Raw genomic sequence first — 49,606 nt, forward strand, 5'->3', positions numbered from 1 at the left:
CTATAATAGACAATGCTTAATAAAAGTATCATAAATGAATACAATTATTGTATTGTTATAGAGAGGACTATTTATCATGACAACAAAACCAAAACTTTTAATTGTGGATGGCATGGCGCTATTATTCCGTTCATTCTTTGCTTCGGCTGCAATGGGGCATTATATTCGCCTGGCGGATGGGACACCTTCTAACGGTGCCCAAGGCTTTGCACGTCATGTATTGACGGCACAATCTATTATGAAGCCGACCCATCTTGCTGTTTGTTGGGATATGGGTGCACATACATTCCGTAACGAATTATTTGATGGCTATAAGGCTAATCGTCCATCACCACCAGAGGAAATGCTACCTCAATTTGATATGGCGAAAAATTTATCGCAACAAATTGGTTGGCAAAATTTCGGTGTTAAAGGGATGGAAGCAGATGATTTAATTGGCTCAATGATTACAAAATTTCAGGATGAGGCTGACATTACGGTAATTAGCGGAGACAAGGATTTACTACAGCTTCTAGGACCATCAGCGGAAATTGCTTTTACGAAAAAAGGCTACACAGAGTATGACGTTTATACGCATACACGCTTTCAAGAGGAATATGGCATCGAACCGATTCAATTTGCACAGGTTAAAGCTTTTATGGGAGATACGAGTGACGGCTACCCAGGCGTTAAAGGTATTGGACCGAAGCAGGCACTTACGTTAATTCAAACATATGGTTCTATCGAAAATGTTCTTACGTCAATAGACGAATTAAAACCAGGTCAACGCACGAAAATTAAAGAGAATCTAGACATGCTAAAATTGTCACACGAGCTTGCAACAATTCAAACGAACGTACCGATCGAGGCAGAGTTAGCGAGCTTAGTATTACCTAATTACGAGCCTCAAACGTTCAAAGAAATAGAAGAACGAGGCTACACATTAATCGCTAAACAAGCACGCTCACTGTATTCACTTATTTAACTTCTTTTAGTGGATGTCAAAACATCCGCTGAAATAAAGGAACTCAGGCTAAGATCTTCATATCCTTTGAAAACGCCTGAGTGACCAACATCATGGTCATCAACGCAGAGTATAGAAATATACTCTGTTTTTTTATGGCTCATCACCAAAGACTGACATTTGTTAAAACATATGCCATGTACTTAGGTTGATTGGAGTGAAGGTTGGGCGACTCCTTAGGGATTAGCGTCACAGATGAGACCCTGGAGCGAGCGAAGCGAGTGAAGCGGCTCATCGGACGCCCCTAGGAAGCTCTGCTCTGCGCGAAAGCGAAGCGTCAGCGGCAAATGTTTTATCTGTGCGAAAGCGAAGCGGCAGCTACAAAGCGCCCAGCCGGAACGGAAATCAACCACACGTTATGTTGACGAATCTTTTTTTATATAAATTTTTGTAACCTTTGCCTAATCTCAAACGAATTATAAGCAAATAAGTAAAAGGAGGGGAAAGATTGATTGATTCAAATAACTTAGAATCAAGAATAGTTGAAATCTACAATTTATATTACTTAGACGTTTATAGATTTCTTGTTTGTTTTACGGGAAATCAAAATGATGCTGAGGATTTGACCCAAGAAGTATTCATTCGGGTATTAAAAGGTTTATCGAATTTTAATGGTAAATATCATTTGAAAACATGGATTTTTTCAATCGCAAAACACGTGGCAATAGATCACTACAGAAAGAAAAGGTTTGCCTCACTATTTAAGGACGGCTTTTTTAATCAGCTATCATCGAATGAAAAGAAGCCTGATGAGGAATTTGAGGTAACAGAAATAAAACAATTTATTCATGAAGCTATTGCTAAATTAAAACCTAATTATAGAGCAGTAGTCATTCTTCGAGGTATTAATGAATTTTCCATAAACGAGACTTCGGAGATCCTTCAATGTAGTGCGGCGAAAGTAAAAGTTGATTATCACAGAGCCCTAAAAGAGCTTAAAAGAAAACTGAATATTGAAATAGAGGGGGTTTTGACAAATGCAAAATGAAAAAGACTTATTTGATATGCTGAAAGAAATATACCCTCAACATCCTAGAAAGGAGTTTGTTTCTGCAACTGAGAATACTCTTAGACAACGAGCACGAAGCATGGGTAAAAAAAGAATCTTCACAAAATTCTCTGTGATTACAAGCGGCGTTTTAGTTTGTGCATTTATTTTTTCATGGTTATTCTCCTTAAATGGAAGTGGCACAGTTTCAGAGGTAGCCCATAGTGATGGAGGGGCGTCATTGTCTTATGCAATGGATGAAAAGGAACCTGTAGTATATATTTATCATTCACATAATACGGAATCATTTATTCCAGAGCTTCCTGCACAAGAAATTAATCAGATGATTTATAGCGATACTAAAAATGTAACATTGCTAGGTAAAGAGTTAAGTAGAGCACTAAAGGAAATGCAAATTAATTCAGTACATGATGAGACCAATATTGCTGGAATCTTAAAAAGAAGAGGTTTAAATTATTGGGAATCATATAAAGTATCACGGGAAAATTTACAAAAAGTTTTAGCTGAAAATGACAGTATTCGCATGGTGTTTGATATACATCGAGATTCTCAAAAAAGACGTGAATCCACAATTGAAATTAAAGGGAAGGATTACGCAAGAATTAAATTTGTCGTATCAAAAACGAGTGGAAACTATGAAACGAATAAAATATTTGCCACTCAGCTTCATGAACAACTAGAAGTATTATATCCGGGATTATCAATAGGTGTAATAGAAAAAGGGGTCGATCCCCAAAACACCTATAATCAAGAGCTCCATGATAATTCAGTATTATTAGAAGTTGGAGGTATAGAAAATACGTTGGAAGAATCGTATAGAACAATGGATGTATTTGCGGAAGTTCTAAAAGTTATTATTGAGAAGAGTAAATAAGCCTTGAATTATTGATAAGAAAAGAGCGTGTCTAACATTGCAAGCACGCTCTCGTCTAGTTCGGTGTAATTTTCACGAAGCTCAATACTTTTTCATTATCTTTAAAAGGAGCCGTTCGAATTTTACTTTCACGATTAGGGCCGCCATTATCATGGAACATTAGCCACAGCACATCATTTCGTATTTCATAGCCAATGAGAGGCACCCAATGATAAGCGAAGGCAGATTTTTTATCGCGCCAATTTAAGCTAAAATATCGGTCAAAGCGGATGGCGACAGGGCGACCTGCATCGATTTCCTGCATAGCTTCCTTTAACGTACAATCACGAATATCCCATGTCGGACGGAGCCGACAAAGATTGCGAATTAGACGCCATTTAAATAACCCGATTTTTGTGCCACCGAGAAGTTTATAAAGCTCATTTACCGAAGGAGCTCGATCTTCCAAATAGTTTAAGACTACATGTACAGTTGTAGGACCACAAGCTGAATTACGGTATTTTGGTGAAATGGATGCATCATATTGAGACTTTCCGAGTAGCGACAATTGCTGGCGCATCATAATCTCCTTTTTAAAAAGAGCCGCATTTCAAAAAGAAATGCAGCTCATTTTTCCATTATTGTTGAGCAGATAAGAACTCTATAACTTGCTGAGGTGTTTTAGCATTTGCACTATGTAAGTGTGCTAATTTTTCACCGTTTTGGAAAATTAATAGGCTTGGAATACCCATTACATCATATTTGTCCGCGATTTCTGGAAGCTCATCACGGTTAAGTTCATACCAGTCAAATTGGTTGTATTCTTCGATGATTGGATCGATGAACATATTCATGCGTGTGCAATCTGGGCACCATCCAGCGTAAAATTTCACTAGAACTTTTTGATCACCTGAGATCAGTTCATTAAATTGTTCAGCAGTTGTAATTGTTTTCATTAGTATTTCACTCTCCTTGCTTTCCATTCTACACATTTTTCCCTCAACCTGAAAGTTTTCTGTTTGGAATTATCACTATCTACTTATTGTCTTATTTTCGCTCGTAAAAAACGAAAAAAGTTATATATTGCAAAAATAATTGGTGAAAAAAGATTGCTAAATCAGACAAAATAATCTAAACTAAAAACAGAAAAAGTAGTTTTATCTTTATTCAGCAGAAGATATTAACCTCTAATTCAAAATGGTTGCTGAATGAAGATAAGCCTTTGTAGTATGTCACAGATTACGCCTAAGATGATCTGGACAAAAATACACTAAGGCAAACTTGATATTTTTTTGGCCAAAAAATGAATGACTATTCATTCAATGGAAGAATAAGGGGGAATTGCTTGTGACTTACAACATTAAAAAAGCGGCTGTTCTAGGTTCTGGGGTAATGGGCTCTGGAATTGCAGCACATTTAGCAAACATCGGTATTCCAACATTATTATTAGACATTGCACCGAAGGAACTAACAAAAGAGGAAGAAGCAAAAGGTCTTTCCTTAGAGCATCCTGCTGTAAGAAATCGTATTGTCAACGGAGCTCTTCAAAAGTTATTAAAGCAAAAGCCAGCACCACTTACTTCTAAGAAAAATTTATCACTACTAACGGTTGGTAACTTTGAGGACGATTTAGAGAAATTAAAAGATGTAGATTGGATTATAGAAGTTGTCGTTGAAAATTTAGCGATTAAACAAAACCTATATGAAAAAATTGATGCTGTACGTAAGCCTGGCACAATTATTAGTTCAAACACATCTGGCATAAGTATTAATGCAATGGCAGAAGGACGTTCAGAAGATTTTCAAAAGCATTTCCTTGGAACTCACTTTTTCAACCCACCACGCTATTTAAAATTACTTGAAGTCATTCCGGCAAACACAACAGCGCCAGAAGTTGTAAGCTTTATGAAAACATTTGGCGAAGATGTACTTGGAAAAGGCGTTGTACTTGCTAAAGATACACCGAACTTCATTGCCAACCGTATCGGAACGTACGGCTTACTAATTACTTTACAAGAAATGATGAAGGGTAGCTATTCGGTTGGTGAGGTGGATTCTGTAACAGGCCCACTAATCGGTCGTCCAAAATCTGCAACCTTCCGAACGTTGGATGTTGTTGGTTTAGATACATTTATTCATGTAGCGAAAAACGTTTATGATCAAACAACTGGTGAAGAGCAGCAAGTGTTTGCAGTACCAGAATTCCTACAGAAAATGGTTACAAACGGCTGGCTAGGAGCAAAATCAGGTCAAGGGTTCTTCTTAAAGCAAGGTAAAGAGATCCTTGAAATTGATCCAGACACACTAGAATATAGCCCAGCAAAAAAATTGAAAACACCTTCTATCGAGATGGCAAAACAAACTCGTGGATTAGCAAATAAAGTAAAAACACTAACATATGCAAAGGATCGTACAGGAGAGTTATTATGGGGTATCTTAGCTCCGACGCTAATTTACTCGGCACAGCTACACAGTGAAATTGCTGATGATATTGTTGCGATTGACAATGCTATGAAATGGGGCTTCGGCTGGCAGCAAGGGCCATTTGAAATATGGGATGCAATTGGCGTGAAAGAGTCCGTAGCTAAAATGGAGGCTGAAGGTCGTGAGGTGCCGGCATTTGTAAAAGATATGTTAGCAAGCGGCTTTGAAACTTTCTATTCGGAAATTGACGGCGATCTAGCTTATTATAATGGCTCTGACTACGTAAAAGTGCCAGTTAATGAAAAAGAAATTAACTTAAAACGTTATAAGAAAAAGCACGGTGTTATCAAATCAAATACAGGTGCTAGCTTAATAGATTTAGGTGACGGAATTGCCTTACTTGAATTCCATTCCCAATCAAATGCAATTGGCTTAGACATTATTCAAATGATTAACTTTGCAGTCGATGAAGTAGAAGCTAACTATAAAGGCTTAGTCATCGGTAACCAAGGGAAAAACTTCTGTGTTGGTGCGAATCTAGGAATGATTTTAGTAGAAGCACAGGATGATAATATTTTTGAGCTAGATTTCGTTATTAAAGCATTCCAAGATGCAATGCAAAAGATTAAATACTCTCGCAAGCCTGTTGTAGCAGCACCTTTTGCTATGACACTTGGTGGAGGAGCAGAAGTTTGCTTACCAGCTGCACATATTCAAGCAACGATGGAAACGTATATGGGCTTAGTGGAAGTCGGCGTGGGATTAATTCCTGGCGGTGGCGGTAATAAGGCACTTTACCAAAAATTCATCAAAGGGCTACCAAATGGTGTTGAGGTAGACTATCAACATATTGCTAATAAAGTATTTGAAACAGTTGCAATGGCAAAAGTTTCGACGTCTGGCGAAGAAGCACGTGAAAATAACTTCTTAAACTTTGCTGATGGGATTTCTGTTAACCCAGATCACCAACTATACGATGCAAAGCAAGCTGCACTAGCACTTTATGAGGCAGGTTATCAAGCACCTGTACCTGCGAAAGTTCCTGTAGTCGGTGCATCAGGCTACGGTACGCTATTAATCGGTGCGCAAGGGTTGTTTGAATCAGGCTATATTAGTGAACACGATTTAAAAATCGCTAAAAAATTAGCGTATGTCATTGCTGGTGGTAAAGTTCCGTATGGCACATTAGTAGATGAACAATACCTATTAAACCTTGAGCGTGAGGCGTTCCTAAGCTTAGTTGCAGAACCTTTATCTCAACAAAGAATGCAGCACATGCTTTTAAAGGGCAAACCACTGCGTAACTGATTTTAACTTCTTTCAGCAGGAGTCTCCTAACTCTATAGGTGGTGAGATGAATGCGAATTCAAGTCACTTTTCAGCAGGTATCCAACATCCGCTGAAAGAAGTTAAAGCCTCCGGCGGATGTCACGGAATCGGAAAGGAGTTCTTTGTGCAAGCACAAAGCCGATTCCGTACGCAATTATGCCGAGGCATAATTGATAATACAAATTAACCATACTTGCACATGAAACAAAGGGGGATTAATACGATGCGTGAAGCCGTTATTGTAGCAGGAGCACGAACTCCGATTGGAAAAGCGAAGAAGGGTTCTTTAGCAACAGTTAGACCAGATGATTTTGGAGCGGTTGTTGTCAAAGAAACATTAAAAAGAGCGGGCTATGAAGGTCCGATTGACGATTTAATTTTAGGGTGTGCAATGCCTGAAGCTGAGCAAGGCATGAACGTAGCACGTAATATAGGAGCGCTTGCCGGGTTACCAAATACAACACCAGCGCAGACAATTAATAGATTCTGTTCATCAGGTTTACAAGCAATCGCTTTTGCAGCAGAGCGTATAATGCTAGGACATTCTAAGGCGATTCTTGCTGGTGGAGTCGAGTCGATGAGTATGGTGCCAATGGTAGGTAATACACCTCGCTTAAATCCAACTTTAGCAGAAACTGCTCCCCAATATTATATGGGGATGGGGCACACAGCAGAGGAAGTGGCACGTCAATACAATGTAAGTAGAGAAGATCAGGATGCATTTGCGGTGCGTTCACATGAGCTTGCGGAAAAAGCGATTAAAGAAGGTAAATTCAATGATGAAATCGTACCAATCGAAGTAGAGCAGCATTATGTAGATGACAACAACAAGCCACAGGTGAAAAAATTCACGTTTAGCATGGATGAAGGTGTACGTCCAGGTACATCTGTAGAAGGTTTAGCGAAGCTTCGTCCAGCCTTCCATGTAAAGGGCAGCGTTACAGCTGGTAATGCCTCTCAAACTTCAGACGGTGCAGCGGCAGTACTTGTGATGGATCGTGAGGAAGCAGAGAAGCAAGGGCTTACACCAATGGCGAAGTTTTTAGGCTTTGCAGTTGGTGGTGTACCTCCTGAGGTGATGGGTATTGGACCAATCGTGGCAGTACCTAAAGCACTTGAAATTGCAGGATTAGCAATTGATGACATTGATTTATGGGAAATTAACGAAGCATTTGCGTCACAATCCCTACAAGTCGTACGCCATTTAGGCATCGACCAAAACAAAGTAAATGTCAATGGTGGAGCAATTGCCGTAGGTCACCCACTTGGTGCAACTGGAGCCATTTTAACATTAAAGCTTATTCATGAATTGAAGCGTCAAGGTAAGAAATATGGCGTCGTGACAATGTGTATTGGCGGCGGAATGGGTGCTGCAGGAGTGTTTGAAATTCTATGATTTTTGCTAGATCAGCTTGGAGTGCAGCGTTTCCGGTTGCCTCCGAACACAGTGCTTCAAGCTTTTCTATATATTGGGGATTAAAACTACTAACAATAGATAAATAGGGAGGAATTTAGAATGACAGAAAAAACAACGGATTTCATTAAAGGCGGCGGATTTATTATTGAAGATGTGGAATTAGATCGTGTATTTACACCAGAAGATTTCACAGATGAGCATAAAATGATTGCTAAAACAACTGAAGAGTATGTAGCAAATGAAGTGTTACCAGTCGTTGAAAACTTAGAACACCATGAATTTGAGCATTCGGTTCGTCTACTAAAAAGTGCAGGTGAACTCGGCTTATTAAGCGCAGATGTACCTGAAGAATATGAGGGTCTTGGACTAGACAAAGTTTCTTCTGCATTAATCGCAGAAAAAATGTCTGTTGCTGGTGGCTTCTCTATTACGCATGGTGCACACGTAGGTATTGGTTCTTTACCAATCGTACTTTTCGGAAATGAAGAGCAAAAGCAAAAGTATTTACCAAAGCTTGCATCAGGTGAATTAATTGCTGCTTACGCATTAACTGAGCCAGGTTCAGGTTCAGATGCATTAGGTGCAAAAACTACTGCAAAATTAAATGATGCAGGGACACATTATATTTTAAATGGTGAAAAGCAATGGATTACAAATGCAGGCTTTGCAGATGTATTTGTTGTCTATGCGAAAATCGATGGCGATAAATTCTCAGCATTTATCGTTGAACGTGCCTACAATGGCGTTTCGGTTGGCGCAGAAGAGAAAAAAATGGGGATCAAATCTTCATCGACTCGTACATTAATCCTTGAAGATGCAGAAGTACCTGTAGAAAACCTTTTAGGTGAAGTAGGTCGTGGACACGTTATTGCCTTTAATATTTTAAATATCGGGCGCTATAAATTAGGGGTTGGAACAATTGGTGGCTCGAAGCGTGCATTAGAGCTTGCCATTCAATATACAAACCAACGTCAGCAGTTCAAAACGAAGCTGTCTGATTTCAATCTAACAAAAGAAAAATTATCAACAATGGCTTCACAATTATATGCGTCTGAGTCATTAAACTATCGTACAGTAGGTTTATTTGAAGACCGTTTAAGTCAGCTAAGCCCAGAAGAGCAAAAGCAAGGGAAAGTGATCGCTGGTGCAATTGCTGAGTATGCTATTGAATGTTCTATTGCTAAAGTATTTGGTTCAGAGACTTTAGATTACATTGCAGATGAAGCGGTTCAATTACACGGTGGTTACGGCTTTATGGCTGAATACGAAGTAGAGCGTATTTATCGTGATTCTCGTATTAATCGTATTTTTGAAGGTACAAATGAAATTAACCGCATGATTGTACCAGGTACATTTATGAAGAAAGCATTAAAAGGTGAATTACCATTACTACAAGTTGCTCAAAACTTACAACAGGAGCTTCTAATGCTAATGCCTGAGGATGTAGGCACAGAGCCGCTAGCACAGGAAAAATATCTTGTGAAAAATGCGAAGAAAATTGCTGTATTAGCAGCAGGCATAGCAGCACAACGCTACGGTGCGAAGCTTGATCAAGAGCAAGAAGTATTGGTGAATATTGCAAATATCGCAAACCAATTATTCGCGATGGAATCAGCTGTATTGCGTACAGAAAAAGCGATTGCTCGTGACGGTGCTGAAAAAGCTCATCAAAAATTACTGTACACTCAAATCTTCTGCCAAGAAGCATTTGCAGAAATTGAAAAAGAAGCAAAAGATACGATTCTTGCTTCAGCAGACGGCGACGCTGCACGCATGACATTGTCTGCACTACGTAAGTTAACTCGCAACAATCCATACAACTTAATCGCGAAGAAACGCGAAGCTTCTGTTAAATTAATTGAAGCAGAAAAATTTGTAGTTTAATATAGCAGTCCCAACCTAGCTATCCGAGATGTGATAGCTAGGTTTTTTTGTTGGAAATAAAAGTATAGCTCTTCGGTGATTTCTGTTCCGGCTACGCGCATTCGATGGGGTCGCTTCGCTTTAACAAAATAACATCCAACTTTTAGTTTTATCAGAACACTTTTACGATTTATCGCCCTACTTTTGAATTTTATCTACCAACTTTCACGATTTATCACCCAACTTTTGAATTTTATCTACCAACTTTCACGATTTATCACCCAACTTTTGAATTTTATCTACTAACTTTCATGTTTTATCACCCAACTTCTAAATTTTATCGACATCCACCTGCTAAAGAGCAAAAAAGGATTCATACACAAAACTGTGTGCGCTTTATAATGTCGCCCTGTCTCCACTCCACATGTATCCTTTGAAATGTAGTTTGATAGCAAAAGGGTTTCATCTGTGCGAAAGCGAGACAGGCGAGACCTTGCACGGAGCGAAGGAAACGGACCACTCCAAAATGCCAATCGCTGATAAAATGCTGAGAATCGCTGATAACATCAAGAAAATCGCTGATAAAATGCCAAGAATCGCTGATAACAACATGAGAATCGCTGATAAAATGCTGAGAATCGCTGATAACATCAAGAAAATCGCTGATAAAATGCTGAGAATCGCTGATAACAACAAGAAAATCGCTGATAAAATGCCGAGAATCGCTGATAACAACAAGAAAATCGCTGATAAAATGCCGAGAATCGCTGATAACAACAAGAAAATCGCTGATAAAATGCCAAGAATCGCTGATAACAACATGAGAATCGCTGATAAAAATTCCAAGAACCCCCGAAAGCATCATGAGTAGCTTCCAGCCGGAACGGAAATCAACCCCACGCTTTGGCTTGAAGAGTTTCATTTTGGCTCGTAACGGTTATGATGGTATACTACAGAAAATGGGGGATACACTGAAAATGTAGTTCCTAAAGATGAAAGTAGAGGAGCCTATAAATGACGATTCAATTTATTCAATATCCGAAATGCACTACTTGCAAAAAAGCTCAAAAATGGCTAAATGACAATGGGGTTTCATACGAAGAGGTACACATTGTCGAACAACCACCTACAAAGGATGAATTATCAAACTTATGGCAAGCTAGTGGACAACCTTTAAAGAAATTTTTTAATACTTCTGGTATGAAATATCGAGAGCTTGGCTTGAAGGATAAACTTGCTGAAATGACTGAAGAGGAGCAGCTTGAACTGCTTGCATCAGATGGTATGTTGATTAAGCGTCCGATTGTAACCGATGGAAAAAAAGTTACTTTAGGGTTTAAAGAATCAGATTTTGAGCAAGCTTGGAAATAACCGCTTTTCACTTGTTTCAGTAAATGTTGTATGTAGCGAAAGCGAAGCGTCAGGTCAGAACTCTTCACCTCTATAGGTATTGAGCTGAATGAGGCATAATTGATTCTTGTTTTTATGGTAGAAGTATGGCACACTGAAAATGAATATATTACATATTTATGGAGGGGTTTTTTTCATGAGCACACCTAAAGACTTACGTTACTCTGAAGAGCACGAATGGGTAAAAGTAGAAGATGGTAAAGTACGTATCGGTATTTCTCATTTCGCACAAGCTGAACTTGGAGATATCGTTTTCGTTGAACTTCCACAAGTTGGCGACGAAATCAAAACTGATGATCCATTCGGTAGCGTAGAATCTGTTAAAACAGTTTCTGAATTATACGCACCAATCTCAGGTACAGTAGTTGAAGTAAATGCAGATTTAGAAGATAGCCCAGAATTCGTTAATGAATCACCATATGAAAAAGCATGGATGATCGTTGTAGAGCCTGCTGATGCTTCAGAAATTGACAAGCTTATGACAGCTGAGCAATACGAAGAAATGATTGCAGAATAAGACAAGCCTTTAACTTCTTTCAGCGAGTGTTCAAACATCAGCTAAAAGAAGTTAAAGCCTCCGGCGGATGTCATGGAATCGGAAAGGAGTGTTTAGATGATGTTAGCCTAAGATCATCGCATCCATGCGATAACGGCTAACTAACCTGCGTCGTGCAGGCCTAAGCACAAAGCCGATTCCTGACGCGATTATGTCGAGGCATAATTGATCAGAAAAACGTCGGAAACTACCGACGTTTTTTTTTTATCTTAACCATCCTGCCACTATAGTTGGTAAGGTAAATGCAAGTATATTCCCTTATTAATAGGTATCTAACTGTATCAACGACAAGGTTTGTTGATATAATGAATTATAAGGGATATGTCTAAATGGGGGTGGCGTGATGTTCGAGGGAAAATGCTTAATTGTCGAAGGCCGATCGGATAAACTTCAAATCGAACCTATTTTAAATGAAGACGTAAAAATACTTTGTACAAATGGTACAATTGGTGTGCATCAATTAGAAGAGCTACTCGACCCATATGAGGGTTGTGAGCTTTATACATTTTTTGATGCAGATACATCAGGTAATAAGCTACGGGCATTAATGGACAGACATTATCCAGAGGCTGAGCATTTACGTACGATGCCAACATATAAGGAAGTTGAGACAACTCCGAGGAAAGTGTTAGCGGCGATATTGCTTCGTGCACATTTCTCAATCCATAATGAATATATTTTGTAAGGTTGCGTGAAAAAAAATGGAAGAATGGTCAAAAGAGCAGTGGAACACGGCTATCCAGTCCGGTGAAAAGGCTGCCTTTTATTTATATACGCCAATGTGTGGAACGTGCGCAGTTGCATCGAAAATGATGGCGGTTATTGAGCAATTGCTGCCACAGCTACAGATTGGTAAGGCGAATATTAATTTTATAGAGCAAATAGCTTATGATAATAAAATCGAAAGTGTACCATGTTTACTCGTATGTGAAGGCGGAGAAGTGATAGAAAAGGTTTATGCCTTCCAATCCGTACCATATTTATACGAATTGTTAAAAAACTAATTGACTGAATATTAATCACATGGTAAAGTAACAAATATATTAAAAAAACAATAAATATATCGAACTCTTATAAAGAGCGGCGGAGGGAAGTGCCCTATGAAGCCCGGCAACCATCACAAACGTGAAAAGGTGCCAAATCACCCAAAGATTTATCTTTGACAGATGAGAGAACGGTTTAGCGTATATGTACGTGACCCCTTCTACTTGTCTTTAAGTGAAGGGGTTTTTTAATTTCTTTCAGCGGGTGTCCTGGAATCGAAAAGGAGTGCTTAGAGGATGTTAGCCTAAAACCATCGCATCCATGCGATAATGGCTAACTGACCTGCATCGGTGCTGCTGTCGCTGCGTTAGCACTACGCTTTCGCGCAAAAAATATCTGCAGGCCTAAGCACAAAGCCGATTCCGGACGTAATTTTTATCTGTGCAAAAGCGAAGTGACAGCAACAATTATGCCGAGGCATAATTGATATAAGAAAAGGAGAATTCGCTATGATCAATCTTCAAAATATTACGAAGAAATACAAAACTACGAATGGCGAATTAACAGCAGTTAAAGACGTCAACCTTTCTATTAATAAAGGTGAAATTTTCGGCATTATCGGCTATAGTGGCGCTGGTAAAAGTACAATGATTCGTTTGTTAAATGGTTTAGAAAAGCCTACATCTGGTACGGTGACGGTTAATAATCAAGAGTTTTCGTCCATAAAGGGGCAAAAGCTTAGGGATGCTAGACAAAAGGTTAGTATGATTTTCCAACATTTCAATTTACTTTGGTCTAGAACTGTTGCAGAAAACATCGCTTTCCCACTAGAAATCGCAGGTGTGCCAAAGGCCAAACGGGAAGCACGTGTGAATGAATTGATTACACTAGTTGGCTTGGAAGGGCGCGAAAAAGCATATCCATCACAACTATCGGGGGGACAAAAACAACGGGTAGGTATCGCTCGTGCACTTGCTAATAATCCAGAGGTATTGTTATGTGATGAGGCAACATCTGCACTCGATCCGGAGACAACAGATGCTATTCTTGATCTACTTGTCGATATTAACGAACGATTAGGTCTAACGATTGTGTTAATCACACATGAAATGCACGTTATCCGTAAGATTTGTCATCGTGTAGCGGTTATGGAAGCTGGTGAAATTGTAGAACGTGGTGAAGTATTACAAGTATTCCAAGCTCCACAAGCAGCCATTACGAAAAAATTCGTTTCTCAAATTACAGATACGAAGGAAACACAGGAAACTGTGGCACAAATTAAAGAAAATTACCCTAATGGACAACTTGTTAAGCTAATCTTTGTAGGAGAAAAAACAGAGCAGCCTGTCATTTCACATCTTGTGAAACAGTTTGATGTAGAAGTAAGTATTGTACATGGTAATATTTCGCAAACGAAAAATGGAGCGTACGGTACACTTATTGTGCAAATTGATGGCTCAGAGGCGAACGTTGCTGCTTCACTGAGTTACTTAAATACAGTCGAAGTACAAACGGAGGTGATTACAAATGCTAACTAGTCTTTTTCCGAATGTCGACTGGGAAAAAATGTGGGACGCTACGTATGAAACATTGTATATGACAACAATTTCTACGGTCATCACATTTATACTTGGATTAGTAATTGGAATCTTATTATTTTTATCAAGTCCCAACCAACTATGGGCCAACAAAATTGTAAACTTTTTAACAGGATCAATCGTTAACATTTTCCGCTCGATTCCATTTATCGTATTGATTATCTTATTAATTCCATTCACGAAATTTTTACTCGGCACAATTCGTGGCGCAGACGCGGCTTTACCAGCATTAATTATTGGAGCTGCACCATTCTATGCGCGAATGGTATTAATCGCCTTACGCGAAATTGATAAAGGTGTTATTGAAGCGGCTCGTTCAATGGGTGCCAAAACGTCAACGATTATTTGGAAAGTATTAATTCCCGAATCGTTACCAGCGCTTATTTCTGGTCTTACTGTAACTGCTGTAGCACTTGTTGGTTATACTGCGATGGCAGGTATTATCGGCGCAGGTGGTCTAGGAAACTTAGCATTCTTAGATGGTTTCCAACGTAATCGCACAGATGTAACTTTAATGGCAACTATTTTAATCTTAATAGTAGTATTTATTATTCAATGGATTGGCGACTTAATTACAACCAAAACAGATAAACGCTAAAAAGAGCATCATACTATGAACATCTAAAAGGTTATCTCGGTTTCATACCGCTAACATATTTTATATAGGAAAAGGGAGAGTAATAAAATGAAGAAGTTATTAACAGGATTATTTTTATCTGTATTAGTACTAGCTCTAGCCGCTTGTGGTGCTGGTAAAAAAGAAGAAAAAAGCTCATCATCTGATGCTGGTGATAGTAAAGAGAATGTAACATTAACAGTAGGTGCTTCTAATACACCACATGCTGTTATTTTGGAAAAAGCAAAACCGATTTTAGCTAAAGAAGGTATCAATCTTAAAATTGAAACATATCAAGATTATGTATTACCAAACCAAGATTTAGAATCTGGCGAAATTGATGCAAACTATTTCCAACACATCCCTTATTTAGAGAAGGAAATTAAAGAAAAGGGTTATGATTTTGTAAACGCTGGTGGTATTCATATTGAACCAATCGGTATTTACTCTAAAAAATATAAATCTCTTGAGGATCTTCCAGAAGGTGCAACAATTTTACTTTCTAGCTCAGTTGCAGATCATGGACGTATGCTTTCATTATTAGAAGCTAAGGGCTTAATTAAACTTAAGGATGGAGTAAATAAAACATCTGCTGAACTTAAGGATATTGTAGAAAATCCTAAAAACTTCAAATTCGATGCAAATACAGCTCCTGAAATGCTTGTACAAATGTATGAAAATAATGAAGGTGATGCAGTTCTTATCAATTCTAACTACGCAATCGATAACGGCTTAAATCCATTGAAAGATGCAATTTCTCTTGAAGATAAAGAATCTCCATATGTAAACATTATCGCTGTACGTGCTGGTGATGAATCAAAACAAGAAATTAAAAAATTAATAGAAGTATTAAAATCTAAAGAAATCCAAGACTTCATTATTGAAGAGTGGAAAGGCTCAGTTGTACCAGTAAAATAAAATGTATCGAAAAAAGGGTATGTAAGTATTACAGCTTACATACCCTTTTTGCTTGTCGACAAAAGAATAAAACAAATGTAATGATCACGCAGAGTTGGTGCTTTCCACGGTTTTGGCTTCAATCTCCTCGTCACTACGTTCCTACGGGGCTTTCAATGCAAGCCCATTCCACAGAAGTCGCCACTCTCTACAGAGGTTGTCAAAAAATTACTATGTAATTTTATATCAAAATAGTGTTTATCTACAGTTTGAAAGGGTATGTAAGTATTAAAGCTTGCATTCCCTTTTTTTTCTTGTTTAAAAAAGGATGTCTATTATCAGAAAAATATAACATTTTTATCGAAAAGGGTCTTCTTTTGTGTTTTATAGCAAAAATATAATATATTTTAAAAGTGACTGATTTACCAAATATTTTATATAGAAATTGATTAGTGATCTTTATTACTATAGTTGTTGTGTTTATAAATCGAAAAAGTGCTAGAAAACATGAAAGAAAATCAAATATTTCTTACATCAACTGGAGTGAACACCAATGAATAAATTAATCATCGCAGAAGACATCATGCAGGAGCATGAGGTGAAGGGTTATTTTGAAACATTGCGTGAGAGCGTCATTCGCTCACGTTTCACAATGACTGCAGTCTTTTTTAAATTAGCTAATTCACCACAAGGAACAGATATAGAACGTAATCAAATTTCAGCTTTCCTAAAATCAAAAATACGAAAAACAGATTTACTTTTCCAATTAGCGGATGGCGTGCATTGGGGAGTTTTTTTTCTACAAAGTAGTGAAGTCGAGGTAAAGGCGTTTTTAAAACGGATTTTTGCAATTCTGAAGCAAGAAAGGAAATTTCAACAAATAGCGTTAAAAGCCTCCATTACTGAAATAAGAAATAATAGTGTAAACTTTGACACTTTGTTAGATAAAAATAAGCAAAAACTAGCAGATGACGAACAGCCGACTTGGTCAATAGAACAAGTTACAGATTATAGTGAACAACCAACTGAGCAAGTAAAAGTAAGCATTATTGAACAAAATGCAATCTTTAGAAAAGTGCTAGAAACAACGCTCAATGATTTAGATATTTCTCATTTTACGTTAGATGTGGCTACCTATGAAGATGGCTATAGTTTTTTACAGTCCGAAAGTTATAAAACAGGCCATATGCATTTAGTTGTCATGAACGATATTTTACCACGTAAAAATGGCTTAGAAATTTTGCACATTTTACGAGAAATGCCGAATGAGAAAAAGTTCATCATTTATATGATGTCAGAACGAAACTCAGAAGGGGCGACACTTAATGCTTATGAAGGTGGAGTCGATGAATTTATCGTAAAACCATTTAATTTACGTTTGTTAGAAGCAAAAATCAGGAGAACATTTGCGAGGTTTTGGCTATGATCGAGCTATCGATTTCTTTTCTTTTAACGGCCATCGTTGTTTTATTAGTCATTTTATTTTTATTTACGATATATCTACTTTTGCAGCATCAGCGGGAGATTCGCTTTGCAGAAACGTATGATACTTATTTACAAAACTATTCACAGCACTGGTACAACTATTTAATCAATGAAGAAAATTTCTCTATAGTCCTTGTACCCCGCGGAAGAGCTCAAGTAGCAGCTATAGAAACAATATTTTCATCGTATTTAAAAAATATAACGAATGAAATAGTTGAACATAAAATCAAAGAGTTTTCTAATCTCTATTTAAAACAGTTTTATAAAAAGGATTTAGCAAGTAAACGTTGGAGCATTAGGATGAATGCTTTATATCGAATTGCTGATTTACAGATAGAGGAATTAGTTGATGCTTGTCAACAATTCGAGAAAGCCAAAATTTCGGAGGGAGAATATTTTCAACTGTTAAAAATTTACTCTCTGTTCCAACCAGAATTATTTATCGAAAAAATTAAAGAATCGAGCGTTAACTATTCTGAAAGCGAATATAGAAGATTATTTGTCTTGTTAGAGGATGATGTTTTTATTCGATTGTTTGAAGACTTTGATAGCTGGACGAAAAATATCCAATTTGCTGCAATTGATACTGCAGCTGTAAAAAGAAATATGCAATATATTGATAAGTTAAAACAGCTATTAACACACGAGGTTCCAGAAATAACAATAAGAGCATTAAAGGGTCTTTACGAAATTGGTGTAATTGATGAAATCGATCCTTATGTCCCATTTGTGACTTCAGATATGTGGGAAGTAAGATTAATGGTTGCCAAACTCTTTAAGCATGCGCCACTAGACTATACCTATGCTTATTTAGAACAGCTCCTTGAAGATGAAAATTGGTGGGTACGCTCACAGGCAGCAAAAACAATTGCAGAAAATAGAGAAGGAATTGCAAAATTACAGCAATTTATGGAGTCTTCAAACGACCAATATGCAATTGAAATAGCACAGGAAATAGTAGTCAGAAGGCAGGGGATCAAATGAAATTAATTTTAGATTATTGTATGTGGTTCTTTGGCGGCATTATTATGTTTTATATGTTATTCGTTATCGTTTCATATTGCACAATGTTTGTAATTGCCATGCTAGATTTACGAAAACGCTATAAATTAGATCCCTCAGAGTATGATGATGCACATATCGATGCCTTCTACTCAAAACCAGTATCCTTACTAGTCCCTGCTTACAATGAAGAGGTTGGAGTTGTCGATACAGTCTATTCATTGCTGAATTTACGATATCCGCAAACGGAAATTATCATTATTAACGATGGTTCTACTGACACTACACTGCAAACGGTCATCGAGCATTTCAGAATGAAGCCCGTTGATAAAATTGTTCGTGCAAGTATCCCTACAAAACAAGTGAAACAAATTTACGAATCAGAAATTTATAAGAATTGTATTTTAGTAGATAAAGAAAATGGTGGTAAGGCGGATGCATTAAATGTAGGTATTAATGTTTCGCAATACCCTTATTTTTGCTCTATTGATGGTGATTCAATTTTAGATGAAAAATCATTACTTCGTGTGATGAAGCCGATTATTTTATCTGATGGTGAAGTGATTGCGGCAGGTGGAAATATTCGAATAGCCAATGGAGCGAAAATGCAGCTTGGTTCCGTTACTGAAACGCACTTATCTAATAATTACTTAGTAGTCATGCAAACAATAGAATATTTGAGAGCTTTTTTTATGGGGCGAATCGCTTTAAGTAAATTCAATCTTGTGCTTATTATTTCGGGAGCATTTAGTGTCTTTTCGAAAGAATGGGCTGTGGAAGCGGGCGGTTATTCAACGAATATTATTGGAGAAGACATGGAGCTTGTCGTGAATATTCACCGTTTGATAAGAAAGAAAAAAGAAAAGAAGCGTATTGAATTTGTACCAGATCCTGTGTGCTGGACGGAAGCACCTCAGACATTAGGGGTATTGCGAAATCAACGTAGACGTTGGCATCAAGGATTATTCGAAAGCCTTTGGAAGCATAAAACGATGACATTCAACCCAAGATATGGCTTATTAGGGTTTATTGCATTGCCTTATTTTTGGCTTGTAGAATGTCTAGGTCCAATTGTTGAGCTAGGTGGTTATATTTATATCGTTGTAGCATTTTTCTTAGGGAAAATCTATTATGAAGCAGCGGTAATGCTGTTGCTGCTCTTCGTTATTTATGGAGTTGTTTTTTCAATAGCATCTATACTATTCGAGGCATGGACAATGAACACTTATCCGAGAAAGAGAGAGCTATTACGAATGATACTTTTAGCATTTACTGAAATTTTTTGGTATCGACCACTCACTCTTTTATGGCGCTGTGAAGGATTAGTTCGGTTTGTGCTAAGAAAAAGCGATTGGGGTAATATGAAGCGTGTCGGCATCGCTGAAAAGGAGAAAAGTGTATGAAGCGAATATATATAGGAATTATTGCTATTCTAATTCTCATTATTACACCTATAGCATGGTGGTATTTGAGCGATGAAAAACCGCTGAACGTCGCGATTCTAGATAAAACGGTTCCGAATGAAACTTATCGAGAGCATTTAGGTGTGAACTGGTTTTTAAACCATTATAAATACACAATCGATGATCATCCGTATGATGTACAAAAAAATTACTATGGTACGATTCCGAATGATAAAACGAAAAGAGTATCTGAAAAAAAGTTTCCGAACGACTATAGCAATTATGATGTTATTTATTTGGCAGATACGTATGGTGTTTATAAGGATGATTTAAATGAAAAAAAGCGTCTAGGTAAACGCTCAGAAAAAATTGTTGGTGGCTTGGAAATGGATGAATGGCAATCAATAGTAGGTCGTTTAGCAAGCAACAAGAAAAGTATGCTAATAGCTGAATACAATACATTTGCGTCACCAACATCAGAGGCAGTTAGAAAAGAGCTACAGGACTATTTAGGAATATCATGGTCTGGATGGATTGGGCGTTATTTTGATGAGCTTGATTATCATAAAAACTCAGAAATCCCACAATGGGTCATAGATGAACATGGTGATAATTGGCCATATAAGGGCGGTGGCTTTCTTTTATTTAATGAAATTACAGAAAAGCTCATTGTGCTGGAACTGGACAAGCATGTAAAAACGGAAGGTATTCAGCTGCAATTTACTGAAGAAGGGAAAAAATTCTTTAATACTTCTGCTAGTGCAGAGTATGGCTATTGGTTTGATATTATCACGCCTAAATATGCAGAGGATGCTCTTGCTAATTATAAATGGGACTTAACAAAAGATGGGGAAAAACTATTAAAGGACAACGATATTCCACAGCAATTTGCGGCTATCGTTTCACAGGAAAAACGCTACACTACAAGCTATTACTTTGCTGGAGACTTTAACGATATGTCACGGGTACCGTCTCTTTACAAAATAAAGGGATTACCGACCATTTATAAATACGCTGAGAAATATGCAGATAGTTCATTTTACTGGTCGATTTATATACCAGTCATGCATAAAATTTTTGAAACGTTTGAGCAAAAAGAGGTTCAAGAAAACGTTAATCATGAAAAACAAAATTATAATGCACGGATTAAAGGTGAATCATTTGAAGTCTTACGCGATGGGAAATGGGAGCCACTAGTCTTTAAGGGCGTTAATATCGGTATGGGGAAACCGGGAGCATTCCCTGGCGAGGCCGCTATTACGGAAGAAGAGTACTATCGCTGGTTCCGTCAAATTGGTGAGATGAATGCCAATACAATTCGTGTCTATACATTACACCCACCAGGTTTTTATCGGGCACTTGCTAAATACAACGAGGAAAACCCAGAGAAACCACTGTATGTCTTGCATGGTGTATGGATTAATGAGGAAGGCTTGTCTGACTCACTAGATGCCTATGATGAAACTACCTTAAAGGATTTCCAAAGTGAAATGAAGCGCATGGTAGACGTTATCCACGGCAACACTTATGTGAAGCCAGTAACAGGACATGCTTCAGGATTATACGATGTTGACGTTTCAAAATACGTTATTGGCTGGGTGCTTGGAATTGAATGGTATCCGCACATGGTAGTCGGTACGAACGAAAAACACGCTAATATAGGTGAATACAATGGGACGTATTTTGAAACAAAAAATGCTGCACCATTTGAGCATTGGTTAGCGGAGCAAATGGATCTTATTACTACTTATGAGAAGGATCAATACAATTGGATTCGCCCTATGAGTTTTACAAACTGGGTAACAACTGACTTACTAGACCACCCATCTGAACCTTCTGAAGATGAAGATTTAGTAGGAGTCAATCCAAATGTCATTTATACAAAGGGTGAGATGCAGGCACCAGGACAATTTGCTTCCTATCATGTGTATCCATATTACCCTGACTTCTTTAACTTCGACCAAAAATATTTGAATTATAAAGATTTCCGGGGCAATAAAAATAGTTATGCAGGATATTTAAAAGACTTACATGAAGCTCATCGTATGCCTGTTCTTATTGCGGAATTTGGAATTCCAGCAGCGCGCGGTATGACACATGAAAATGTTTATGGCTGGAATCAGGGGCATATGTCCGAACAGCAGCAAGGTGAAACACTTCAACATTTATATGAAGATATTATGCATGAAGGCTTGCTAGGAGGTCTTGTTTTCACATGGCAGGACGAGTGGTTTAAGCGAACATGGAATACGATGGATTATGATGATCCAAATCGTCGACCGTTTTGGTCCAATGCACAAACGAATGAACAGCAATTTGGCGTTCTAAGCTTTGATAGATTTAAAGTAAAAGTAGACGGCGATACAAAGGAGTGGAAAGGTACACAAATGTACAATACCGCACCTTCTGATTCCACAGATTTTGCTGTCGATTACGATGAAAGATATTTGTATTTCAAAATAAAAAGTGATGTTTTAGATAAAGCATCACCGCGTATTTTACTTGATGTCGCACCAAAACAAGGAAATACGTCGGCAACATCAATAAAAGATATGACCTTTTCAAATGGCGTAGATTTTATTGTGGAATTAAATAAAAGTGGAGACTCTCGAGTCGTCATAGATGAGTACTATGATTTCTATGATTATTTTTACGGTCACAATTTAAAAATGATTCCGCCTCGTATGTCAACTATCACAAAAAATAGTGGTAAGTTTGCACCGATTAACTATGTGCTAAATAAACAGCTATACTTACCAGAGCAAAAAATTACGACCGATTTTAGTTATTATGAAACCGGGAAGCTTCTTCAAGGGAATGCCAATCCAAAAGCAAAAGATTATAATTCGTTAGTAGACTATACTTGGACAGATGATAATGTTATTGAGCTACGAATTCCTTGGCTACTAATCCAAGCGAAAGACCCGAGTCAGCGTGAGTTTATGGGAGATCTATATAAAGATGGAGTGACAGCTTCTACTAAGGTAGATAATATTTATATTGGTGCTGTCTTTGTAGATAAGGATGACAAGGTTGTGAAATCTTTACCAGAGACCAACGGCCATGTCTTGCCTGCTCTTTCAGCTTATTCTTGGGAACAATGGCAAACTCCAAAGTATGAAGAGCGTTTAAAACAATCCTATTATATTTTACAAAAATTATTTAAAGATTAATCAATTATGCCTCGGCATAATTGCCGCTGTCGCTTCGCTTTCGCGCAGATAAACAATGCGTCCGGAATCGGCTTTGTGCTTAGGCCTGCAGATGTTTTTTGCGCGAAAGCGTAGTGCTAACGCAGCGACAGCAGCACCGATGCAGGTCAGTTAGCCGTTATCGCATGGATGCGATGGTTTTAGGCTAACATCCCCTAAGAACTTCTTTCCGATACCGTGACATCCGCCGGAGGCTTTGGGCCAACAGATGTTTTTTGCGCGAAAGCGTAGTGCTAACGTAGCGTCAGCAGCACGATGTTGGTTACTCAGTCGTGTGTTGCTGTCGCTTCGCTTTCGCACAGATAAATTGCCACAGGACGTGGCGTTCTTAGACTGAGTTCCTCTATTTCAGCTGGTGTTTGGACAACCGTTGTAAAGTAGCTTAAATCCGCATTCATCTCATCACCTATAGAGGTGGGAGACTTTTGCTGAAAGAAGTTAAATAGAGCTTAGGATAGGTGAGTATTTGCCTATTCTAAGTTTTTTGCTTTTTATTGGCTCGTCATCAAAAGTTATGGATGTCTTAAAACGTTTGCCATTATCTATGTTGATCTTCGTTCCGATTGGGCGACTCCTTGGAGATCAACAATAAAGGAACGAAGGCTAAAAGCATCACGTCCTGTGATAACATCTTCGTAGCCAACATAGTGCTGCTACCGTTTCGCTTTTGTGCAGATAAAACCCTTTTTCCGCTGCCGCTTCGTTAGCACTACGCTTTCGCGTATAAAGCATCGGCTGGCCGAGACCCTGCAGCGAAGGGGATGTTAGCTGTGCGAAAGCGCCCAGTCGGAACGGAATTCAACCAGACGTTATGGTAATGGTATTTTTATCAGAAAATAAAAAAGAGTTTTGCAATTCTGCCTATTTCATAAGCTGTATATTCTCTCAACTGTTTATGTTAAATTACTAATAATACATTCGAGAAAGACAGTTGTTTTTTTTAGGAGGACAATATCATGAAGTTTAAATTTGGTTTATTGGCAAAAATTATTGTTGCTATTTTGTTAGCGGTAATACTTGGAAGCTTTGCGCCAGAGTCATTTGTACGTATATTTGCAACATTCAATGGCATATTCGGTAATTTTTTAAAATTTGTTGTACCACTTATTATTATTGCATTTATTGCTCCGGGCATTGCTCAGCTTGGGAAAGGCTCAGGGAAATTATTAGGTTTAGCAACATTCTTTGCTTACTTCTCAACAATCATTGCAGGAATATTTGCCTTTTTTGTAGCGCGCAATGTGTTGCCTAATTTCATTTCAAATGGTGATATGGAAAGCATGAAAAACCCTGAGGAATTTTTAGCACAGGCATTCTTTAAAGTTGAAATGCCTCCAATAATGGATGTCATGGCAGCATTAATTTTTGCCTTTATCGTAGGAATTGGTATGACTGCCATTCAAAGTGATGTTATGAAACGTGGTTTTGAAGAGTTTAATGTTATCATTGAAAAGTTAATTTCATTTGTAATTATTCCACTTTTACCATTTCATATTTTCGGGATCTTCTTGAACATGACATACGGAGGTCAAGTAGCAAAAATATTATCTGTCTTCGCAATTGTCTTCGCACTTATAATTGTGATGCATTGGGTAATATTGCTAGTTCAATACACTGCTGCGGGAACTTTAAATAAGAAAAATCCACTTATGTTACTTCGAACAATGCTACCTGCATATTTTACAGCTTTGGGCACACAATCCTCAGCAGCAGCTATTCCAGTTACATTGCGACAAGCGCAAAAAACAGGAGCTTCAGAAAAAGTAACGAATTTCACAGTCCCACTGTTTGCCACTATTCATTTATCAGGTAGTACGATCACAATCGTAACTTGTTCTTTAGGTGTTATGATGATGAACGGTATGGATATAGGTTTTGCACAATATATCGGCTTTATCTTTATGCTAGGTATTACAATGGTTGCTGCACCAGGTGTCCCTGGAGGGGGAGTTATGGCAGCAATTGGTTTACTACAAACAATGCTCGGCTTCGATGAAACAATGGTTGCACTAATGATCGCACTATACTTAGCGCAAGATAGCTTTGGTACAGCTACAAATGTAACTGGAGATGGAGCATTATCTATGATTGTCGATCGTTTCAACAAAGAGACTAATTCATAAAAGCTGAGTAACGGATAGAACAGCTAAAGTCGCGGAAAGAACCGCCAAAATCGTAGATAGAAACGACGCAGCGACGGATAGAAATATCAAAGTGACGGATAGAATAGTCGAAGTCGTGGATAGAATCATCAAAGCGACGGATAGAAACCAGAGCGGCGGAAAGAATCGCCAAGGAGACGGATAGAAACCAGACCGACGGAAAGAAGAGCCGAAGTGACGGAAAGAATCGTCAAAGAGACGGATGGAAAGGCGAGAGCGACGGAAAGAATCGCCAAGGAGACGGATAGAAACCAGACCGACGGAAAGAAGAGCCGAAGTGACGGAAAGAATCGTCAAAGTGACGGATGGAAAGGCGAGAGCGACGGAAAGAATCGCCAAGGAGACGGATAGAAAGGCCAGGGCGACGGATGGAAATCAGATCGACGGATAGAACAGTCATAGTCGTGGATAGAAACGTCAGAATCGTGGATAGAACAGCCGAAATCGTGGATAGAAACGTCAAAATGATGGAAAGAAAAGCCGAAGTCGTGGATCGAGCCGTCAAATCGACGGATAGAACAGCCAATCTGACTAATAGAACCACCTGAATACAAAAAAATCGCCTGCTACGGCGATTTTTTTTTTTTTTGCTTAGGTCTTGCTGAAATTTAATAAAATTCCGTATTTATTTAGAAATCTATCGAAAATATATAGTTCGAAAGAAAGGAACTTTGGATTTGGTCAGAATTAATTTGTGGTAAGATAGTTATTTTTTCACTTTGTTATGGAATTGTTTAGAAAAAGTTTAGTTTTATTTAGTATGATAGATGTATTGAGGAAGTGTGTGTTTTATATTTGAGAATTTGATGACAAAGAATGGGTGTGATATGAGGGGATTACATGTACAAAGGAATGAATCGTAAAAAAATAGCAATTGTACAGAGCAGTCTTTGAATTACGTTTTCACAATAACTTAGACAAAGGAGTAATTTGTTTATGGGAATAAAGATTGAGTCAAAGGGATTAGCTTTATCAGAAAAAATCAAGACAAGAAGTGCCACAATTGGGGTTGTTGGACTTGGCTATGTGGGGCTCCCACTAGCCTTGGAAATCGTCAATAAAGGCTTTGGAGTAATTGGTTTCGATAAAGACGATGAAAAAATTTCCAAATTAAAAAGTAGTGATAGTTATATTGCTGATATGTCTAATGCAATCATCGAGAAAGCGGTTAAAGAAGATAAATTTGAGCCGACAAATGATTTTTCTAAACTTGTATATGTAGATATCATTATTATTTGTGTACCGACGCCTACGACTGCAGATGGAACACCTAATATCTCGTATATTGTTGATGCAGCTAATGCAATCGAACAAAATATAACCCCTAATACATTAATTATTCTTGAAAGTACAACTTACCCTGGAACAACAGAAGAAGTAGTTCAACCGATCTTAGAAAAAGGTAACTTCATTATTGGACAAGATATATTTTTAGCTTATTCTCCTGAACGTGTGGACCCTGGAAATTTAAATTTTTCAGTTTCGAATACGCCTAAAGTAGTTGGCGGAGTATCAGTAGCTTGTTTAGAAGTTGCCAAACTTTTTTATGAAACGGTTATTAGTACAAAGGTGTTTACGGTAACAAGTCCAAAGGTTGCTGAAATGGAAAAGTTACTAGAAAACACATTTAGGCAAATTAATATTGCCCTTGTCAATGAATTAAGTCAGGTTTGCCATAAAATGAATATCGATGTGTGGGAAGTTATTGAAGCGGCTTCGACAAAGCCTTATGGTTTTATGCCATTTACACCTGGCCCTGGGGTAGGTGGTCATTGTATACCAGTAGACCCTAAATATTTATTATGGGCTGGCCAGCAGCATGGTGTTTCAGCAACATTAATTGAGACGGCAGATAAAATTAATGATTCTATGCCAAGCTTTGTAATTGAAAGATTAGAAAATTATTTAGGTGCACATGGAAAAGAGATAGATGATGCAGAAATTGTAGTTATTGGAGTTTCCTATAAGCCAAATATTAATGATCTTCGGGAATCACCAGCATTACATGTCATTGATAAATTAAAGGAAAAGCGGTGTGGTCTAAAAGTTATTGATCCATTTATTGAAACATTTACAGTTGGTAATGACATGTTTAACACAGTTTCACTTACAAAAGAATTAATTGAAAAAGCGGATGCTGTAGTCATTTTAACGAATCATACAGCTATTGATTATGCATTGATTGATCAACATGCTGCTTTAATTTTTGACACACGCAATACCCATTATTTGTTTAAAAATGAAAAATATCACAAATTATAGGGGGGGTTCTGTGTTCACGAGGCGACTAAAATTATGTAGTCTATTATTCATTTTATTTCTAGCTGGATGTCAATCGTCCGCTCAAACTAATGAGGTTAAACCAGTTGATTCAGCAATTGAAATTAAGGAACCGGATGGAACGATGAGTGAAATTTATAGTCACGCAAGCATTCTAAGTCCAAAGGTAGCATTAACTTTTAATGGACTTGCAGACAATGAAACAATGCAGAAATTACTAAAGGTATTAGAACAATTTAACATGAAGGCAACATTTTTTGTAGAAGGTACGCGAGTGGCGCAAGATCCTGAGTTAGTGAAAGATATTTTAGCTAAAGGTCATGAAGTAGAAAATGGTACGTTAACGTTTACTGATATGACTGATTTAAATTATGAAGAAACATATAAAGAAATTTACTTAGCCAATCAAGTTTTTGAAGAGCATCTAGGTTATACACCAAATTTCGTTCGTAGTCGTTCTGGTGATTCAACTGACAATATGCGTTTAGCAACTAAAACGCTCAATATGAAGGGAGTCGTCGAATCTTCCATTAATCCGAAAGATCGAAATATGCAAAGTGCTGAAGAAATAATGGATTATATTCATCGCTTTATCGATAGTGGATCTATCATTCATTTAAACACGTACATTAATCCTGCGATTATTGATGTTATTCCACTATTGTCTCAATTGGGCGAAGAAAAAGGATACGTTTTTTCTACATTAACGGACGTTTTAGATAAACAATATTTAGTAAAATCCTTAGAGGAAATTGAAGGCTATGATGCTATTAAAGTAAATCCGGATTATAAAAATGTAAAACCGAATATGTACTATCGTAAAAATACTTCCAAAAAAGAAGTTGCTTTAACCTTTGATGATTGGGCGAGTGAGGAGAGACTTAAAGAGATTTTGGATGTTCTTGATAAGTATCATGTTCAATCTACATTCTTTTTAATTGGCAAAGGTGTGGAAAAGGATCCGCAATTAGCGCGATTAATTGTTGAGAGAGGCCATGAGGTTGCAAGCCACTCCTACAATCACCTTGATGTTACGACCATGACACCGGAAGAATTACAAGAGGATGTCGTGATGGCACATAAGGCGTTAACATACGCCTTACAGGAAGAACCTTTGCTGTATTTCAGACCTAATAAAGGTGCTATTAATGAAGAATCAGCGAAAATTATTGCCGCAACAGGTGTCAAATCGATTGCTATGTACGATATTGCATCATTCGACTGGAATTTAGACTATACCGTTTCAGATATTTATAATCGTGTGATGAGTAGGATTGCTCCAGGAAGAGTAATTGTTATGCACATTTTAGATGGTACAAAAACAGTTGAAGCTCTACCAGTAATCATTGAAAAGCTGCAAAAAGATGGGTATAGCTTTGCAAAAATGTCGACTTGGATTGAAGAAGATTCAACTAAGAAAGTGAATTGATAATCATGAATAAGAAAAAAGAGATTTTAACGATACCACGCTCTGATCGACGAATTTTATCGAATATTCCTGATCCAGAAAATGTACGAAATCTCGTTAATCGACGAGGTGCTTCGTATCAAAAGGAAGAAATCGATCCTACAGATGTCAATGAAATATATCGTTTACAGCTGTTAAGTTTACGCTATGAAACTAATTTTGAAGTACAAATTAAAAGAGCAAAGCAAAAGGTTAGTGACAAACATTATGCGGAGGATATTTCGGTTACAGGTATCCTTATATTTTCAAATAGTCCTGATAATTTTTTAATAGATGAAATTATTACGATGAAATTTACTATACCTGGTGGTGCGATGCCGGAGGGCTATGAATCTAAGGTAAAGGTAAAAGCGAAAGTTGTTCGGCATTTTACGAAAGAAGTAGATGGTGAAACTAGATGCTATTATGCATGTGAATTTTTACAGCCTTTAAATGACTATATGACTAAAAAACGTTGGGGACTATCAATTTTTGTGGCAAGTTTATTTCTATTGATTGTTTCTCTTATTGTGATATTAATGAGGGCTGAAAGTGTTATTTATTTCAGATTCAATAAATTCCTATATCTATATAGTATTATTGCTGCAACATTTCTTTTAAGTAGATATTTATTCGGTATTTTCTATAGGAATGTGCCGATAAATCCTAAATTTGAACCGGGCGTTTCTATTATTATTCCAGTGTTTAACGAAGAAGAATGGATTCATAGAACAATTTTAAGCTGTATTAATCAGTATTATCCTGTAGACAAATTAGAAGTTATTGTTGTAGATGATTATTCAACAGATAGAACTGAGGAAAAAGCAAAAGAAATGATTGAACTTATTCATAGCGAGGGTGAGCGATTTAAAACAAAGAATCGCTTAAGTTTCCATAAGCTACCTCAAAATGGAGGGAAGCGTGAGGCTTTAGTGGCAGGAGTACATCTTGCTAAACACGAATTAGTCGTTTTCGTAGATTCAGATAGTTTTTTAGAACCTCATGCTATTCGAAATATAGTGCAGCCTTTCCAAGATCCTAAAATGGGCGGTGTGGCTGGAAGAACAGAAGTTGAAAATAAATTTACAAATGCTCTGACAAAATTGCAAACCGTTCGCTATTATATAGCCTTTCGGATAATGAAAGCTGCTGAGTCTTGGTTTGATACAGTAACTTGCTTATCTGGTCCATTAGCATGTTATCGAAAAGAGCTTATTTTAAAGAACGAGACAGCATGGTTAAACCAAAAATTTCTTGGACAGCCCGCAACATTCGGTGATGACCGTAGTATGACAAACTATATTTTAAAAACACATCGAACGGGATACCAGGACAATGCCGTATGTTCTACAATTGTTCCATCAGATTCAAAAGTCTTTTTATCTCAACAAATGAGATGGAAACGATCATGGCTACGTGAATCGTTACGAGCATTTTTATTTATGTGGAAGAAGGAACCTTTTATGTTTCTTTTCTTCATCATCGGTTTAATCGTACCAATAGCAGCCCCTATTGTTGTTGTTTACAATCTACTTTATGTGCCAATTATGCATGGCGTTTTTCCGACTACGTTTTTAATAGGCTTGTTATTGATGGCAATGCTAATGAGTTTGGCCCATCTTTTCTTTAGAAAAAGTAAGTTATGGACATTTGGCTTTATCTTTGTACTTTTCTATGAATTTATTTTGCTGTGGCAAATGCCTGTTGCATGGGTTACATTTTGGAAATCAACATGGGGTACGAGAGAAACACCTCAAGATGTCATCGCCAAAGAAAAGAAATTAGAAAAACAAAAATTACGAAAATCCCGATTTTCGATTCTAAATAGAAAAATGGGTGAGAAGAAATGAGTGAAAAAAATGTTGTATTAAATCCAGCTAAAAAAAATCGAAGGAAAATAATACGATCCATTGTTCAAGCGATTATCGTTACATTTTTAGCGATTATTTTAATACGTGTAGTGTTTTTAACAGAAAAAAGGGAAGAGGAAACGGTTCCTCTAGAAAATAAAGATGGTTTCATCGCATTATCTTATTTTGGTGTGAGCAGAGGCGAATCTCCCAAATACGTATCTAAAGAGAATTTAAAAAAACAACTAGCCTTACTTGAAAGTCAGGGTTATCAAACAATTACTCAGCAAGATATTTTAGATTTTTATCAGAAAGACAAACCGTTGCCAGAAAAATCTTTGTTTTTATCATTTGAAGATGGACGGACAGATTCAAGTATATTTGCTCAAAACATCATGGAGGATCTAAACTATAAAGCTACGATGTTTACGTACGCCAATAAAATGGATACACGGGACAACAAATTTTTAAAGCCGAAAGACTTATTACTTATGGAGAAAAGTGGCTATTGGGAGCTGGGCTCTAATGGGTACCGTCTGACATATATTAATATTTATAACAATAAAGGACAGTCGTTAGGTGTAATAGATGAAAATAATGTGCCGGATAAAACGACTATCGAATATTATAATCATTATTTAATGGACTTCATTCGCAATCAATATATGATTCCAAGTGAAACGCGACAAGAAATGGAAAAACGTATCCAAAAAGATTACAAGCTAATGCATGATATTTATAAGGAGGAACTAGGAGAAGTTCCTAAGGCCTATGCTATTATGCATGCCAACTCACTTTATAATAATATGGATTCGTTAGTTGGAAGTGCGAATAATAAGCAAATTAAGGATATATTTAAAATGCATTTCAATTTGGAACTAGGGGCATATAATGATGCGGATGCTGATCTCTACAATTTAAGTAGATTACAAGTATCGCCCTATTGGTCTACCAATCACTTGATGATGAAAATCCGACAAGCTAGTAAGCAAAATGTAGAATTTGAAGTCGGAGATCCTAAACGGGCAAAAGAATGGTCTGTAAAGAATGGTGCAGCAGAATATGAAAATAATGAGATTACTATAACATCAGCACCTTCTAGTGAAGGTCGGGTAATATTGAAGGAAACACTTCCAGAGCGATATAATATAAACTTTGCCTTTAAAGGGAATGTCGTTGGACAACAATCTATTTATTTAAACTACGATGAAAAAAATAATAGCTATATTCGGGTGGCATTAATAGATAATGAGATAGTTGTTTCTGAAAAATCACCAAAATCAGGCGTTGTTGAGAAGGAGCGGTTTCTGCTAAATGAAATAAAGTGGAATGAAGAAGAGTATGCATTCAATAAGGCTACTGTATACAATTATCAGGATACGCAAAAAGGTTCTAGAATTGACGAGGAAGAGTATCCGCGAAACTTAACAAAAAAGAGAGTATTTAACATTTATGTAGAAAATGATAAAATTAAGATAGATGTAGATAAGGTATTATCCAAGACAATTCAAGTAAATCCTGACATTCAAGGATCTAAAATTGGATTTGGTGCGTTGTTCAGCAAAAAAGAAACATCGCATGAACAGTATGCAGATGATATTTATGATACACTCATCGAAGATATTTTGATTACAGATGTTAACGATCATACGCTTTTTACTAACCAATATACGAATTTCGATAAAGTAAAGCACAAAACAATGACTTTATTTAATAATGTTGTTGATTTCTTTATTGAAACCTTCTAAAACGGGGGGAACTAGATTCAAGTGAAAAAATTTTTTCTGTTTATCTGTATAGCACTACTAATTATCACAGCTTGTAGTAATAGCAAAGAAGCACCTGTTAAAGCAAGGGAAGGGTTGAAGCACAAAGACAAGCTTCAATTATCTATTTGGTTACCTGAATGGCAAAATAAATCTGCCATCGAGGATGTGAAAAATTCACAACAGGGCTTACAAGACATTCACGTTTTTGGTGCTTATTTTAATGAGAATGACCAATTATTATTAACTGAAGATGCGATAGAAACGTTGAAACAAACGCAGCAACAATTTAATGGATCACATCCTGTTATACTCACGTTAATTAACGATTATGTTTCAGATAACGCGCCATTAGTTCAAAAGGATAGTGCGTTATTACATCGATTGTTTCAAGATACGTCATCAAGGCAGCGACATATTGATAATATTATGCAGGTTGTTGAACAATATAATGTGAATGGTATCGAAATTGATTATGAAAAGGTTGCTAAAGAGGATCTCTCTAAGTACGTCCATTTCATAGAGGAACTTTATGAACAGCTATTAAAAAAGGATGTTTCATTACATGTCGTACTAGAGCCAGGATTTCCATTTAATATTAAATTACCGAGTGGGCCTAAATATACAGTGATGGCTTATAATGTGCACGGGTATCATAGTGGCCCAGGTGCAAAGGCAACCTTTGCATTTTTAAATGACTTAGTAAAAAAAATTAGGAAGTCTAATCAAAAATTAGCGATTGCTTTTGCAACTGGCGGATTCCAATGGGTAAATCAAGGCAAGACGGTTGCTTTAACGGAGGTAGAAGCAGAGGAATTACTAAACAAAACGAAAGCGGTTAAACATCGCGATCAAGCAAGTGGTGCGGCTTATTTCACTTTTTTAGATGAACAAAATGTTAAGCATGAAGTTTGGTACGCCGATCAGGAAACACTTAAAAAATGGACAGCGCACGTGCAAAAGAGAAGCTACAATGAGGTTGTTTTATGGCGTGCCGGAGGTCTAGGCTCAAAAACGTTACAATGGATTAACGAACAATCAGCGGAATGATTGATAGAATTGCCGGAGTGACGGATGGAAACCAGAGCGATGGAAAGAAGAGCCGAAGTGACGGAAAGAAACGTTAAAGCGACGGATGGAAAGACGAGACCGACGGAAAGAATCGCCAAGGTGACGGATGGAAATCAGAGCGACGGAAAGAAGATCCGAAGTGACGGAAAGAAACGTCAAAGCGACGGATGGAAAGCCGAGAGCGACGGAAAGAATCGCCAAGGTGACGGATAGAAACCAGAGCGACGGAAAGAAGAGCCGAAGTGACGGAAAGAAACGTCAAAGTGGCGGATAAAAGTGCCGAGGCGACGGATGGAAGTCAAAGCGACGGAAAGAAGCGCCGAAGTGACGGAAAGAAACGTCAAAGCGACGGATGGAAATGCGAGAGCGACGGAAAGAATCGCCAAGGTGACGGATTGAACCAGAGCGACGGAAAGAAGAGCCGAAGTGACGGAAAGAAACGTCAAAGTCGTGGATAGAAACGCCAAAGTGGCGGATAGAACAGCCCATCTCACGGATAAAGGCACCTTAAACAAAAAAAATCGCCAGCTACGGCGATTTTTTTATTGGAATTGAGAAAGACGTGAAAAGAAATTGGTAACGAAGTCTAAAAATATTTTTTCTGATGGAGCAATTTCGCGGTTTACAGGTGAAATAATGCCGACTGTTCTTGGAATTGTAGGTGATACAATCGGTACTTTTACTGTGAAGCGGGCAGCTGAATCATATAGGGAGCTTTCTGGTAATAAACTAACCCCAATGCCCGCAGCGACAAGACCTTTTAGTGCATCTAAGTCTTCACCCTCAGAGATGACGTTTGGCAAGAAGCCGGCAGCGCGACAGGCATCCATAGCTACTTTATGTAAAATATAGCCATCTGGGAATAATACAAATAAATCATTACGTAAATCAGCAAGTTGAATACTTTCTTTTTTGGCTAATGGATGTTTTGCTGGCAGTAATGCTGCGATGTTTTCAGTAAATAAAATTGTTGAATGGATCGATTCGTCCTTCGGTGGAAGCGGGCCTAAAAAAGCTAAATTTAACTCGCGATTTTTGACTGCATCAATTAAAAAACGATAGGAGCCTTGACGGAGCTGGAATTGCAAATCTGGATATTCACGCTTGAAGGCTGAAATAACAGTGGGCAATACATAGCTAGCCAAGCTCGTTGGAAAACCAATTTTTATCGTACCTTTAGCAGGATCTAAATATTCTTCAACTTGCTTTGCGGCAAAATCGATGGCTTTTAAAGCAGTAATTGTGTGCTCGAGAAATATTTTTCCAATCGGTGTCAATTTAACATTCCGTCCGACACGTTCAAAAAGTGGTGTGCCTAATTCATTTTCTAAATTAGCAATTTGTCGGCTTATTGCAGATTGAGCAACATGAAGATGTTCGGCAGCTTCTGAAATGTGTTCACGCTCAGCAACTTCAACAAAATATCGTAATTGACGTAACTCCACTAGATATTCACCTCTATTAATCGAAAAATACGATTGATTATGCCTCAATTATATACTATTTAAGATGAAAAATGATTGTAAATAAACAAATGTTAGCTAGAAAGCGGGGGAGATGCACAGTAACTTCATTGGAGCTCAAGAAAGTAAGGCGAAGGCAGTTTTCTCAAAGAATGTTGCTAAACGAAAGAGTCAGATATTTAAAAGAGTATGTTATATTTTGGATTGCAGTAAAAGGCGAATGGAATAGTATAATTAGGCGTAATTTAACTTGTTTCGTAAGAGGTGTTTAGTTTGTTTAAAAAGAAAATATTGATTGGATATTCAGAAGACGCTGTCCTAGCAATTATCGAACACTTAGAGAAAAGTAGCATTCCGTTTGAAATAGGAATCAAAGATATTTTAAAGCGGTCGTCTGAAGAATACGAAGGTTTTTATATGGTCAAAGTTCAAAAAAAATGTTCGAAACAAGTAGAAGCTATTGTTGCACAATATGTGTCGCAAGAAGGTTTGAAGCATCGGTATAAAGTGAAGAAAAAGAAAAGTAGAAAATTAGAGAGGAAGGAAAAAGCTCTTTATTTGTTTGCAGCTTTTATATACTTTTTAGCAGCATCGGTCATCGAAATGGGTAAAGCATTAGAAGCGGACATTGTTTCGTCTATCGGTTGCGCCGCTTTATTGATGGGCGGCGTGTTTATGGCGACAAAATTTTACAAAGAGATGAAAAAAGAACCGGGTGATTTGAGAGAGATTAATAAGCTGACGATGATTTTCGGAATTAGTATGATATTTTATGCCGTTTCTTCTTTTATATTTGTACTTCTATATTAATTACTTCCTCTAGATAGAGACCTTGTTCTAGTGTCTTGAATAAGGCTTGTTGGTCCGCTTCTTTAATTTACTTACTACTTCATACATACACAAATCTCCAGTCCGCCTCCTGAACCTGCATTATATTCAATCATAATCGATATTTTCAAGGGGAAAACAGCCAAAGGGAAAAATAAAGTAGATTAAAAAAAATTGCATGATCTACATTTATTAATTTTGGCCCACCCACAGTTTGACATATATATATAAGTTGATTTCCGTTCTGGTTGACGCCCACAGCCGGAACGGAAATCAACCCACTTTATAATGAAGAACCTTAATTTTATGAACTAGTACTCTCGAGATTTCTTTCCTTTATTTGATTCCATTCTAATAAAAAAGGTTATAGTATTGGTATTGTTATTTATACATTTCTGTCACAAAACCGCTACAATTCGCACTTTCTGCGGGGTTTTCACTATGTAGCTAGATGAAACTGATTCTCAATTAGAATTATTTCATTGAAAATGAGGTAAGTTGATTCTCATTGTCAATAACGATTAGCAATAATCTGAAAATGCTTACAAACTCTTTATTTTTAAGGATTGTTTCAGAGAAAATTGAAAGTGATTGAAATGGTTTGCATAGAGAACGATTTTCAGTTAAGATTAGAATGATGATAATTAAGGAATGGTACACCATTCACTGAACACACTATGGAGGTATTTTCATGTCAACTTTAGTTATTAAAGATCTTCACGTTGAAATCGACGGGAAAGAGATTTTAAAAGGCGTAAACCTTACAATTAATACAAATGAAATTCATGCAATCATGGGACCAAACGGAACTGGTAAATCAACACTAGCTTCTGCTATTATGGGTCACCCTAAATATGAAGTAACTTCTGGTACAGTAGAACTTGATGGCGAAAATGTACTTGAAATGGAAGTGGACGAGCGTGCTCAGGCAGGTTTATTCCTAGCAATGCAATATCCTTCTGAAATCGCTGGTGTAACAAATGCTGACTTCTTACGTTCAGCTATCAATGCACGCCGTGAAGAGGGCGATGAAATTTCTCTAATGAAATTTATCCGTGAATTAGATAAAAACATGGAATTCCTTGAAATGCACGAAGATATGGCACAACGTTATTTAAATGAAGGTTTCTCTGGCGGTGAGAAAAAACGTAACGAAATTCTTCAATTAATGATGATTAAACCAGCTTTCGCAATTTTAGATGAAATTGACTCTGGTCTTGATATTGACGCGCTTAAAGTTGTTTCTAAAGGAATCAATGCAATGCGTGGAGAAGGATTCGGCTGCTTAATGATCACTCACTACCAACGCCTACTTAACTACATTACACCAGACCATGTACACGTAATGATGCAAGGTCGCGTTGTTAAATCAGGTGGCGAAGAATTAGCACAACGTTTAGAAGCTGAAGGCTATGACTGGATTAAAAAAGAATTAGGTATCGAAGAAGAAACTGAAGAACAAGAAGCATAAGAGGGAGGACGAACTAGCATGACAGTGGAACTTAACTTGCCTGTAACAGTACAGGACGTGCGCTCGTTCTCAGAAGCAAATGGAGAACCGGCTTGGTTTACAGAACTTCGCGCGGCAGCACTAGACAAAGTAACTGGTTTAGATTTGCCAAAACCAGATAGAACAAATATTACAAAATGGGATTTCGTAAATTTCCCAACTCACACAGTTGACAGTGAAGGATTCGCTTCACTTGATGCATTACCAGAAGAAGCAAAAGGTTTAATTGATCTTGAGGCTCAAGAAAATCTTTATATTCAACGCAATAACACACCAGCTTTCATCAAAACATCGCAAGAACTAGCTGATAAAGGTGTTATTTTTACAGATATTTTAACAGCGGTTCGTGAACATGGCGACCTTGTTAAAAAGTACTTTATGACAGAAGCTGTAAAAGTTGATGAGCATAAATTAACAGCACTTCATGCGGCACTTGTTAACGGTGGTGTGTTCGTATACGTACCTAAAAATGTCATTATCGAACAACCGCTTCAAGTAGTATTCTTAAATGATAACGCAGAAGCTTCATTATATAACCACGTGTTAGTTGTTGCTGAAGCAAATTCTGCTGTAACTTATGTTGAAACATATATTTCAACAGTTGAAGAAGCAAAAGGTCAAGCAAACATTATTGCAGAAGTAGTAGTTCAAGACAATGCACAAGTTACTTACGGTGCGGTTGATGTACTTGCGAAAGGATATACTACTTATGTAAATCGTCGTGCACGACTAGCTCGTGATGCGAAAGTAGATTGGGCTCTTGGCTTAATGAATGACTCAGATACTATCTCTGAAAACATTACACATCTAATCGGTGACGGTTCTCATGCTGATACAAAAACAGTAGTTGTTGGTCGCGGTGAACAAAAACTTAACTTTACTACTGAAGTTCGTCACTGGGGTAAGAACTCAAATGGTCATATCTTAAAGCATGGTGTAATGAAAGATGCAGCACAATCAATCTTTAACGGTATTGGCTACATCGAACACGGTGCGACAAAAGCGGATGCACAGCAGGAATCACGTGTATTAATGCTTTCTGAAAAAGCTCGTGGCGATGCAAACCCAATTCTATTAATCGATGAAGACGATGTAACAGCAGGACACGCAGCATCTGTTGGTCGAGTGGATCCACTACAACTTTACTACTTAATGAGTCGTGGTATCTCGAAAGCAGAAGCAGAGCGCCTTGTTATCCATGGATTCCTTGCGCCAGTTGTTACGCAATTACCAATCGAAGGCGTACAAAAGCAACTGACGGAGGTTATTGAAAGGAAAGTTCGCTAATGATGAATAAAGACATTAAAAGCTATTTCCCAATTTTAGATCAGGAAGTAAACGGTCATAAGCTTGTTTACCTTGATAGCGCAGCAACTTCTCAAAAACCTATTCAAGTAATTGAAGCAATGAAGCATTATTATGAATTCGATAATTCTAATGTACACCGTGGTGTGCATACATTAGGAAATCGTGCTACTGACAAATATGAGGGTGCACGTGAAAAGGTTCGTAATTTTATTAATGCTACATCAACACAAGAAATTATTTTTACTCGCGGTACTACAACTGCTTTAAATACAGTGGCATCAAGTTATGGTCGTGCTAATGTTGCTGAAGGTGATGAAATTGTCATTACTCACATGGAGCACCACTCTAATATTATTCCTTGGCAACAACTAGCAAAGGAAAAAAATGCAACGCTGAAATATATTGAGCTTGAAGCGGATGGCACACTTAACTTAGAAAAGGTTCGTGCGACAATTACACCTAAAACAAAAATTGTGTCGGTGTCAATGGCGTCAAACGTCCTTGGAACAATTAATCCAATTAAAGAAATCGCTCAAATCGCGCATGCGAACGGTGCTGTAATGGTAGCGGATGGTGCACAAGCAGCACCACATATGAAAATCGATGTACAAGATTTGGATGTAGATTTCTTAGGGTTCTCAGGTCATAAAATGTGCGGACCAACTGGAATAGGTGTACTATATGGTAAAAAGGAACACCTTGAAAAGATGGAGCCAATTGAATTTGGTGGCGAAATGATTGACTTTGTTGGACTTTATGATTCAACGTGGAAAGAACTACCGTGGAAATTTGAAGGTGGAACTCCTATTATTGCAGGTGCAGTAGGTTTAGGAGCCGCTATTGATTTCTTAACTGAAATTGGGCTAGATAACATTGCGGAGCATGAGCATAAACTTGCAGGCTACGCGATGGATCAGCTTGAAACAATTGACGGACTTAAAATTTTCGGCCCACGTGACCCAATGAAGCGTTGTGGACTTGTAACGTTTAACCTAGACGATGTACATCCACATGATGTGGCAACGGTTCTTGATATGAACGGTATTGCTGTTCGTGCAGGACATCATTGTGCACAGCCACTAATGAAATGTCTTCAACAAGTAGCGACAGCGCGTGCAAGCTTCTATCTGTATAACACAGAGGAAGATATTGACCGCCTAGTTGCAGGGTTACGTTCTGCGAAGGAGTATTTTGGCGATGTCTTTTAATAATTTAGATCAACTATATCGTTCAGTCATTATGGATCATTATAAAAATCCTCGTAATAAAGGATCTATTGAAGAAGATGCTGTAACGATCGATATGAACAATCCGACTTGTGGAGACCGTATTCACTTAACGCTAAAAGTGACTGACGGTATTGTTGCGGATGCGAAGTTTGACGGTGAGGGCTGTTCGATTTCGATGTCTTCTGCATCCATGATGACGCAGCTTATCAAAGGGAAAAAAATTGAGGAAGCATTAGAGCTTGCTGAAATTTTCTCTAAAATGATGATGGGCGAAGACTATAGCGAGAAATATGACCTTGAGGATGTTGAGGCACTACAAGGTGTTTCTCAATTCCCGGCACGTATTAAATGTGCGACATTAGCTTGGAAAGCGATGGAAAAAGGTGTAAAGCAATAATATCTAAATTTGAGTGAAAGTCACTATAGGTGCTTTCACTCAAAGTAAGATATCCGAGCTTGAAACAAGATAACAATAATGCATGAACGGAGGAGAAACGATGGCTAAAAAAATGCCTGATATTGGCGATTACAAATACGGATTCCATGACAAGGACGTATCAATTTTCCGTTCAAAACGTGGTTTAACTGAAGAAATCGTCCGTGAAATTTCAAATATGAAACAAGAGCCAGAGTGGATGCTTGAATACCGCTTAAAAGCACTTGAAACTTTCTATACAAAACCAATGCCGCAATGGGGTGGCGACCTAGGAGATTTAGATTTTGATGAAATTACGTATTACGTAAAACCATCAGAAGCTACACAAAAATCTTGGGATGAAGTACCTGATGAAATTAAAGCTACTTTTGATAAATTAGGTATTCCAGAAGCAGAGCAAAAATACCTTGCAGGTGTATCTGCTCAGTACGAATCTGAGGTTGTATATCACAACATGAAACAAGACCTTGAAGACCTTGGTATTGTGTTCAAAGATACTGACTCAGCTTTACGTGAAAACGAAGATATTTTCAAACAGTACTGGGGTAAAGTAATTCCTTACACTGATAATAAATTCGCTGCACTAAACTCAGCTGTTTGGTCAGGTGGATCATTTATCTATGTACCACCAGGTGTAAAAGTGGAAACGCCATTACAAGCTTACTTCCGTATTAACTCTGAAAACATGGGTCAATTCGAACGTACGTTAATTATTGTAGATGAAGGCGCTCACGTACACTACGTTGAAGGTTGTACAGCTCCTGTTTACACTACAAACTCTTTACACTCAGCAGTAGTAGAAATTGTTGTACGTAAAGATGCATACTGCCGTTATACAACGATTCAAAACTGGGCAAACAACGTTTACAACCTTGTAACAAAACGTACAGTTGTTGAAGAAAACGGTACAATGGAATGGATCGACGGTAACATCGGTTCTAAGTTAACAATGAAATACCCAGCTTGTATCCTTAAAGGTGAAGGCGCTCGTGGTATGACATTATCAATCGCATTAGCAGGTAAAGGGCAACACCAACACGCAGGTGCGAAAATGATTCATATGGCACCAAACACATCTTCAACAATCGTTTCTAAATCGATTGCTAAACAAGGTGGTAAGGTAACGTATATGGGTCAAGTGCGTTTCGGCCCTAAAGCAAGTGGTGCACGTGCTAACATCGAATGTGATACGTTAATCATGGATAACCAATCTACTTCAGATACAATTCCATACAACGAAATCTTAAATGATAATGTTTCTTTAGAACATGAAGCGAAAGTTTCCAAAGTATCGGAGGAACAATTATTCTACTTAATGTCTCGTGGTATTTCTGAAGAAGAAGCGACAGAAATGATCGTAATGGGCTTCATCGAGCCATTCACAAAAGAATTACCAATGGAATACGCAGTAGAAATGAACCGTCTTATTAAGTTTGAGATGGAAGGTTCTATCGGATAATATGCCGATAAACGTTGGCAAGTAAGGGTTTTACGCTATGGCCAAACCCCTTATTGCCCACAAATTTCTTTTATAAAAATCGGGTGCACTGCACTCGATTTTTTTTATGCGGATGTTGTTTACATAGCTTTACCACCTATTTTACGCAGAATAAAAAACTGTGGGGAAGATCATAAATCGACAAATTTTAATTTGAATATTTTATGAACACTTTAATAAAATCCGAAGCTACTTTGAATGAAAAGGCACATAATTATAAGATATTTATTATATTTAGAGCTATTAATATATATCTTTTGCGAAAAAACATCACAATGTAATGCGACTTTTATCATATTCACCCATAGTTTGCTTAATTTTTAATCCATAGCTATCATACGAGTAGAAATACATTTTCAAAGATAGGAGATTACTTATATGAACACTAAATTTACAAAATTAAGTAAAAGTAAAAAGGGACTAAGTGCGGCAATATTAGCAGCCGGAATCATGGGGATTGCAATGGCGCCAAATGCATCTGCACATGGGTTTGTAGAAAAACCAGCTAGCCGTGCTGCTTTATGTAGCCAAAGTTATGGCGCGCTTAACTTGAGTTGTGGAAGGGTTATGTATGAGCCACAGAGCTTAGAGGCCAAAAAAGGATTTCCACAAGGTGGACCAGTTGATGGTAAAATTGCATCTGCAGGAGGTCAGTTTGATGGCATTCTCGATCAACAATCTGTAAATCGCTGGTTTAAGAATACGATTACAGGGGGACCGAATACCTTTACATGGAAGTACACTGCATCACATTTAACAAGCAAATGGCACTATTATATTACGAAAAAGGGATGGGATCCTAATAAGCCATTAACTCGTGCTGATCTTGAGCCAATTGGAACTGTTGAACATAACGGTACTGAAGCATCCACTAATTTAACTCATACAATTAACGTACCAACTGATCGTAGTGGCTACCACGTTATTTTAGCTGTTTGGGATGTAGCGAATACTGCAAATGCTTTCTATAATGTGATTGATGTTAATTTAGTGAATAATGTGGATGTAGATAAGGAAGCTCCAACTCAGCCAAATGGATTACAGGCAACGAAAGTTACTGCTAACAGTGTCGAGCTAAAATGGAATCCATCTACAGACAATGTGGGTGTTAAAGAATATCAAGTATTCCGTGATGGTAAAGCAATTGGAACGGTACCGGGAACAACATTCACAGACAAAAATTTAAAAGCGAATACAAAATATACATATACAATAAATGCAGTGGATGCAGCTGGAAATGTTTCTAAAGATAGTGAGTCTATAGCTGTAGAGACAATGAATGCAGTTCCAGACACGGAAGCACCAACGCAACCAACTTCGCTTCATGCGATGGGAGTAACAGCCTCAAGTGTAGACTTAATGTGGGGGGCATCAGAGGATAATGTAGCAGTTGACCATTATGTTATATATCGAGGCACACAAGTAGGGCAAATGACTGTAGTTGGAACATCGAAAACTACTTCCTTTATGGACATGAATCTACAATCAAATACAACATATAACTATGCAGTCACTGCCGTTGATACAGCTGGAAATGAGTCTAATAAAAGTTCCATTTTCACTGTGACTACAAAAGAGCAAGGGTCGTCTTATGAGCAATGGAGTCCAATTAAAGCATACACAAAAGGTGATAAAGTAGAGCATCAAGGTAAAATATATGAAGCTGTTCAAAGCTATCAAGGATATGGAGATCCAAATTGGATATTCGCATTGTCTTTATGGAAAGAAATTAAATAATTTTGCGTGTACTCTTGTGGAAAAGCAAGAGTACAGAGCGTTTAGATTGAAGGAGACGAACTTTAAAATTCGTCTCCTTCTTTTGCTCTTCAAGGTAAGTACCTAATGTTGTTTTGGAGGTTCAAAGAGTCGTTATATAGTTGAGGAAAAACGGTTGGAAAATTATCAGTAGGAATATTAAATGCCATAAACGATTCATACATAGAAATATTGTCTTTTTCCTTACGACTCCTAGCCGCATATGCTATTTTATTGTTTTCTGAGTTTGTTACGAATAACTGCGATTCATCATTAGAAAACGGTACCCAATTATGTCCGAAAAAGGGTATTAAAGAATTTATATGCCCAAAAGTATTATTAATAAAGTTAAAGTTTCCTAGAAAATTATCAAAAATTGATTGAGTTAAGTTTTCACCCAATAATTGAGGGGATGTCAATGTAGGAGGATGTAATAGATCTGGATGACCGTAATTTTGTGTATGCTTATGTGTTATGTCCGGGCTTTTTGAAAAAAAATACAAAAACCATACTGCGTGATTTTGCTCGTCCGCTGCTGCACGTCGAAATCTTTCTTTAATCATCAGATCATTTGCTTTATCTGCTATATCTAAATAAGAATCAACAGTTTCTTGTTCATCTTTAAAAGCAAATTCGATTCCGGCCCTATAGTTGTCCGGGCATTCCTCAATTATTTGATAAGAAGGCTTTCTTCCTGTTAAATTCATATAAATTTTGCTAAATTCCTCGAGATGGCGTATTTCATCTTTTTGTATCTCAAGTATTCTATTCTTTTCATCCTCAGTAGGTGCCATCTTAGCCAACTTCTCATAACAAGCAACGGCACTATACTCAGCATTAATGGCCTTCTGAATATCATTTACAAGTTGAGCATCGTTTACCATAGGATAAGTACTATTATGCTGTGGAGCATAATGATAATAGTATTGATTTGGATACATCATTGTCCTCCTTTTGTTTAACTTCTTTCAGCGGGTGTCCAAACATCTGTACCTGTCGCTACGCTGACATCCGCTGAAAAAAGGAACTCAGTCTAAGAACGCCCCGTCCTGTGGCAACGACTGAGTGACCAACTTCGTGTTGTTGCCGCTGCCGCTTCGCTTTCGCGCAGATAAAACCCTTTTGCTGCCGCTACGTTAGCGCTTCGCTTTCGCACAAAAAACATTTGCAGGCCTAAGAACAAAGCCGATTCCGGACGCAATTATGCCGAGGCGTAATTGATCCATCAACTTATCTTATGCATTGTGTATAGGTAATTGTGCAAAGTCATTTCTTGTGTTGCCTAGGTTGGATTCTTCTTTTCATCGAACAATGGAGCATCTTTTAAAAATGCGAGCACCAGTGATAAACGTTGCTTTTCACTACCTGATAGAACCATCTAACAGACGGATAGAACATCATAAAGAAAGGGGAGTCGCCGAAACGTTCGGGAAGCTTCATATTATGTCTCCACTCCAACATTTGATGTAGAATCATCTTGTTTCTCTGTTTTTTCGCTTAGATAAATATGACAAATCATAACCTGCAAATAGCAAAAATCCTTCATTTATGGTACTATATACTAAATATTTTAAGCGAGAAAGAAGTGGGGAATCTGAATTACGGAAAAACGATGCTTGATATTCATTCTAGCGCGGAAGAACTTAAACAGCTTCACAAAATAATTAGTGATTACAACTTACCTATTAGAAGTGAAGATACTTTTGAAAAACAAGCAGTGGAGGTTAGCGATTATTTAAATGAACCTACTTTTATCGAAGCTCGGAATAAAAAACGATCTTTAAACATTATGTCAGGTGTTATTGCATTACCAATCGTTGTCTTTATTGTTTATATGATTTTAGGAAAGTTAAAAATAATAGGTCGCGAGGATATCTTTAAAAATATACTTGATTGGTTCTTAGCGTATCCATGGGCATTTATTCTGTACGCTTTTATATTTGCTTCTATCGTAATTGCACATAAATTAATAGAAAAGAAAATGTATAATAAAATATATCCTAATTTAAAGTTGAAATTATTAGACCAATTAAATCAAAATATTGAAAAGTAGGTTTAACGGAGTTTCTTTCCGCTCATTTCTCTACAACAGTTCCTACCTTAGGAGCAATGAGATGGGCGTGTCAAGCGTAGCAATGTACTGACCTAGAAATTCTAAGATAAATAAAAACACCTTTCGTTGAAAAACTGGTATGACTCCTTATGAAATCAACGTGAAGGTGTTTTTCTATGGGACAAGAATGAATAATAAATTATCTCCCATTCATTTAACCCAGTAACCTTCTATATTTGATATTTGAGTTTAAACTGTTGAGGCTTCTTTTTATTATAAAGAATCGTCACCCATTGTCCTTCCTCAAAAAAAGCACGATTTTTCGTATATGTCCATACTTTGCTCGTGACAGTGATTGATTTATTTTGTAATGACGTAAATTGTACTGTCAACTTTACGCTACGCTTTGATTCTCCTTTTGCATATGTAATCTCATGGCCAACTGTTCGGTGTGAAAAATCACTTTCGATAATCTGTGCGTTCGTTTCAATCCATTCAATTTTTTGATACTTCAGTGGTAATATCCATAGTGCGACAAAAATGATTAGAAAGAAGATAATTACCCCGATAAAAATGTACATTTGCATCCCCACTTTTTTCTTTTTTAAACAAAAGACTATAGGTAAACTCAAAATTTTTGAATATTGTTTTTTCTGTGAAAGGTGCCAGATCCAGTAATGCTTTGGGAACTTTACTTTTATAATACTATACACTTTTTACTTTGTTCACAATTAAATATAACTTGTGGAAATAATAGTTGAAGCTACAAAATCAGCTTTAATTGAGAAACTTAAAGGTCAAAAACTGGTTGCTATTCGTATGGAGGAGGCAACCTTATGAGAAGTATTCTTAAATCTGTATTATACGGAGAGCTTAGTTTAGAGGTTCCTAATGAAGTTAGCAAGAAGCACTTTCTGTAGTGCAATTGGCAGATATGAATCTAGACTATTTATATATACAATTCTCAGCAGATGAAAACTCAGATTCACCAAATACATTAGAACATTTCAAGAAGAATTCAATTGTTCAAAAAATCAATACCTTAAAAAATAATTACGTGTTTGTAAACGTGGTAGACCCTTTTATGGAAGGAGGACCAGCATACAGTCGAATTTAGAAGGTATGTAGCAGTATCTTATAAAATAGTATGTTCAAGTATAGACCCAACAGTTTTTGGATCTATATTTTTTCGTATGTTGTATTTTTTATAAAACAGTTGACTTATTTTCCAGTTGTAACTATAATGGTTACAGCTGGAGGTGATGAAGATTAAAATTAGCAGTCGTTTTACAATCGCTGTTCATATTTTATCAATCATCAAACAAAATCCATCGACCATTTGCACATCGGAATTTATGGCGGAAAGCGTGAATACAAATCCGGTAGTAATTAGGAAAATATTGTCCTATCTTAAAAAGGCAGGTATAGTGCAAGTGCGCCGGGGAACAGGTGGAGCTTTTTTAGTAAAAGATCTGGATACTATCACTTTGCTAGAGGTTTTTCGTTCAGTAGAGGTTGTGGAAGAAGATAAATTATTTCATCTACATGAAAATCCAAATCCTGATTGTCCTATTGGTGCAAATATACAGGCTGTGTTAGAACTAATTTTAGTGCAAGCACAAGAAGCAATGGAGCAAGTATTAGCCAACATTACTATGGAACAAGTGATTACATCTTTAATCCATGAAATTCAACAATCACAATAAATGCATTCTTTTCTTTTCACGGAATGCATATTTATTTGACTTAGTTGTAACTGAAATAGTTACAACTAAAAGAGAAAGGGAGGTTTTTATTGGGTGACTCTTAAAATAAAAGCATATTCGGATTTTATTTGTCCTTTCTGTTTTTTAGGGAAAGGGCCGTTGGATGAAATTGCAAAAGAAAAGGATATAGAGATAGAGTGGATGCCGTTTGAATTAAGACCTAAGCCATATCCAAAAATTGATCCTTGGAAAGAGCCAGCTAAATTAGGTTCGTGGGATTCCTATATTCTCCCTACAGCCAAAAAGCTAGGGATTGATATGCGATTACCGCGAGTATCTCCACACCCTTATACGAATTTAGCTTTTGAAGGATATCAATTCGCTAAAGTATATGGAAAAGGAAATGAATTTCATCATAGAGTTTTCACAGCATTTTTCCAAGAGGAACAAAATATTGAGGATGTAGACGTGTTAACTCAATTAGCAAATGAGGTAGGTCTGCCAAAAGAAGAATTCAAAGAATCCTTGCTTTCAGGTAAATATCGTGAAGCTCATCAAGAAGCTTTAAAGCATGCTTATGAAGAAGCGAATATTACGGCTGTTCCTACACTAATTATTGGTGATGAAATGATCCAAGGATTAGCTAGTAAAGAAAGAATAGCGCAAGTCATTGATCAGCAATTAAAAAATAGGTAATAAAATTTAAACAGTAGCAAATGATGCTGCATGAAAAAGTCTATATATAAATTTGATTGAAATTTGGAGGAATTATAAATGTCAGTAACAACAACTAATTTAAAAGATGCAATTATTAATCGTCGTTCAATCCGTAAAGTGAAAAAGAACGCAGCGATTACAAAGGAAAAAATTGAAGAGCTATTAAAAGTCAGTGTCCATGCGCCATCTTCATTTAATATGCAAAGTGGACGTGTAGTAGTCTTAATGGATAATGAGCACGAAAAGTTTTGGGATATTGTTAAAGAAACATTGCGTGCACGTGTTCCAGCAGAAAATTTTGCTGCAACAGAAGAGCGTTTACAAGGCTTTTCAGATGGAGTAGGAACAATCTTATTCTTTGAAAATCAAGCAACAATCAAACAAATGCAAGAAAACGCTCCTTCTTATAAAGAGCAATTCCCATTCTGGTCACATCAAGGAAATGCTATGCTACAGTACGCAACATGGATGTCTTTAACTACTGAAGGAATCGGCGCATCTATTCAGCACTATAATCCAATTATTGATGAAGAAGTTAAAGAAACTTGGAATATTCCTGCAGAATGGAGCCTAGTAGCTCAAATGCCATTTGGTGAGCCAAATGAACAACCAGGAGAAAAAACGTCATTACCTTTTGAAGATGTAGTGAAATTTTATTAATTAAATCCATATCTACAAATAAACCCCGTTAAGTGATTTACTTAGCGGGGTTTTAACATTTTAGTCGAATGAAAATTCATATCCTACATAGTTGAAAACATTAGTAAATCCTATATTTTCTGCTACAGCGATAGATGGTTTGTTTGAGTCCATACAATCCCAATATGGGGTCGAACCTTGCGCTAAACAATCTTTTACAACGTAGTGAGCTAACTTTTGGGCTAATTTATTTCCTTGGTGAGCTTCTAATGTTTCAATGTCAATACAGTGGACATTTTCAACTACAAAGCCTGAAAAACAAAGACTAATAATGTGATGTTTGTAAACGACACAATATCCAATTCCTTTATTCAAGAAACACTCAGGAGAAGACCAAAACGAAAGAATTTTTGAATGTAAAAATTCGGGATTTTTAATTGCGTTATCGTTAAATAGAGCGTTATCTATTTTTAAAACAGTGTATCCTTCTTTAACATCGGGCTCATTATTTGCTATATAGTTATTTTTATGTAGCTTATAGACTCTTTGCTTCCAACTACCAAGTTCGCGATGTTTAAATATTTTTTCTATCGTTTCATTCCACTTTAGATGGTTACCAATGCCTTCGAAGTAATGTAACCCCACTTTCTTCGCTTCAGGTTACACCTGTAAAATTCATTTTGCTGTAGTTCAGTAATCATTTATATCACTATCCTTTCGCGTTCGATTTTCTATATTTTGACTCATCCTCAAAACGTGGGGTTGATTTCCGCTCCGGCTGGGCGCTTTGTTGCTGCCGCTTCGCTTTCGCACAGATAAAACATTTG

At 37.2% G+C, this 49,606-nt stretch carries 44 protein-coding genes, 1 pseudogene and 1 riboswitch; of the genes and pseudogenes, 35 read left to right on the forward strand and 10 right to left on the reverse strand.

Annotated features, from left to right (window positions below; translation table 11 throughout):
* The first annotated feature begins 76 nt into the window (after positions 1-76).
* The 3 genes from ACMZ42_RS13785 to spoIIP all read left to right on the forward strand — a co-directional run bounded on the left by ACMZ42_RS13785 (position 77) and on the right by spoIIP (position 2,886).
* Positions 77-964 carry a 5'-3' exonuclease H3TH domain-containing protein gene (locus tag ACMZ42_RS13785; protein WP_402869351.1) on the forward strand — a complete coding sequence of 296 codons (888 nt, stop codon included), beginning with the start codon at positions 77-79 and terminating at the stop codon, positions 962-964.
* A 487-nt stretch (positions 965-1,451) separates the two neighbouring features.
* Positions 1,452-1,991 carry an RNA polymerase sigma factor gene (locus ACMZ42_RS13790; RefSeq protein ID WP_370078174.1) on the forward strand — a complete coding sequence of 180 codons (540 nt, stop codon included), beginning with the start codon at positions 1,452-1,454 and terminating at the stop codon, positions 1,989-1,991.
* On the forward strand, positions 1,981-2,886 hold the full coding sequence (gene spoIIP, locus ACMZ42_RS13795; protein ID WP_415731803.1) for a stage II sporulation protein P: 906 nt from the start codon (positions 1,981-1,983) through the stop codon (positions 2,884-2,886). The genes ACMZ42_RS13790 and spoIIP overlap by 11 nt, the downstream gene beginning before the upstream one ends.
* 55 nt (positions 2,887-2,941) lie before the next feature.
* On the opposite strand, the gene ACMZ42_RS13800 is transcribed toward spoIIP, so the two are convergent.
* Both ACMZ42_RS13800 and ACMZ42_RS13805 read right to left on the reverse strand, forming a co-directional pair.
* Positions 2,942-3,445: a C39 family peptidase gene (locus ACMZ42_RS13800; RefSeq protein ID WP_415731869.1), complete on the reverse strand. Its 504-nt coding sequence runs from the start codon at positions 3,443-3,445 to the stop codon at positions 2,942-2,944.
* Positions 3,446-3,503: 58 nt separating this feature from the next.
* Positions 3,504-3,848 carry a thioredoxin family protein gene (locus tag ACMZ42_RS13805; RefSeq protein ID WP_402869533.1) on the reverse strand — a complete coding sequence of 115 codons (345 nt, stop codon included), beginning with the start codon at positions 3,846-3,848 and terminating at the stop codon, positions 3,504-3,506.
* Between the two features lie 364 nt (positions 3,849-4,212).
* On the opposite strand from ACMZ42_RS13805, the gene ACMZ42_RS13810 reads away from it, so the two are divergent.
* The 16 genes from ACMZ42_RS13810 to ACMZ42_RS13885 all read left to right on the forward strand — a co-directional run bounded on the left by ACMZ42_RS13810 (position 4,213) and on the right by ACMZ42_RS13885 (position 25,184).
* Positions 4,213-6,597: a 3-hydroxyacyl-CoA dehydrogenase/enoyl-CoA hydratase family protein gene (locus ACMZ42_RS13810; protein WP_415731804.1), complete on the forward strand. Its 2,385-nt coding sequence runs from the start codon at positions 4,213-4,215 to the stop codon at positions 6,595-6,597.
* A 244-nt stretch (positions 6,598-6,841) separates the two neighbouring features.
* Positions 6,842-8,014, forward strand: coding sequence for an acetyl-CoA C-acetyltransferase (locus ACMZ42_RS13815; RefSeq protein WP_370078166.1), 1,173 nt, complete (start codon positions 6,842-6,844; stop codon positions 8,012-8,014).
* Between the two features lie 120 nt (positions 8,015-8,134).
* The gene (locus ACMZ42_RS13820) at positions 8,135-9,919 is read left to right on the forward strand and encodes an acyl-CoA dehydrogenase family protein (RefSeq protein WP_402869341.1); all 1,785 of its coding nucleotides are present in this window, start codon (positions 8,135-8,137) and stop codon (positions 9,917-9,919) included.
* 505 nt (positions 9,920-10,424) lie between these two features.
* The gene (locus ACMZ42_RS13825; protein WP_415731805.1) at positions 10,425-10,769 is read left to right on the forward strand and encodes a hypothetical protein; all 345 of its coding nucleotides are present in this window, start codon (positions 10,425-10,427) and stop codon (positions 10,767-10,769) included.
* 143 nt (positions 10,770-10,912) lie between these two features.
* Positions 10,913-11,269, forward strand: a complete 357-nt coding sequence (locus ACMZ42_RS13830; protein WP_370042360.1) for an arsenate reductase family protein — start codon at positions 10,913-10,915, stop codon at positions 11,267-11,269.
* Between the two features lie 175 nt (positions 11,270-11,444).
* Positions 11,445-11,825 (forward strand): glycine cleavage system protein GcvH, encoded by a 381-nt coding sequence (gene gcvH, locus ACMZ42_RS13835; RefSeq protein WP_132361837.1) that lies wholly within the window; start codon positions 11,445-11,447, stop codon positions 11,823-11,825.
* A gap of 382 nt (positions 11,826-12,207) precedes the next feature.
* Entirely contained in the window at positions 12,208-12,549 is a 342-nt protein-coding gene (locus ACMZ42_RS13840) for a toprim domain-containing protein (protein ID WP_132361835.1), read from the forward strand.
* A 16-nt stretch (positions 12,550-12,565) separates the two neighbouring features.
* The gene (locus ACMZ42_RS13845; protein ID WP_415731806.1) at positions 12,566-12,868 is read left to right on the forward strand and encodes a thioredoxin family protein; all 303 of its coding nucleotides are present in this window, start codon (positions 12,566-12,568) and stop codon (positions 12,866-12,868) included.
* A gap of 64 nt (positions 12,869-12,932) precedes the next feature.
* Positions 12,933-13,037, forward strand: a riboswitch (SAM riboswitch).
* A gap of 320 nt (positions 13,038-13,357) precedes the next feature.
* Positions 13,358-14,386 carry a methionine ABC transporter ATP-binding protein gene (locus ACMZ42_RS13850; RefSeq protein WP_415731807.1) on the forward strand — a complete coding sequence of 343 codons (1,029 nt, stop codon included), beginning with the start codon at positions 13,358-13,360 and terminating at the stop codon, positions 14,384-14,386.
* Positions 14,376-15,044, forward strand: coding sequence for a methionine ABC transporter permease (locus ACMZ42_RS13855; protein ID WP_370078157.1), 669 nt, complete (start codon positions 14,376-14,378; stop codon positions 15,042-15,044). Before ACMZ42_RS13850 ends, ACMZ42_RS13855 begins: the two co-directional genes overlap by 11 nt.
* 87 nt (positions 15,045-15,131) lie before the next feature.
* Complete coding sequence (locus ACMZ42_RS13860) at positions 15,132-15,980, forward strand: MetQ/NlpA family ABC transporter substrate-binding protein (protein ID WP_415731808.1); 849 nt, start codon at positions 15,132-15,134, stop codon at positions 15,978-15,980.
* Positions 15,981-16,512: 532 nt separating this feature from the next.
* The gene (locus ACMZ42_RS13865; protein ID WP_415731809.1) at positions 16,513-17,385 is read left to right on the forward strand and encodes a response regulator; all 873 of its coding nucleotides are present in this window, start codon (positions 16,513-16,515) and stop codon (positions 17,383-17,385) included.
* Entirely contained in the window at positions 17,382-18,428 is a 1,047-nt protein-coding gene (locus tag ACMZ42_RS13870) for a HEAT repeat domain-containing protein (RefSeq protein WP_415731810.1), read from the forward strand. The genes ACMZ42_RS13865 and ACMZ42_RS13870 overlap by 4 nt, the downstream gene beginning before the upstream one ends.
* Positions 18,425-19,849: a glycosyltransferase family 2 protein gene (locus ACMZ42_RS13875; protein ID WP_415731811.1), complete on the forward strand. Its 1,425-nt coding sequence runs from the start codon at positions 18,425-18,427 to the stop codon at positions 19,847-19,849. Before ACMZ42_RS13870 ends, ACMZ42_RS13875 begins: the two co-directional genes overlap by 4 nt.
* Complete coding sequence (locus tag ACMZ42_RS13880) at positions 19,846-23,022, forward strand: hypothetical protein (RefSeq protein WP_415731812.1); 3,177 nt, start codon at positions 19,846-19,848, stop codon at positions 23,020-23,022. Before ACMZ42_RS13875 ends, ACMZ42_RS13880 begins: the two co-directional genes overlap by 4 nt.
* Positions 23,023-24,017: 995 nt before the next feature.
* Positions 24,018-25,184 carry a dicarboxylate/amino acid:cation symporter gene (locus ACMZ42_RS13885; protein ID WP_370078146.1) on the forward strand — a complete coding sequence of 389 codons (1,167 nt, stop codon included), beginning with the start codon at positions 24,018-24,020 and terminating at the stop codon, positions 25,182-25,184.
* Here the strand turns inward: ACMZ42_RS13885 and ACMZ42_RS13890 are convergent.
* On the reverse strand, positions 25,179-25,562 hold the full coding sequence (locus ACMZ42_RS13890; RefSeq protein WP_415731813.1) for a hypothetical protein: 384 nt from the start codon (positions 25,560-25,562) through the stop codon (positions 25,179-25,181). The two genes, ACMZ42_RS13885 and ACMZ42_RS13890, sit on opposite strands and share 6 nt — an antisense overlap.
* Complete coding sequence (locus ACMZ42_RS13895; RefSeq protein WP_415731814.1) at positions 25,517-25,777, reverse strand: hypothetical protein; 261 nt, start codon at positions 25,775-25,777, stop codon at positions 25,517-25,519. Before ACMZ42_RS13895 ends, ACMZ42_RS13890 begins: the two co-directional genes overlap by 46 nt.
* A 382-nt stretch (positions 25,778-26,159) precedes the next feature.
* On the opposite strand from ACMZ42_RS13895, the gene ACMZ42_RS13900 reads away from it, so the two are divergent.
* The 5 genes from ACMZ42_RS13900 to ACMZ42_RS13920 are packed head-to-tail and all read left to right on the forward strand — an operon-like array spanning position 26,160 to position 33,616.
* Complete coding sequence (locus ACMZ42_RS13900) at positions 26,160-27,485, forward strand: nucleotide sugar dehydrogenase (protein ID WP_415731815.1); 1,326 nt, start codon at positions 26,160-26,162, stop codon at positions 27,483-27,485.
* 10 nt (positions 27,486-27,495) lie between these two features.
* Positions 27,496-28,932 (forward strand): polysaccharide deacetylase family protein, encoded by a 1,437-nt coding sequence (locus ACMZ42_RS13905; protein WP_415731816.1) that lies wholly within the window; start codon positions 27,496-27,498, stop codon positions 28,930-28,932.
* A 5-nt stretch (positions 28,933-28,937) separates the two neighbouring features.
* Positions 28,938-30,800, forward strand: a complete 1,863-nt coding sequence (locus ACMZ42_RS13910; RefSeq protein WP_415731817.1) for a glycosyltransferase family 2 protein — start codon at positions 28,938-28,940, stop codon at positions 30,798-30,800.
* Positions 30,797-32,548 (forward strand): polysaccharide deacetylase family protein, encoded by a 1,752-nt coding sequence (locus ACMZ42_RS13915; RefSeq protein ID WP_415731818.1) that lies wholly within the window; start codon positions 30,797-30,799, stop codon positions 32,546-32,548. The genes ACMZ42_RS13910 and ACMZ42_RS13915 overlap by 4 nt, the downstream gene beginning before the upstream one ends.
* A 21-nt stretch (positions 32,549-32,569) precedes the next feature.
* Positions 32,570-33,616, forward strand: a complete 1,047-nt coding sequence (locus ACMZ42_RS13920) for a glycosyl hydrolase family 18 protein (RefSeq protein WP_415731819.1) — start codon at positions 32,570-32,572, stop codon at positions 33,614-33,616.
* Positions 33,617-33,689: 73 nt separating this feature from the next.
* Here the strand turns inward: ACMZ42_RS13920 and ACMZ42_RS13925 are convergent, their stop codons facing one another.
* From ACMZ42_RS13925 to ACMZ42_RS13935, 3 genes are read right to left on the reverse strand one after another with little or no spacing between them, the layout of a single operon-like run.
* Positions 33,690-33,899 (reverse strand): hypothetical protein, encoded by a 210-nt coding sequence (locus tag ACMZ42_RS13925; protein ID WP_415731820.1) that lies wholly within the window; start codon positions 33,897-33,899, stop codon positions 33,690-33,692.
* The gene (locus tag ACMZ42_RS13930; RefSeq protein WP_415731821.1) at positions 33,896-34,126 is read right to left on the reverse strand and encodes a hypothetical protein; all 231 of its coding nucleotides are present in this window, start codon (positions 34,124-34,126) and stop codon (positions 33,896-33,898) included. The genes ACMZ42_RS13925 and ACMZ42_RS13930 overlap by 4 nt, the downstream gene beginning before the upstream one ends.
* Positions 34,127-34,179: 53 nt before the next feature.
* The gene (locus tag ACMZ42_RS13935; RefSeq protein WP_415731822.1) at positions 34,180-35,082 is read right to left on the reverse strand and encodes a LysR family transcriptional regulator; all 903 of its coding nucleotides are present in this window, start codon (positions 35,080-35,082) and stop codon (positions 34,180-34,182) included.
* 291 nt (positions 35,083-35,373) lie between these two features.
* Here ACMZ42_RS13935 and ACMZ42_RS13940 point away from each other — a divergent pair, with 291 nt between their 5' ends.
* The 7 genes from ACMZ42_RS13940 to ACMZ42_RS13970 all read left to right on the forward strand — a co-directional run bounded on the left by ACMZ42_RS13940 (position 35,374) and on the right by ACMZ42_RS13970 (position 43,646).
* Positions 35,374-35,910 carry a hypothetical protein gene (locus ACMZ42_RS13940; protein WP_370078124.1) on the forward strand — a complete coding sequence of 179 codons (537 nt, stop codon included), beginning with the start codon at positions 35,374-35,376 and terminating at the stop codon, positions 35,908-35,910.
* 709 nt (positions 35,911-36,619) lie between these two features.
* Complete coding sequence (sufC, locus tag ACMZ42_RS13945) at positions 36,620-37,399, forward strand: Fe-S cluster assembly ATPase SufC (RefSeq protein WP_370078122.1); 780 nt, start codon at positions 36,620-36,622, stop codon at positions 37,397-37,399.
* 18 nt (positions 37,400-37,417) lie between these two features.
* A complete protein-coding gene (sufD, locus tag ACMZ42_RS13950) occupies positions 37,418-38,725 on the forward strand; it encodes a Fe-S cluster assembly protein SufD (RefSeq protein ID WP_370078120.1) in 1,308 nt (435 codons plus the stop codon).
* Positions 38,725-39,954 (forward strand): cysteine desulfurase, encoded by a 1,230-nt coding sequence (locus ACMZ42_RS13955; protein WP_100544504.1) that lies wholly within the window; start codon positions 38,725-38,727, stop codon positions 39,952-39,954. Before sufD ends, ACMZ42_RS13955 begins: the two co-directional genes overlap by 1 nt.
* A complete protein-coding gene (gene sufU / locus ACMZ42_RS13960; protein ID WP_370078118.1) occupies positions 39,944-40,372 on the forward strand; it encodes a Fe-S cluster assembly sulfur transfer protein SufU in 429 nt (142 codons plus the stop codon). Before ACMZ42_RS13955 ends, sufU begins: the two co-directional genes overlap by 11 nt.
* Before the next feature lie 100 nt (positions 40,373-40,472).
* Complete coding sequence (gene sufB / locus ACMZ42_RS13965) at positions 40,473-41,870, forward strand: Fe-S cluster assembly protein SufB (protein WP_031417705.1); 1,398 nt, start codon at positions 40,473-40,475, stop codon at positions 41,868-41,870.
* 417 nt (positions 41,871-42,287) lie between these two features.
* Positions 42,288-43,646 carry a lytic polysaccharide monooxygenase gene (locus ACMZ42_RS13970; protein ID WP_415731823.1) on the forward strand — a complete coding sequence of 453 codons (1,359 nt, stop codon included), beginning with the start codon at positions 42,288-42,290 and terminating at the stop codon, positions 43,644-43,646.
* Positions 43,647-43,735: 89 nt separating this feature from the next.
* Here ACMZ42_RS13970 and ACMZ42_RS13975 read toward each other — a convergent pair whose 3' ends face one another.
* Complete coding sequence (locus tag ACMZ42_RS13975; RefSeq protein WP_415731824.1) at positions 43,736-44,605, reverse strand: ferritin-like domain-containing protein; 870 nt, start codon at positions 44,603-44,605, stop codon at positions 43,736-43,738.
* A gap of 644 nt (positions 44,606-45,249) precedes the next feature.
* Between ACMZ42_RS13975 and ACMZ42_RS13980 the strand changes: the two genes are divergently transcribed.
* Positions 45,250-45,717, forward strand: coding sequence for a DUF6097 family protein (locus tag ACMZ42_RS13980; protein WP_402869316.1), 468 nt, complete (start codon positions 45,250-45,252; stop codon positions 45,715-45,717).
* Between the two features lie 230 nt (positions 45,718-45,947).
* Here ACMZ42_RS13980 and ACMZ42_RS13985 read toward each other — a convergent pair whose 3' ends face one another.
* On the reverse strand, positions 45,948-46,298 hold the full coding sequence (locus ACMZ42_RS13985; protein ID WP_415731825.1) for a DUF3592 domain-containing protein: 351 nt from the start codon (positions 46,296-46,298) through the stop codon (positions 45,948-45,950).
* A gap of 687 nt (positions 46,299-46,985) precedes the next feature.
* On the opposite strand from ACMZ42_RS13985, the gene ACMZ42_RS13990 reads away from it, so the two are divergent.
* From ACMZ42_RS13990 to ACMZ42_RS14000, 3 genes are all read left to right on the forward strand, one after another.
* Complete coding sequence (locus ACMZ42_RS13990) at positions 46,986-47,423, forward strand: Rrf2 family transcriptional regulator (RefSeq protein ID WP_370078276.1); 438 nt, start codon at positions 46,986-46,988, stop codon at positions 47,421-47,423.
* Positions 47,424-47,516: 93 nt separating this feature from the next.
* Positions 47,517-48,119: a DsbA family oxidoreductase gene (locus tag ACMZ42_RS13995; protein WP_415731826.1), complete on the forward strand. Its 603-nt coding sequence runs from the start codon at positions 47,517-47,519 to the stop codon at positions 48,117-48,119.
* Positions 48,120-48,197: 78 nt separating this feature from the next.
* Positions 48,198-48,800 (forward strand): nitroreductase family protein, encoded by a 603-nt coding sequence (locus ACMZ42_RS14000; protein WP_415731827.1) that lies wholly within the window; start codon positions 48,198-48,200, stop codon positions 48,798-48,800.
* 60 nt (positions 48,801-48,860) lie between these two features.
* Here the strand turns inward: ACMZ42_RS14000 and ACMZ42_RS14005 are convergent.
* Positions 48,861-49,439, reverse strand: a pseudogene (locus ACMZ42_RS14005) (GNAT family N-acetyltransferase); the annotation flags it as partial.
* Between the last annotated feature and the right edge of the window lie 167 nt (positions 49,440-49,606).

The sequence above is a fragment of the Lysinibacillus sp. NPDC056185 genome (assembly GCF_047737915.1).
Lineage (GTDB): Bacteria > Bacillota > Bacilli > Bacillales_A > Planococcaceae > Lysinibacillus.

What these genes read in the sequence shown, in the direction of transcription:
- ACMZ42_RS13785 (WP_402869351.1), top strand. Translation starts at nt 77, where the DNA reads ATGACAACAAAACCAAAACTTTTAATTGTGGATGGCATGGCGCTATTA.
- spoIIP (WP_415731803.1), top strand. Translation starts at nt 1,981, where the DNA reads ATGCAAAATGAAAAAGACTTATTTGATATGCTGAAAGAAATATACCCT.
- ACMZ42_RS13800 (WP_415731869.1), bottom strand. Translation starts at nt 3,445, where the DNA reads ATGCGCCAGCAATTGTCGCTACTCGGAAAGTCTCAATATGATGCATCC.
- ACMZ42_RS13805 (WP_402869533.1), bottom strand. Translation starts at nt 3,848, where the DNA reads ATGGAAAGCAAGGAGAGTGAAATACTAATGAAAACAATTACAACTGCT.
- ACMZ42_RS13815 (WP_370078166.1), top strand. Translation starts at nt 6,842, where the DNA reads ATGCGTGAAGCCGTTATTGTAGCAGGAGCACGAACTCCGATTGGAAAA.
- ACMZ42_RS13820 (WP_402869341.1), top strand. Translation starts at nt 8,135, where the DNA reads ATGACAGAAAAAACAACGGATTTCATTAAAGGCGGCGGATTTATTATT.
- ACMZ42_RS13825 (WP_415731805.1), top strand. Translation starts at nt 10,425, where the DNA reads ATGCCAATCGCTGATAAAATGCTGAGAATCGCTGATAACATCAAGAAA.
- ACMZ42_RS13830 (WP_370042360.1), top strand. Translation starts at nt 10,913, where the DNA reads ATGACGATTCAATTTATTCAATATCCGAAATGCACTACTTGCAAAAAA.
- gcvH (WP_132361837.1), top strand. Translation starts at nt 11,445, where the DNA reads ATGAGCACACCTAAAGACTTACGTTACTCTGAAGAGCACGAATGGGTA.
- ACMZ42_RS13840 (WP_132361835.1), top strand. Translation starts at nt 12,208, where the DNA reads ATGTTCGAGGGAAAATGCTTAATTGTCGAAGGCCGATCGGATAAACTT.
- ACMZ42_RS13845 (WP_415731806.1), top strand. Translation starts at nt 12,566, where the DNA reads ATGGAAGAATGGTCAAAAGAGCAGTGGAACACGGCTATCCAGTCCGGT.
- ACMZ42_RS13850 (WP_415731807.1), top strand. Translation starts at nt 13,358, where the DNA reads ATGATCAATCTTCAAAATATTACGAAGAAATACAAAACTACGAATGGC.
- ACMZ42_RS13855 (WP_370078157.1), top strand. Translation starts at nt 14,376, where the DNA reads ATGCTAACTAGTCTTTTTCCGAATGTCGACTGGGAAAAAATGTGGGAC.
- ACMZ42_RS13860 (WP_415731808.1), top strand. Translation starts at nt 15,132, where the DNA reads ATGAAGAAGTTATTAACAGGATTATTTTTATCTGTATTAGTACTAGCT.
- ACMZ42_RS13865 (WP_415731809.1), top strand. Translation starts at nt 16,513, where the DNA reads ATGAATAAATTAATCATCGCAGAAGACATCATGCAGGAGCATGAGGTG.
- ACMZ42_RS13870 (WP_415731810.1), top strand. Translation starts at nt 17,382, where the DNA reads ATGATCGAGCTATCGATTTCTTTTCTTTTAACGGCCATCGTTGTTTTA.
- ACMZ42_RS13875 (WP_415731811.1), top strand. Translation starts at nt 18,425, where the DNA reads ATGAAATTAATTTTAGATTATTGTATGTGGTTCTTTGGCGGCATTATT.
- ACMZ42_RS13880 (WP_415731812.1), top strand. Translation starts at nt 19,846, where the DNA reads ATGAAGCGAATATATATAGGAATTATTGCTATTCTAATTCTCATTATT.
- ACMZ42_RS13885 (WP_370078146.1), top strand. Translation starts at nt 24,018, where the DNA reads ATGAAGTTTAAATTTGGTTTATTGGCAAAAATTATTGTTGCTATTTTG.
- ACMZ42_RS13900 (WP_415731815.1), top strand. Translation starts at nt 26,160, where the DNA reads ATGGGAATAAAGATTGAGTCAAAGGGATTAGCTTTATCAGAAAAAATC.
- ACMZ42_RS13910 (WP_415731817.1), top strand. Translation starts at nt 28,938, where the DNA reads ATGAATAAGAAAAAAGAGATTTTAACGATACCACGCTCTGATCGACGA.
- ACMZ42_RS13915 (WP_415731818.1), top strand. Translation starts at nt 30,797, where the DNA reads ATGAGTGAAAAAAATGTTGTATTAAATCCAGCTAAAAAAAATCGAAGG.
- ACMZ42_RS13930 (WP_415731821.1), bottom strand. Translation starts at nt 34,126, where the DNA reads ATGGGCTGTTCTATCCGCCACTTTGGCGTTTCTATCCACGACTTTGAC.
- sufC (WP_370078122.1), top strand. Translation starts at nt 36,620, where the DNA reads ATGTCAACTTTAGTTATTAAAGATCTTCACGTTGAAATCGACGGGAAA.
- sufD (WP_370078120.1), top strand. Translation starts at nt 37,418, where the DNA reads ATGACAGTGGAACTTAACTTGCCTGTAACAGTACAGGACGTGCGCTCG.
- ACMZ42_RS13955 (WP_100544504.1), top strand. Translation starts at nt 38,725, where the DNA reads ATGATGAATAAAGACATTAAAAGCTATTTCCCAATTTTAGATCAGGAA.
- sufU (WP_370078118.1), top strand. Translation starts at nt 39,944, where the DNA reads ATGTCTTTTAATAATTTAGATCAACTATATCGTTCAGTCATTATGGAT.
- sufB (WP_031417705.1), top strand. Translation starts at nt 40,473, where the DNA reads ATGGCTAAAAAAATGCCTGATATTGGCGATTACAAATACGGATTCCAT.
- ACMZ42_RS13970 (WP_415731823.1), top strand. Translation starts at nt 42,288, where the DNA reads ATGAACACTAAATTTACAAAATTAAGTAAAAGTAAAAAGGGACTAAGT.
- ACMZ42_RS13975 (WP_415731824.1), bottom strand. Translation starts at nt 44,605, where the DNA reads ATGTATCCAAATCAATACTATTATCATTATGCTCCACAGCATAATAGT.
- ACMZ42_RS13985 (WP_415731825.1), bottom strand. Translation starts at nt 46,298, where the DNA reads ATGTACATTTTTATCGGGGTAATTATCTTCTTTCTAATCATTTTTGTC.
- ACMZ42_RS14000 (WP_415731827.1), top strand. Translation starts at nt 48,198, where the DNA reads ATGTCAGTAACAACAACTAATTTAAAAGATGCAATTATTAATCGTCGT.